Below are 56498 nucleotides of genomic sequence, written 5' to 3' on the forward strand. Positions count from 1 at the left end.
CCACCGCCCCCGCCGCTTTGCTGGTGGTCGCCGCCCCGGCCGCCGCCGAGGACGTTACCGAGCACACCGCCGATGACCTGATCGAGCAATCCCATGGTCGTTCCTCCTGAGCAGCAAGCCTTACCGGCCAGTTCTATTCCCGGCGTCCACCCGTTCCGGCGCGGTCGCGCGCGGGCAGATGGTCGAGGGGGTTGGTGCGGGTCTTCTTGCCGTCGTCTTCCGTCACCGCCGTCGAGGGCCGGATCGCGCTCGGGGGCTTGACCTCCCCGATCGGCCGCGAGCCAGAAGTCTCGCCCGATCGGCCTTCCGAGGGCACGTCGGCAGGCGTCGGCTGGTCGCGACGATCGGAAATCGCCTGGGCCGGTAAGGCCTGCGCGACGAGGATGCCGGTCGCGAGGAGCAGGCTGGCCCGGATGAGACGTTCCTTGCGCATGGGATGCTCCGTCGGTTCGACACGCGGGGGGCGTCCGGGGATGGGCGCCATCGCATGCTTCACCAAGCCAGAGCCTACGCTAGGGGTTCCGGCTCCGATGCCGGTTTCAGTCACGTTTGCGCCCGCCGCCGCCTTTGTATTTTGGTTTCTGGCCCCCGAGCCCCTGCGTCGAGCGTGGCTTCGGCCGCTCGGCCCAGACCGGCGCCTCGCCCCCGATGGGCAGTTCCCGGTCGGTGCCAGGCCCCATATTGTCGAGACTCGGCTTCGAGATGCGACTCCTCTTGGCGCCGTACTTACCGGCATCACGCTCGACGTCGCCCTGGCGCGCCATCGGGTCGTCGGCGAGGAGAAGTTCGGTCGCCTGCAGGCGCTTGAGCTCATCACGCAGGCGCGCCGCCTCCTCGAAATCGAGGTCGGCGGCGGCTGTCCGCATGCGCTTCTCGAGATCCGCCATGACAGCCTTGAAGTTGTGGCCGATGGTGACGGCGTCCTTGGCGAGCCCGGTATCCACCTTGACGTGGTCGCCCTCGAAGACGCTGCTGAGGATGTCGGAAATGCCGCGCTTGACGCTCTGCGGCGTGATCCCGTGCTCCTCGTTGTAGGCGAGCTGCTTCAGCCGGCGGCGTTCGGTCTCTGCCATGGCCCGTTCCATCGAGCCGGTGATGTTGTCCGCGTAGAGGATGCAGCGCGCGTCGGCGTTACGGGCCGCGCGGCCGATGGTCTGAATCAGGGAGGTCTCGGAGCGCAGGAAGCCTTCCTTGTCGGCGTCGAGAATGGCGACGAGGGCGCATTCCGGGATATCGAGGCCCTCGCGCAGCAGGTTGATGCCGATGAGCACGTCGAACGCGCCGAGCCGCAGGTCGCGGATGATCTCGATCCGCTCGAGCGTGTCGATGTCCGAGTGCATGTAGCGCACGCGCACGCTGTTCTCGTGCAGGTATTCGGTGAGGTCCTCGGCCATGCGCTTCGTCAGCGTGGTCACCAGGGTGCGATAGCCGGCCTGGGCCACTTCGCGTACTTCGCCCAGCAGGTCGTCCACCTGCGAACGCGCCGGGCGGATCTCGATGACCGGATCGACGAGGCCGGTGGGGCGGATGACCTGTTCGGCGAAGACGCCGCCGGTCTGTTCCATTTCCCATTTCGCCGGGGTGGCCGAGACGTGGACGGATTGCGGCCGCATCGCGTCCCATTCCTCGAACCGGAGCGGTCGGTTGTCGAGGCAGGAGGGGAGGCGGAAGCCGTATTCGGCCAGCGTCGCCTTGCGGCGAAAGTCGCCCTTGTACATGCCGCCGATCTGCGGGACCGTTACGTGGCTCTCGTCGGTGAAGACGATGGCGTTGTCGGGCAGGTATTCGAACAGGGTCGGCGGCGGCTCGCCGGGCTTTCTCCCGGTGAGATACCGCGAATAATTCTCGATGCCATTGCAGGCCCCCGTCGCCTCGATCATCTCGATGTCGAAGGTGCAGCGCTGCTCGATGCGCTGGGCCTCGATGAGACGGCCCATCTTGGTCAGCTCGTCCACGCGCAGCTTCAGCTCGGTCTTAATACCCTTTACCGCCTGCTGGAGGGTCGGGCGCGGCGTCACATAGTGCGAGTTGGCGTAGACCTTCACGAATTTGAGGTCGTTGATCTTCTTGCCGGTGAGCGGATCGAATTCGGTGATCGATTCGATTTCGTCACCGAACAGGCCGATGCGCCAGCCGCGATCCTCCAAGTGGGCGGGCCAGAGTTCGATCACGTCGCCGCGCACCCGGAAGGTGCCGCGGGCGAAATCCGACTGGATGCGCTTGTATTGGAGCGCCACGAGGTCGGCGACCAGTTGGCGCTGCTCGATCCGCTCGTTCAGCGACACCGTGAACGACATGGCGGTGTAGGTCTCAACCGAGCCGATACCGTAAATGCACGAGACCGAAGCGACGATGATGACGTCGTCGCGCTCGAGCAAAGCGCGGGTGGCCGAGTGGCGCATCCGGTCGATTTGCTCGTTGATTGAGGATTCCTTCTCGATGAACGTGTCCGAGCGCGGCACATAGGCCTCGGGCTGGTAGTAATCGTAGTAGGAAACGAAGTACTCCACCGCGTTGTCGGGGAAGAAGCTTTTGAACTCGCCGTAGAGCTGCGCCGCCAGGGTCTTGTTCGGCGCCAGGATCAGGGCGGGACGCTGCGTCGCCTCGATGATCTTGGCCATGGTGAAGGTCTTGCCGGACCCGGTGACGCCGAGCAGTACCTGATCGCGCTCGGCCTTGTTCACCCCATCCACCAGTTCGGCGATGGCGCGGGGCTGATCGCCGGCCGGTTCGAACTCGGATTTCAGGGTGAAGGCATAGCCGCCCTCGGATTTCTTCGGCCGTTCCGGACGATGCGGCGCCCAGGTCTTGCCGTCCCGGAACAGCGGGTTGCCCTCTGTGAGGAGCCGCGACAGCGCATCCACCGTGGCCGAGACACCGTCGGTGGCCAGCGACGTATCATCCTCGTTCGCCAGCGCCTCGGGCGCGGGACCGTCTTCCGGCGGCGTGATCCCCAACGCCTGGGCAAGGCGCGGGTCGACCTCGGCCGCGTCACCAAGGGTGAACCCGGCCTGGGGGGCCTCACTGAAACCGGCGGGCGGCGGCGCGGCCTTCTTCGGCCTACCGGGCTTCTTCGGTGGAACCGGCGGGTGCGGATTTTCGACGGCGGGCAACCGGTTGCGGTTGAGCGCCGGGCTGAGCAGGGCGGCCAGATGCTCGTCGAGCGGTTTCAGCTCGGGCTTCGAGGCCTTCGCCGAGGAGACGCGGGGTTTGTTCGCAGGAGGCATGGGTGGAATATGGCCCCGCGGAACGAACGGGGAAAGGGCGGCCCATCGCTTCGCGTCAATCAGGAGCGAGACCCACCATGATGGCCCCATCGAACCAGATTCATCCGCAGGCGCGGATCGGCCATGTCCATCTCAAGGTCGCCGATCTCGACCGGGCGCTGGCCTTCTATTGCGGCGTGCTCGGCTTCTCCCTGAAGGCTCGATACGGAACCCAGGCCGCCTTCATCGCAGCCGGGGACTACCACCACCATATTGGGCTCAACACGTGGGAGAGCGAAGGCGGCAGCCCGCCGCCCCACGGCACGACCGGTCTGTTCCACCTCGCCGTGCTCTATCCAACGCGGGAGAGCCTGGCCGATGCCCTGCGCCGCCTGGACGCGGCCGGCATCGCCCTCGACGGCGCCAGCGACCACGGTGTGAGCGAAGCGCTCTACCTGCGCGATCCCGACATGAACGGGGTTGAACTCTATCGGGACAGGCCGGAAGCGGAATGGCCGCGCGATGCGGAGGGCGACCTCACCATGTTTACCCGCCGCCTCGATCTCGCCGATCTCCGCGCGGCTGGAGAGCATTCCTGAGGAGCGGCAAACCGTTAGGCGGCAACCCTCCGGTGTGCTACCTGATGTTCTAGACGGTTCCACCCTCGGTGAGGGTGGCTGAGGCGAGCATGACGGCACCAGACCGTCGCCGCCTCGACGCCCCTCGCTCGAGCAAGGCCGAAGGCCGCGGGAGTGGGCCGGCGGCGGGTGGAGACGAGTAGCGATCCCACCTGTCCCATTGTCTGACGCGAGCGACCTTATGAAAATCCGGACCGGCTACACGATCGGCTACGACACGTTCGGCCCGACACCGATCACCTTGATGCTCAACGTCCATCCGTCGCGCGCGGGTGACCTGCTGACGCCGGAGACCATGACGATCGACCCGCCGGTGGAGGCCCACAGCTATCTCGACCCGTTCGGCAATGTCTGCACCCGCATCCTCGCCCCCGGCGGCCGGATCACGGTCTCGGCCGATTTCATGATCCAGGATTCCGGTGAACTCGACGAACTCGTGCCAGATGCGAAGCAGCATCCCGTGCAGGATCTCCCGGACGACGTCATGCCGTTCCTGCTCGGCAGCCGCTATTGTGAGACGGACAAGCTCTCGAACATCGCCTGGGGCCTCTTCGGCACCACACCCGAGGGTTGGGCGCGGGTGCAGGCGATCCACGACTTCGTCCACCGGCACATCAAGTTCGATTACCAGCAGGCCGACGCCACGCGCACGGCCTTCGAAGCCTATACCCAGAAGATCGGAGTCTGCCGCGACTTCACCCATCTCGCCGTGGCCTTCTGCCGCTGCATGAACATCCCGGCCCGCTACTGCACCGGCTATCTCGGGGACATCGGCGTACCGGTGGTGCCGCCGGGCGACTTCTCGGCCTGGCTCGAAGTCTATCTCGACGGGCGCTGGTTCACTTTCGATGCCCGCAACAACAAGCGCCGCATCGGCCGCATCCTCATCGCGCGCGGCCGCGACGCCACCGATGTCGCCATCTCCACGAGCTTCAGCACGGCCCTGCTCGCGAGCTTCGACGTGCATACGGACGAGATCAGCGAGACTGGCACGCTGACCCCCATCGCCTGAAGCGGACCCATGCCGGATCGACATCCGGCCTGCCGCGTTCCGATAGACACACCCCCGCCTCAGCCGGTCGCTCCGTCGGATGGGCCGAGGGGGGGATGCACCGCTTTCGGAGACAGCATGTCGAACAGTTTCAAGGGTACCGCGCTCATCGCCGGTGCGAGCGGCATCGTCGGCAACAACCTCGCCCGGCACCTCGTGAGGGAGGGCTGGGACGTCCTGGGTCTGGCGCGCCGGCCCGTCGCCATCGAGGGCGTCACCCCGGTCACGGCGGACCTAACCGATCCCGCCTCCCTGCGGGCGGCTTTGTCGGATCTCGCGCCGACGCATGTGTTCATCACCACCTGGATGCGGCAGGCGACCGAAGCCGAGAATTGCCGCGTCAATGGCGCCATGGTGCGCAATCTCCTCGACGCCCTGCAATCGGCTCCGTTGCGCCACGTGGCGCTAGTGACCGGGCTCAAGCATTATCTCGGGCCGTTCGAAGCCTATGGGAAGGGCACGCTGCCGCAGACGCCGTTCCGCGAGGACCAAGAACGCCTGCCGGTGGAGAATTTCTACTACGTGCAGGAGGACGAAGTGTTCGCTGGGGCCGAGCGCCAGGGATTCGGCTGGAGCGTGCACCGTCCGCACACCATCGTTGGCTATGCCCTTGGCAACGCCATGAACATGGGTGTGACCCTCGCCGCCTACGCTTCCCTCTGCCGCGAGACCGGACGTCCGTTCCTGTTCCCGGGCTCGCCGCAGCAATGGAACGGACTGACCGACGTCACCGATGCGCGGCTGCTCGCCCGTCATCTTGCCTGGGCCTCCACCGATCCCGCCGCGGCGAACACCGCATTCAACGTGGTCAACGGCGACGTCTTCCGCTGGTCGTGGATGTGGGGCCGCATCGCAGAATGGTTCGGCCTGGCGCCGGCTCCCTATCCCGGCGCGCCGACGCCCCTCGAAGAGCAGATGGCCGGGGATGGCCCGATCTGGGCGGATCTCGCGAAACGCCACGGCTTGGTCGAGTCCGATCTCGACCGTCTCGCCTCCGCATGGCACACCGATGCGGATCTCGGCCGGCCGATCGAGGTGGTCACCGACATGGCACGCAGCCGCCGGCTGGGCTTCCTGGATTATCAGCCCAGTGACGACAGCTTCCTCGACCTGTTCGGCCGGCTGCGGGCCGAAAAAATCATTCCCTGAGACAGATAGTGACGATGCAACCTGAAACGCCGGCCTCGCCCACCCCAGCGCTTCCCGAACTTGACTCGGAGACCCTGGCCTTCGCGGGCCGGGTCTTCCAATACGCACGGGCGGGGCATGTGGACGAGCTGGCTGACCTGTTCGCCCAGGGGCTTCCGGCGAACCTCCTCAACGATAAGGGCGACAGCCTGCTGATGCTGGCCGCCTATAATGGTCAGGTCGAGACCACGCGCCTGATCCTCGACAACGGTGGCGACCCCGAGCTCTCCAACGACCGGGGGCAGACGCCGCTCGCCGGCGCCGCCTTCAAGGGCGACATGGCCGTCGTCGAGCTGCTGCTGGAGAAGGGCGCCACTATCGACGGCACCGGAACCGGCACGCGAACCGCGCTGATGACGGCGGCCATGTTCAACCGCACCGAGATGGTGGACCTGCTGCTGGCGCGGGGCGCCGACCCGGCCAAACGCGACGGAAACGGGCAGAGCGCCGCCGATCTCGCCCGTTCCATGAATGCGGCGGATACCCCGTTCCAGCTCGAGGCCGCAGAACGACTTGCCCGACTCGTGATCGATTGAACCGGATTTTCATGATTCACCAGGGGCGAAGCGGCATGACATCTCGACTTACGATCGCGCGCGCCTCCTCCTTGTCCCTGCTGGCCGGTGCGCTGACGCTCTCTCCCGGTGCGCGTGCCGAGGAGTGGCCGATGTTCGGCCGCGACCACACCAACCGGCATTTCTCGCCGCTCACGACGATCGACCGGACCAACGTCGTCAAGCTGCGCCCGGCCTGGATCTTCCAGACCGGGATCACCGGCTATTTCCAGGCCGAGCCCGTGGTGGTGGATGGGGTAATGTACGTCTCCGCCACACAGAACCACGTCGCTGCCCTCGACGCCAGGACGGGTCGCGTCCTGTGGACCTACACCCACAAGGCGCGGACGGAGAAGATCTTCGGGCCGCCGTCCAATCGCGGCGTGGCGGTCTCGGGCGGCAAGGTCTTCGAGGCGACCATGGACGGCCGGGTGATCGCTCTCGACGCGAAGACCGGCAAGGTCCTGTGGGACCATGAGGCCGTCCGCCCGGAGGAGGGCGAGTCGGAGACCGCGTCCGATCTCGCCGGGAAGCTCGGAGCGGGTGCGATCCAGGGATCGAGTCGCCTCGGATTCAAGATGCCGCCGCTCGTGGCTGATGGGCTCGTCATCGTCGGCGTAGCCGGGGCCGGCTACGGCCTGCATGTTGAGGACGAGAAGGGCGGGCTCGACGGCGGCGCCGTGGTCGGGATCGAAGGCGGCTACGGACGACGCGGCTGGCTCGCCGCCTACGACGCCGCCACCGGCGAGGAGCGCTGGCGCTGGTACGTCACCAAGGAGGACGGCTGGGAAGGCGGCTTCGTGGAGAAAACCGCCGATGGGGTGCCGCTTAATCGCGACATCGCTGCAGAGAAGGCGGCAGCACCCCGGCACAAGGACGCCTGGAAGGTCGGCGGCGGCTCGCTGTGGATGACTCCGGCCTACGATGCCGATCTCGGCCTGATCTATGTCGGCACCGGCAACCCCGCACCGCAGAATTTCGGCCTCTCGCGTCCGGGCGACAACCTCTACACGATGAGCCTCGTGGCGCTCGACGTGAAGACGGGCAAGCTGCGCTGGTACTACCAGCAGGTCCCGCACGACGAATGGGGCTACGACGTCGCGAGCCCGCCGCTCCTGCTCGATTACCTGACGCCCAAAGGGCCGGTGAAGGCGGTCGCCGAGGCGAGCAAGACCGGCTGGCTCTACGTCCACGACCGGGCGACCGGCACGCTCCTCGGCAAATCCGCGCCGCTCACCACGCAGAAGAACCTCTACGCACCGCCCACTGAAACAGGCACCGTGGTCAGCCCAGGCCCCCTCGGGGCGATCTCGTGGCATCCCGTCGCCTTCGATCCGACGACGAGCATGGCCTACGCCCAAGTCCGGCACGGCGCGACGACCTACACGGTGAGGACCGTCCCGGCCTCGAATGGCAAGCCGCAGATCCGCTTCACTGAAACGAGCGAGGCGAAAGGCGAGCCCGCCTTCAGCACGCTCACGGCCGTCGATCTCGACAAGGGCGGCGCGATCAAATGGTCGGTGAAGGCGGGAAGCCGCCTCTCCGGCGGCACGCTCGCCACCGCAGGCGGTCTGGTCTTCTCCGGTGAGGAGGACGGCCATCTCGATGCCCATGACGCAGCGACCGGGACGGTGCTGTGGCGGTTCCAGTGCGGTGCCGGGATCGGCGGGCCGCCGATCACCTATTCCCTGGATGGCCGGCAATACGTGGCCGTGGCGGCCGGCGGAGCCTCTTTCACCAAGGGCTCGGGCTTCGGCACCGGAGATGCGCTCGTCGTTTTCGCCCTGCCGGACTGACGGTGCCTCGCCATTTCGTGTCTCGATCTCACCGGACTGGGCATCGCCTCCTTTAGCGAAGAGCTTCCGGCAAGAACGGCACAATGCCGACCCCGCCCTCCGGTAAGCTTAGGCCTGCACGGTGGCGAACCACCGTGGTAGGGCTTCGAGGATTGACGGGATCGAGGAGACGACGCGCGACCCGCGCCCGGTCGCCCATGATCGGTCGAATGGTGTTTGCACTGGCGGCAGGAAGGGACGGCATGAGCCCAAACACCCGGCGATGGGTCATCAGCGGCGTCCTTGGCCTGTTCGTGAGCTGGGCGATTGGCGGAGTGATCTTTCCGGCGCTGAGCGCCCTCTTGGGCATGATGGTCCGGCTCGCTCCTGGAATGCGGGATGCCGCCATCTCCTGGCCGGGACCAGCGATGGACGTGCTGCCCTTCTTCGCCATCGGCCTTCAGGCCATGGTGGTCATCGCCGTGACGCTCATCCTTGCCCGCGTGGCCGATGAACGCCGCCGGGTCGGCTGGGGCTGCCTCGCAATCGGGGGCGCCATCCTTCTGAACGGTATCGTCCTCCTTGCGGTCACGGGCGTCCTGGGCTGGCTTCTCGATCGGAATCCTGGCGGCGCCAGCGGTGGTGAAGCAAGCGCCGGGTTCTTCCTGTTGCTGTTGGGCCTGCCTTACGCTTTCCTCTGCATCGCGATGCTGGTGGGCGGGGCGGTGCTGCTGCGGAGGCGGCCGCCCTCGTCGGCGCAGGGGAGTATGGAGCAGTCAGCACCGCGCTGATGGGGTAACGACCTCCGCCACCCCTCAAGCGGCTCACCTGTTCGCCGCCGGTCGGATGTGACAGGAGGACACAGGCGGCGTGCAGTTTGCATCGGCCGACCGAGATCACGGGAGCCCGCACCACCCCATGTCGACCGATGTTTCCGAGACGCAACAGCCCACCGACCGCGGCTCTCCCGTGGTGCGCACCATCGCGATGCCCGCGGACACGAATCCGGCCGGGGACATTTTCGGCGGCTGGTTGATGGGGCAGATGGATCTGGCGGCGGGCAACGTGGCCGCTCGCCGGGCTCGGGGCCGCTGTGCCACGATCTCCGTCGATGCGATGACCTTCCATCGCCCGGTCATCGTCGGCGACGAGGTCAGCATCTATGCCTGGATCGTGAAGGTCGGCCGCACCTCGCTGCGCATCCAAGTCGAGGTCTGGCGCCGCGAACGCGAGGGCGAGACCACCATGAAGGTGACGGAAGGCCTGTTCACCTTCGTCGCCATCGGCAGCGACCGCCGCCCGAGGCCGATCCCGCCGGAGGTGGAAGAGACCTGGGAGGTCTGAGTTTCGATCCCGCCCGGCTCGGGCGGGACCGTCTCACCACCACGACGTGCCGCGTCCCAATTCGCCGATGCCGAGATGGCGGGCGATGGAGGCGCCGATATCCGCGAAGGTCTCCCTGCGCCCGAGTGATCGGGCGGCGACACCGGGACCGAAGGCAAGAACCGGCACCTGCTCGCGGGTATGCTCCGTCCCCGACCATGTCGGGTCGTTGCCGTGATCGGCGGTGACGATGCAGACATCGCCCTCTTCGAGCACCGCATGGATCTCGGGCACGCGCGCATCGAAGCGCTCCAGCTCGGCGGCGTAGCCGGGCACGTCCCGGCGGTGGCCGTATTCCGTGTCGAAATCAACCAAGTTCAGGAAGACCAGTCCTCCATCCGGGAGGATACGGAACGCGGCCAGCGCCGCATCGAGGCAGGCGGTGTTGCCGGCGGGTTTGATCTCGCGGCCCGTGGCGCGGTGGGCGAAGATGTCACCGATCTTGCCGACGCTGACGACGGAGCGCCCCCGCTCGCCCAGGCGGTCGAGGAGTGTCTCGCCCGGTGGCTGCGTGGCGAAATCCTTGCGGTTCGCGGTGCGCCGGAAACCGCTCTCCTCCGAGCCGAGGAAGGGGCGGGCGATGACCCGGCCAATGCGGTAGGGGTCGCAGATCTCGCGGGCGATTCGACAGAGCTCGTAGAGCCGGTCCAGCCCGAACGTCTCCTCGTGAGCGGCGATCTGGAAGACGCTGTCGGCCGAGGTGTAGCAGATCGGCTTGCCTGTCCGGACATGCTCGGACCCGTGACGCTCGATGATCGGGACGCCAGCGGCGTGGCAATTCCCGAGGATACCGGGAAGTCGAGCCCGCTCGATCAGCGCTTGGGTGAGGGCGGCGGGGAAGGCCAGCACCGTGTCGGGAAAGTAGCCCCACTCCTCGGTGACGGGAGCGCCCGCGATTTCCCAGTGACCGGAGGGCGTGTCCTTGCCGGGCGCGGTCTCGATGGCATGGCCGTAGGCTCCAGCGGCCGGACCGGAAGGCTCGAGGCCGGGCGGGATGCGACCGCTCGCCCCCGCGGCGGCGAGCCCGAGGCCGAGGCGCGTCAGGTTGGGCAGTGCGAGAGGCCCGGTCCTGAGACCCTCGCGGTCGCCCCCCCCGGCCGCGCAGGAATCCGCGATATGGCCGAGCGTGTCGGAGCCCTCATCGCCGTAGCGGGCGGCGTCCGGTCCTCCGCCGATACCGACCGAATCGAGGACGATGAGGAGGACACGCGCCATGGGTCTCGTTGTGCTTAGGCCAGGACCACATCTTCGGTGGTGACGCTGTTCAGATCGAAAGCGGCGGCAAACAGTGCTTTCGTGTACTCGGTCTGCGGCTGGGCGAAGATCGCCTCCGCCGGCCCCTCCTCCACCACCTTGCCGTTCTGCATCACCAAAACATAGTTCGCCAGCGCGCGCACAACCTTGAGGTCGTGGCTGATGAACAGATAGGCGAGCTTACGCTCCTTCTGCAGGTCGCGGAGCAGGGTGACGATCTGCGCCTGCACCGACCTGTCGAGGGCCGAGGTCGGCTCGTCGAGGACGACGAAGCGGGGTTTCAGCACCATGGCGCGGGCGATGGCGATGCGCTGGCGCTGGCCGCCGGAGAATTCGTGCGGGTAGCGGTCCATGGTCGCCGGATCGAGCCCGACATCGCTGAGCGCCTTGGCGACCACCGCCCGCCGCTCGGCCCGGGATTTCACCGCCCCTTGCACCACGAGCCCCTCGGCAACGATGTCGGCCACCGTCATGCGCGGCGAGAGCGAGCCGTAAGGGTCCTGGAAGACCACCTGCATGTCGCGCCGGAACGGTCGCATCGGTCCTGGCCCGAGCCCGGCGATGGACTGGCCGAGGAACACGATCGGCCCCTCGCTTCCGGTGAGCCGCAGGAGCGCGAGGCCAAGCGTGGTCTTGCCCGAGCCAGATTCTCCGACCACTCCGATCGTTTCCCCCTCGCGAACGGCGAGGGACACGCCATCCACCGCCTTCACGTGGAAGGTGGTGCGCCTCAGAAGCCCCTCTCGGACCGGGAACCACACCTTGAGCGGACCGGCTTCCAACAGGCGCGGAGCGTCGTCCGCCACCGGGTTCGCGCGTCCCTTCGGTTCGGAGGCGAGCAGACGCTGGGTATATTCGTGTTTCGGACGGGCGAAGATCTCCGCCACCGGTCCGGCTTCGACGATGCGGCCGGCGAGCATCACGCAGACCCGCGAGGCAATGCGCCGGACGATGCCGAGATCGTGGGTGATGAACAGCATCGACATGCCGAGCCGCTTCTGCAGCTCGGCGAGCAGCGTGAGTATCTGCGCCTGGACAGTGACGTCGAGGGCGGTGGTCGGCTCGTCGGCCACCAGCAGATCCGGTTCGCAGGCGAGCGCCATGGCGATCATGACGCGCTGGCGCTGGCCGCCGGACAGTTCATGCGGATAGGCGCCCATGCGCCGTTCGGCATCACGGAGGCCGACGAGTTCGAGCAATTCGAGGATGCGGGCGCGGGCCTTGCGGCCCGACAGTCCGCGATGGATCTCCAGCACCTCGCCGATCTGCCGCTGGATCGTGTGCAGCGGGTTGAGCGAGGTCATCGGCTCCTGGAACACCATGGTGATGTCGGCACCACGGATCTTTCGGATTTCGCGCTCCGGCAGGGCCAGGATATCCCGTCCCTTGAACAGGACGCGGCCACTGGGATGGACGGCGCTGCCATCAAGGAGACGCAGGATCGACAGGGCCGTCACCGACTTGCCCGACCCAGACTCGCCCACCAGGGCCACGGTCTCGCCCTTGAAAAGTGTGAAGCTCACCCTGTCCACTGCCAGCGTCTCACGCTCCTGGGAGCGGAACGCGACCGACAGGTCTTGGACGTCGAGCAGCGTGTCAGTCATCGAGGCGATGGTACCGGGTCCACGGAGACGGGGATCACGGCCCTTATAGCGCGGCGCGATTGGAACGGCGAACGGTGATTGATCCGGCGCCAGACAGCATTACAAACGCCCCGTGACATCCCTCCGCAGCCTGATCCTCGCCTCTTGTCTCCTTGCCGCCGCGCCAGCCTCGGCCGAGGTGGCGACGGAAACCGTCGAACAGGCGCTCTGCCGCCTCATCGAGGATGCGGCCAAGGCCCGCGCCCTGCCCGTGCCGTTCCTGACGCGACTGATCTGGCGGGAAAGCAGTTTTCGCGTCACGGCGGTGAGCCCAGTGGGCGCGCAGGGCGTTGCGCAGTTCATGCCGGGCACGGCGCGGGAGCGCGGGCTGACCGACCCGTTCGATCCGGAACAGGCGATTCCCCACGCCGCCCATCTCCTTGCCGATCTCAACCGACAGTTCGGCAATCTCGGCCTCGCGGCAGCGGCCTACAATGGCGGCGCGGGCCGGGTCTCAGGCTGGCTCGCCGGGACTGGCGGCCTGCCCGCCGAGACGCGCGCCTACGTGATGGCGATTACCGGCGCGCCGGCGGAGGATTGGCGCGGAGGTGCGGCCGTCAGCGGAGCCGAGGGGGAGACGAACGCTCCCAAGTCGGAATCGCCGAAAACCTGCCTCCAGGTCACCGCCGCCCTGCGAATTCCCTCACGCGGCGATCGCTTCGCCCTCGGCGGTAACGAAGGACCCGCCGCCCCCTGGGGCATTCAGCTCGCCGGCAATTTCTCGAAATCCCTCGCCCTCCAGAGCTTTTCCCGCACCCGGAAACTCTATGCCGGCGTGATCGGCGAGGTGCGGCCGATGATTATCGGGACGCGGCTGCGCAACCGCGGCACGCGCGCCTTCTACCGGATCCGCATACCTGCCGAGAGCCGGGCGGCGGGCGATATCCTGTGCGGTCGCATCCGCAAGGTCGGGGGTGCCTGCATCGTGTTGCGAACCTGAATCCAAATAACCCTTATTCCGGTCATGAATCCGCCGTGCGGCACGTGTCATTCGGGTCTTCGTTCCCCGTTTGAGAGATGCATGACCCGCGCCTTCGCCGCCTTCGCCACTCTCGCCTGCCTCACATTGGCCGCCCTCGGGGTCACGGCCTGTTCGCCCCTCGCCCTGTTCGATGCGATCGGGCCTCGCGACCAGGGCGGACGGCTTGCCCAGAAGAGCGCCGCCTTCGGCATCCATCCGCGCCAGCGCCTCGATGTGTTCACGCCCGCCGGCGGCGCGGCGGATGCGACGGTTCTGGTCTTCTTCTACGGCGGGTCGTGGAAATCCGGCGCGAAGGACGATTACGAATTCGTCGGGCAGGCCCTGGCGGCACAGGGCTTTGTCACCGTCATTCCCGATTACCGGGTCTATCCGGAGGTGCGCTTCCCCGACTTCCTCGATGACGGCGCCGCCGCCATCGCCTGGGTCCGCGACAACATCGCCGAATATGGCGGCGACCCGCGCCGCATCGTGCTCGCCGGCCATTCAGCCGGGGCCTACAATGCCCTGATGCTCGGGCTCGATCCGCGCTACCTGCGCAAGGCAGGGGTCGATCCGAAGGTGATCCGGGCCGTGGCCGGACTGTCCGGTCCGTATGACTTCCATCCCTTCGACCAGGATACCTCGCGGGACGTGTTCGGACAGGCCCCCGATCCAGCGGAGACGCAGCCGATCACCTTCGCCGGTCCGCATTCGCCGCCCGCCTTCCTGGCGACGGGCGACAACGACACCCTCGTCCGTCCGCGCAACACGCAGAGTCTCGCGGCACGGCTCCGCGCGGTACGCGTGCCGGTGCAGGAGCGGATCTATCCCGGCCTCGACCACGCCGACACGCTGCTCGCCCTCTCGGTCACCTTCCGCTCGAAGGCGCCGGAACTGTCGGAGATGACGACCTTCCTCAAGCAGTATGCCGGCACTCAGCAGCACGTTCGCTCCGTCTCGCGGTGGGACCGTTAGGCGAGCGCCGGACGACAAGGGGAAAACGCCATGCGCGACGACGATACGGACCGGCCGAAGCGTGCGGTCTCCCATACGATCGGTGAGAGCCTCGACACCCTCTCCCTCGACGAGATCGCCGAGCGGATCGCTCTGCTGCGGACCGAGATCGAGCGGCTGGAGACGGCGAAATCGGGCAAGATGACGGCCATGGACCGGGCCTCCTCGATCTTCAAGCTGTAAGCGGAACCGCGCTGTCCCGCCTCATGGCATCCTCTTCCGCCCCCAGGCGAACTATGTCCTCGCCCTCGACCGCATCCATGCTGCGCGCGATCCGCAAAGCCCGAGTCGGCTCGCCGACCCGCATTACGAGGACGATGGTCTCGCGATCGGCGCAGCCGGGCTCGCCACACGCAATTTCGTTGACGGCGAGGACGTCATTCTCGCCGAGTCCAAGTCCGAGGCGAAGCTCGCCCTTGAGCCTGGCTGCATCGGCCGAACGTGCCGCCGAGCGGGCGCGGGCATCCTTGAGAGAAAAGAACGCCATCAGGCGGCGGCACGCTGCCAGGCGGGAAACGGATCGGGCAGGGCGCGGTACGGCGCCGGATCGAACCGCGTCATCTCATCGGAACCGACGAGGCAGGCGTCGAGTGCGGCGGTGATCGCCGCCCGGTCGAGACCCGTCCCGATGAAGACGAGTTCCTGGCGCCGGTCGCCCCAGGGCTCGCTCCAGTTCCGGGACAGATGGCTGCGCCATTCCGCATCCTCCGGCCAGCGGGCCTTCGGCACGCAGGCCCACCACGCCCCCATCGGCGAGACCCGCGCGATGGAACTGGCGAGGGAGAATTCGCCGACCCAGTCCGGCCGCGTCGCCAGCCAGAAATGTCCCTTCGCGCGGATGAGGCCGGGCCACGTCGCTTTGGTGAAGGCGTCGAAGGCCTCGGGCGCGAACGGACGGCGGGCCCGGTAGACGAAGGAGCCGATCCCGTATTCCTCGGTCTCGGGCACGTGCTCGGCGGCGCCGTAGAGCTCCTTGAACCAGAGCGGGTGTTCCTGCGCCTTCTCCTCGCTGAACAGGCCGGTATTCAGGACTTGATCGAGGGGGACGCGGCCATAGGCAGCCTCGACAATGCGGGCATCGGCATTGAGCCCGCGTATCACTGAGCGGACCAAAGCGAGCTGATCCGCCCCGACATCACCGGCCTTGTTGATCACGACCACGTCGGCGAGCTCGATCTGCTCCACCAGCAGGTCGACGAGAGTCCGGGCATCCTCCTCGCCTGCGATCTCGCCCCGTTCGCGCAGGAACGCCGTCGAGCCGTAATCCCGCAGCAGGCTCACCGCGTCGACCACGGTGACCATGGTGTCCAGGCGGGCGACATCGCTGAGCGCCGCCCCGTCCTCGTCGCGGAAGGAGAAGGTGCTCGCCACCGGCAGGGGCTCGGCGATGCCCGTGCCCTCGATCAGCAGGTAATCGAAGCGCCCTTCCTCCGAGAGTTTTCTGACTTCGGCCAGGAGGTCGTCCCGCAGCGTGCAGCAGATGCAGCCATTGCTCATCTCCACCAGTTTTTCGTCGGTGCGGGAGAGATTGGCGTCTCCGTCACGGATCAGGGCGGCGTCGATATTCACATCGCTCATGTCGTTGATGATCACGGCGACGCGTCTGCCCTCGCGGTTGTTGAGGATATGGTTCAGCAGCGTCGTTTTGCCGGCACCGAGGAACCCGGAGAGGACGGTGACGGGGAGACGGGAATCGCGTTGGCTCATCGGACCTCCAGTATGTAATGTAATACTATTACAATTTATGAGATCACTCCTCTCAATCGCCGTTCGAAAATCTCTGTCCACCGGTAGACGGATGAGGGTCAAAAGCGCGCTCGGCGTGTTAGGGGAGAGCGCATTCCGGCGGAGTCGCGGCAGACGTGCAGCCGTAGGCCGGCGATCGCCCGAGGATGGAATCCAGTGCGACCCTGGCGAGAAGGACCGGGAGACCGGCGCAGCTACCATCACGGCAACCTCAAGGAGGCGCTGATCGAAGCGGCACGCCGCTTCATCGCCGAACGCGGCGTGGGTGGTTTCACTCTCGTGGATGCGGCACGCCTCGTCGGCGTGACGCCGGCGGCGCTCTATCGCCATTTCCGGGGCCGCGAAGCTCTGCTCGAGGAGGTGGCCGGCCGTGGGTTCACCGATCTCGCCGAACGTCTCGCACGCTCTCTGACCTCTCGGGGAACACCGCTCGAACGCTTCACCCGGATGGGGGAGGCCTATCTCGCCTTCGCCGAAGAAGAGCCCGGCTATTATGCCGCGATCTTCGAGACTCGGGGAGCGCCGATGGCAGCGGACCCGGCGGCCTCCGACGTACCGCCGAGGCCCAGCCCCTTCGATCTTCTGCTCGAAGCCCTGAAATCGACGTTTCCCGATGGATTCGGCGGGGTCGAGCCGCGCTTCGTCGCCCTGGAAGTCTGGGCGCTCTCCCACGGGATCGCCACGCTCTCCGCCTCCGGCCATCTGCCGAAGGGGCCCGGAATGCCCGACAAGTACGAGTTGCTAAGGGCCGGCGTGCTTGCCCTCGTCCATGGCGCAGGACGCCCCAGACCCTCGGCATGACGGTTGTACGAAATCGGCCCTTGAAACCGTCACGTCGCATCCGCAAGTAAATGTGGTTCACATTAACATCGGAGCTGTGAGCCGTGAGCTTTTCCTCGACCTCTCCCTGGGCCACCGGCAAAGCTTGCCGCAGCGGTCCGTTTCCCCGTCGCTCTTTCGAGATCGGCGCCGTCGTCGTCGCGTTCATCTATTGGTGGCCGCTGGCGGCCGCCTACATCGCCTGGAAGGTGGCGGGCTATCCGGCCTTGTCCGAACTGCGCGGCATGATCGGCCGTGGGGCCGATTGGCAGGCGGGCATGCGCAAGTCGCGCTTCGCCCAGGCCTTCGAGGCCGCAGACCTGCGCGGCACCGGCAACCTCGCCTTCGACGATTACCGCCGGTCGGAACTTGACCGGCTCGATGCCCAGCGCAAGGCGCTGCAGGAAGAGAGCAAGGCCTTCGCCGCGTTCGTGGAAGAACTGAAGCGCGCCAAGGACCGTGAGCAGTTCGACGCCTTCATGGCCAAGCGTAACACCAGCGGCCCGACCCAGAACGTCTGACCGATCCCCCATCGGGGGTCACGGAGGGCTTCCGGCAGCGATGCCGGGAGCCCTTTTTCGTTCGTCCCTGGGCGGGATCAATCCTGAAGCTTCTTCAGGTGATGCAGGGCGATGAAATGCAGGCAGAAGCCGAGGATCAGCGCCGTCACGCTCACCGCACCCGGCTCGGTCTGGAAGAACCGCAACGAAACGCTCCACGCCTCGGAGCGGGACAGGCGGTGGTCATACCCTTCGTAGAGTCGCATCCCCGGCAGGAAGAAGCCGACCATGACCAGGGACGCTCCGAGCGTGTTGAGGAACGTGGCGCGGTAGCGGACCCTGTCGTTCCGGGCGGACTTGCTCATGGGCGTGCTGTTTCGGATAAGTTTCATCGACGATCCGGACCACCCTGTTTGCCTCGCGCCGAAGACCCGGACGCGCGCCCACTCCCGTCATGGCCACGGTTCTTTATCGGATTTTCATCTGCCGGGGCGGCATAAGGGCAGAGGTTCAAAAGGGCATGAGGTCGGTCCAGTGCCGGTCGTAACGTGACGGATCGATTCTCGGGGGGAGTGAAGGCGATGGTGAGTACGGACGGTCTCGGCGTAGAGGGCCGCGCGACGGTCACGGTGGTCGACCATCCCCTGGTCCAGCACAAGCTGACCCTGCTCCGGCAGAAGGAACGCTCGACCAAGGGGTTCCGCCAAATCCTCAATGAGATTGGGATGCTCCTCGCCTACGAGGTCACCCGCGACCTTCCCCTTGAGCGGGTGACGATCGAGACGCCGATCCAGGCGATGGAGGCGCCGCAGATCGCCGGCAAGAAGCTGGTTCTCGCCCCCATCCTGCGGGCGGGTGTCGGCTTCCTCGACGGCATGCTCTCGCTGGTGCCCTCGGCACGCGTCGCCCATGTCGGGCTTTACCGCGACCCCGAGACGCTGGAGGCGGTGGAATACTACTTCAAGGCGACTTCCGACCTTGCCGACAGGACCGTCCTCGTCCTCGATCCGATGCTGGCCACGGCGAATTCCGCCATCGCCGCCATCGAGCTGCTGAAGCAGCGCGGCGCGCGCGATCTGCGCTTCGTCTGTCTCCTGGCGGCACCGGAAGGCGTCGCCAAGCTCCAGGCGACGCATCCCGACGTGCCGGTCTGGACCGCCTCCATCGACAGTCACCTCAACGACCACGGCTATATCGTGCCCGGTCTCGGGGACGCCGGCGACCGGATGTACGGCACCCGCTGAGCGGCCCCGCCCTTGCCAACCCGCCCTCTGGCCGCACATGACGGGTCACGCCAACCGGAGATGTGATGCGATGACGTCAAGCCCAGACCTGCCCGAGACCATGCGCCAGATCCGGTTCGCGGGCGCAGGTGGGCCGGATGTCCTCACCCTCGGGACGGTGCCGCTGCCCCAGCCCGGTCCCGGCCAGGTGCTCATCGAAGTGGTGTCGGCCGGCGTGAACCGGCCCGATATCCAGCAGCGCGAGGGCAAGTATCCGCCGCCGAAGGGTGCCACCGAGATTCCTGGCCTCGAAGTCGCCGGGCGGATTGCGGCCCTCGGCGAAGGTGTCGAGGGTTTCGCCATCGGCGACGAGGTGTGCGCGCTCACCATCAGCGGCGGCTATGCCGAATTCGCCGTGGCCGAGACTGGGCAGTGCCTGCCGCGCCCGGCCCCGCTCTCGCTGATCGAAGCGGCTGGGCTGCCGGAGACCTATTTCACCGTCTACAGCAACGTCATCGAGCGCGGACGCCTGAAACAGGGAGAAAGCTTCCTCGTCCATGGCGGATCGAGCGGCATCGGCTCGACGGCGATCCAGATGGCGAAGCTCCACGGTGCGCGAGTGTTCGCCACCGCCGGATCGGCCGAGAAATGCGCGTTCTGCAAGGAACTCGGCGCCGACGAGGCGATCAATTACCGCGAGACGGATTTCGCCGAGGAGATCAAGCGCCTCACCGAGGGCAGGGGTGTCGACGTCATCCTCGACATGGTGGGCGCGCCCTACCTCGCCCGCAACCTCGCTTCGCTCGCGATTGAGGGACGCCTCGTCCAGATCGCCTTCATGCAGGGCTACAAGGTCGAGAGCTTCAGCATGACGCCGATCATGATGAAGCGCCTCACCTTCACCGGAGCGACCCTCCGGGCGCGCCCCAAGGCCGAGAAGGCGGCCATTGCCGAGGGCCTGCGCCGGGACATCTGGCCTCTGCTCGCCGATGGCCGGATGAAACCGATCATCCACGCCACCTTCCCCTTGGAGAAGGCATCCGAGGCTCATGCGCTGATGGAATCGAGCGCGCATCTCGGCAAGATCATGCTGACGACCGGGCGCTGAACCAGGACGCCACCTCGATAGCGGTGCGGCTTTTCTGTCAGATGCCACCGCCGGAGCCGATCGCCTCGGAACAGGGAACTCGGCCGTCGCGTTCAATCCAGCAGACGAGACATCCGTGTCTCAGGTTGAACATGACGGCCGCCCCCGGCCGAGCTTCGAAAGGTACCCCATGGCAGAACGACTCGAAGGTCAGGACGCGCGTCAGGGCAAGAAGGGCAAGCCGGTTCTCTACGTGCTGATCGGCAGCCTCGTCCTCCTCGCCATCGCTATCACCGGCCTGATGACTTGGCAGGGCGCGAACTCCCCGAAGGATTACGCCTCGCAGAGCCAGGACGCCTCCCGCGGTCAGGTCACCGGTTCCGTGAACGGGGCTGGAAACGGAACGTCTTCATCGAACACGGGCAACGTCCCCGCCGGAAACCCCGCCTACCCTGCGCCGGCTCAGCCGTCGGCAAATGGCGGTCAGAAATAACCGAAACCACCCATCGGTTCAGACGACCGAATATGACCCCAGCACGCTACGGCATCGCGGCGAGTTTTTTCGCTGAGACACCGTAGCGTTTTTATTTTCTACGTCCGGCCAGATGATCGCGGCACGGATACGCTTCGAACTGTGTGGATCGGACGGCGACATGTCAGCCATGATGGGCCAATTCCCTCGCCGCGCTTCGGCAGAGGGGAGGAACTTCCCGTTTCGTCGGACCTCAGCGGGTCGGGACGGGAACTTCGCCGCGATAATCGTAGAAGCCGCGCTTCGTTTTCCGGCCAAGCCAGCCGGCTTCGACATATTTCACGAGAAGCGGGCAGGGGCGGTATTTCGAATCCGCCAGGCCTTCGTAGAGAACCTGCATCACCGACAGGCAGGTATCGAGGCCGATGAAATCGGCGAGCTGCAACGGCCCCATCGGATGGTTGGCACCGAGCTTCATCGCGGTGTCGATGGCCTCCACCGAACCTACGCCCTCGTAGAGCGTGTAGATCGCCTCGTTGATCATCGGCAGCAGGATGCGGTTGACGATGAAGGCCGGGAAATCCTCCGACATGGTCGAAGTTTTGCCGAGCTTGGCGATGAAGGCCTTGGCCGAGACATAGGTCGGGTCCGCCGTGGCGATGCCCCGGATCAGCTCCACGAGCTGCATGACCGGGACCGGATTCATGAAATGGATGCCGATGAACCGCTCCGGCCGGTCGGTCGCGGCGGCGAGGCGCGTGATCGAGATCGATGAGGTGTTGGTCGCCACAATGGCGTCCGGCTTCAGCGACGGGCACAGGGCGGTGAAGATCTGGCGCTTGGTCGCCTCGTCTTCCGTGGCGGCTTCGATGACAAGGTCGCAGGGGCCGAGGTCGTCGTAGCTTTCGGCCGCCAGGATGCGGGCGACGCCGCTGCGCCTCTGCTCGTCGGTTATCGTGCCCTTGGAGACCTGGCGCGCCAGATTGCCGTCGATCGTCGCCAGCCCGCTATGGATGCGGGCGGTGTCGCGATCGTTCAGCCGCACATCCAGTCCGGCCATGGCACAGACATGCGCGATGCCGCTTCCCATCTGGCCGGCGCCGATGATTCCGACGGTCTTGATCTCGATGGCCATCGCTTGAACTCGCACCCCTGAGGCGCGGCCGGTTCGGCCGCAGAACGCCCGCCTAGCGATCGAGGCGTTGGCGCCACAATTGAAATGCGGCGCACAAAATTCCTAGATCATTTTCTCGCTGAGGTGCAGCCCGGGCAAGCGCTTAAATGGGAAAAGTACTCCGCCGCAGATGGCTGCGGCGGAGTCCTGTCGTGGTTCCAAGGCCTAGGGTCAGCCCTTGGCTTTGGTGATCTCGGCCTGGAGCTCGGGAACGATCTGGAACAGGTCGCCGACGAGGCCGTAATCCGCCACTTGGAAGATCGGCGCATCCTCGTCCTTGTTGATGGCGACGATGACCTTCGAATCCTTCATGCCGGCCAGATGCTGGATCGCGCCGGAGATACCCACCGCCACATAGAGGTCCGGTGCCACGACCTTGCCGGTCTGGCCGACCTGCCAGTCGTTGGGAGCGTAGCCCGCATCGACGGCAGCGCGCGAAGCACCCACCGCCGCGCCGAGGGCATCGGCCAGCGGCTCGATCAGCTCCTTGAACTTGTCCGACGAGCCGAGCGAGCGGCCACCCGAGACGATGATCTTGGCAGCGGCCAGTTCGGGCCGGTCGGACTGGGCGATTTCCTCGCCCTTGAAGGTGGACTTGGAGGAAGCGGGCGCGCTCGCCGAGACCGGCTCCACTGGAGCCGGCGATCCCCCGGCGGCAGCGGCCTTGAACGCCGCCATGCGGACGGTGATGACCTTCTTGCCTTCGGCGGCTTGGACGGTCTGGATGGCGTTGCCGGCATAGATCGGACGGTCGAACGTGTCTGGCGAGATGACGCTCATGATGTCCGAGATCTGCGCCACGTCGAGGAGAGCGGCCACGCGCGGCAGCACGTTCTTGCCGGTGGTGGAGGCCGCGGCGATGATCACGTTGTACTCGCCCGCAAGCGAGACGATCAGCGCAGCGGTCGGCTCCGCCAGAGCGTGGTCGTAGGCGGCATCCTCGGCCAGCAGCACCTTGTCGACACCGTCGAGGATCGCAGCAGCGTCCGCTGCGGGACGGCTGCCGGCACCGGCGACCAGGGCGTGGATCGGTCCGCCGATCTCCTTGGCGGCGGTGAGCGCCTTCAGGCTGGCGTCGCGCACGGCGCCATTGTCGTGTTCGATGAGAAGAAGAGTGGCCATGCGGTGCGAACCTCGTTGCTGTGCGGCCGATCATCCGTCGCGGCGTCGCGCCGGGCTGCGGCCGAAGTGATTGTCGGATCGGCACCGGCCATCTTTCGAAGGCCGGTGCGCGGGCGAGGCCGGGCGCTCAGATGACCGAGGCTTCGCCCTTCAGCTTCTGAACGAGTTCGGCCGCGGAGCCGACCTTGATGCCCGCCTTGCGTCCAGCCGGCTCGACGGTCTTCAAGACCTTGACCCGGGGCGTCACGTCCACGCCGAGGGCATCGGGGCTCAATTCTTCGAGGGGCTTCTTCTTCGCCTTCATGATGTTGGGGAGCGACGCGTAGCGGGGCTCGTTGAGGCGCAGATCCGTGGTCACGATCGCCGGCAGGGCGAGGGTGACGGTCTGCAGGCCGCCATCGACCTCACGGGTGACGTCGATCGATCCCTCACCGAACTCGAGCTTGAAGGCGAAGGTACCCTGCGGCCAGTCGAGCAGGGCTGCGAGCATCTGCCCGGTTTGGTTGGAATCGTCGTCGATGGCCTGCTTGCCGAGGATGACGAGGCCGGGGGCCTCCTTCTCGACGATGGCCTTCAGGATCTTGGCCACGGCCAGCGGCTCCACGAGACCGTCGGTCTTCACCAGGATCGCCCGGTCAGCGCCCATGGCGAGGGCGGTGCGCAAGGTCTCCTGCGCCTGTTGCGGACCGATGGACACGGCGACGATCTCGGTCGCCTTGCCCTTCTCCTTCAGACGGATCGCCTCTTCGACGGCAATCTCGTCGAAGGGGTTCATCGACATCTTGACGTTGGCGAGTTCAACCCCCGAACCATCGGCCTTGACGCGGATCTTGACGTTGTAGTCGACGACCCGCTTGACGGGCACCAGAACCTTCATGGCGGTCACAATCCTCCAATGATTTTCTTGGCAAGGGCCGGCGCAGCGCGCGAGGGGCCTTCGACACGGTCGAAGGTCCGGACACCCTCTTGGAAAGAAGCGGCGGACCGTAACGGGGGGATTTCAGACTTGTCAACGCGTGCGACAGTCTAGCCCCGCGTCGAACACATGAGGTTCAAAATCCGGGCTGTCTTGTATGCGGTCTACCAGATATCCCGCGTCAGCGGTTCTTGCCCGGAACCCAGAGCACGTCGTCGGCTCCATTGGCATTGGCCGTGCGGCTCGCCACGAAGAGGAAGTCCGACAGGCGGTTGAGGTATTGCAATGCCTCCGGCGAAACGCGCTCGCCCTCCACCGCTGCGAGGGCCACCGTGAGGCGCTCGGCCCGGCGGCAGATCGTGCGGGCAAGATGGAGCGCGGCAGAGGCGGCCGAACCGCCGGGGAGCACAAAGGATTTCAACGGCGAGAGCTCGGCGTTAAGCACGTCGATATCGGCTTCGATACGCTTTACCTGACTGGCGACGATGCGCAGGGGCTCGTAGGCCGGTGGCACGTCGCTTTCCGGGGTCGCAAGATCGGCTCCGAGATCGAACAGGTCGTTCTGGATGCGGCCGAGCATGGCGTCGAGGACGATATCGGCATGGAGCCGAACGAGGCCGATACAGGCATTGGTCTCATCGACCGTGCCATAGGCCTCGACCCTCAGATCCGCCTTGGAGCGACGTTCGCCATTGGCGAGCGCCGTGGAGCCCTTGTCGCCGGTGCGCGTGTAGATGCGGTTCAGGGTGACCAAGGATTATCCGATCTCAGATTCAGGCGTCGGGATCAGAACGTGTAACCGATCTTGCCGCCGAAATTCGTCAGGCCACGGTTCTCGTGGCACAGGCCGGCATTCGACATGTGCTCGACGGTGGCCATGATGCTCCAATGCTCGGTCAGACGATAGCCGAGCGCTGCCGCTTCGCGGAAAAGCGGGTTGCAGCCGAGGGAGTTGAAGCCCGCCGGTGCGTTGGCCTTGAGGCCGGTATAGCCGTTATGCGCGCCCGCGCCGAAGAAGCCTTCGAGGAAGACCCGGTTGTTCAAGGTCTGGGGGAACAGGTCCACTGACCAAGTCAGGCCGATATAGGCGTAGCTGGTGCGGCCATCGAAATTGTAGCTGCCGCCCACGGTCGGGCGCGGCACGAAGGCCTGCCAGAACGGGTCGAGGCTCACCGTCGGCTTGTAGAACAGGATCTCGCCATTGATGGCGTTGGTGTTCTTCTCGGCACTGCCGGGATCCTGGACGGCTCCGCCGATACGTACCTCGGAGACGATGCTCAGGGGCTGCACCGGTGTCACGTAGGCCGCGGCGGGAGGCGGCGAACCGAGATCGGCAGCCTGGGCGGAACACACTACGGGCAGGGCGAGAATGCCGACGACCAGGCGAGAGCAGATGGCTTGCATCGATGACGGATCCAAAGTGAACCTGGCCTTCCTACCACGCTGGAATACGCTGGCGGCAGTCCGGGCGCTCAGTAATCCCGTCCCGTCATCGTGTTAGATTGCATGTGAGACCCGTCCGCCACACTCACCGGGATGTGATCGCAACTCAGGCGGAGCGCCACCACACCACTCCCATGATGAAGATGATCGCCAGAAACTGCAGCATTACCCGCAGACGCATGAGGCGTTGGGACGTGTTGGCGCTACCGCCGCGCATCATGTTGACGAGGCCGAGCAACAGCACGACGGCCACGGCGAGGCAGGCGACGAGGACGAGGGTGTTGGAGGACATGACGGCTCGGGCTCGGAACGCGGGGACGAAGCCCATATGGCTTCGGCTTTTCCCTAGCCCATAGGGCAGGGCATCGCACCCGATGAACGGGTGCACAACTCAGTTTCGCCGCAGCAGTCGCTCGAAATAGTCGAGCTCTTCCCTCGGCCGGCTCGGGTCGCCGAGCTTGCGGCGCAACTCCTCCATGATCCGGCGCGTGCGCTGAACCGCGGATTCGTCGGCGGTGGGAACCTTTCCGCGTCCGTCGGAGAGATCGCGGCCCTTGGTCGGACGACCGAGCGGATCGTCGTCGCGATTGCCGGCCTGGCCCTGCTGGCTCGGGTTCTCGCCGCCCTCCTGCTCGCCTCCGCCCTCACCCTCGCCCTGGGCCATCTCCTCCATCTGCTTCTGCATGCCCTCGGCGCCGCGCTTGAGCCCGTCGAGGGCGCGCCCCTGAGCATCGACGGCATCGCCTTCCTTGCCTTCGCCAAGAGCACCTTCAGCGTCGCGCATCGCTTCCTCGGCATCGGCAAGGCCGTCTTCGCCCTGCATCCCGAGTTCCTTCATCCGCTCCTGCAGATCCTCGAGGCGCTGGCGCAAGGCCTGCTGGCGATCCCCGGCACCACCCTGGCCCTGCTCCCCCTTCTGGCCTTTCTGACCTTTCTGGCCCTGTTGCCCCTGATCACCGCCCTGTTGTTGCCCCTGGTCGCCATTCTGCTGCTGGCCCTGCTGGCCGCGCTGGGGCTTCTGGCCCTGCTTCTGCCCGGGCTGCTGGCCGCGTTTGTTCTGTCCGTCCTTGAAGGTCTCGTCGCGCAGGTCCTGCTGCTCGCGGGACATCTTGTCGAGTTCCTCGGCCTGCTTGCTCATCTCGCGGGCGCTCGGGTCGGACTTGCCACCCGGCTCGGCGGTCTGAAGGTTTTCGAGGATGCTGCGGAGCTGTTCGAGCAGGCGCTGCGCCTCGGCGGTATCGCCGCGCTTCATCGCCTCTTCCATGTCCTTGAGCATCTTGTTCAGATCGTCCGGGGTGACGGTCTTGGCGTTCTGCTGCGACTTGCCCTTGTCGCCCTGCTGTTGAGGCTGCTTCTGCTGCCGCTCGGCCATCTGCGTCATGAACTTGTCGAGGGCCTGTTTGAGATCCTCGGTCAGCTTCTTGATCTCGTCGTCCGGCGCGTTGCGGTCGATGGCGTCCTTCAGCTTGTCCTGGGCGGCGCGCAGGCTCTTCTCCGCGTCGGAGAGGTCGCCATCCTCGATCTTGAGCGCCATCTCCCACAGCAGGTCCGCGACCTCGATGAGGGCTTCGTCGGTCCGCGCCGCCTTGAGCCGGCGGGACGCGGTGCGCAGCCCGAGGAAGATCGAGGGCTGCGGCGTGAACTGATCCGGCGCGATCATCAGCGCATCGAGGGCGGTCTGCACCCGGCGCCGGCTCTCGTCGGGAGCGGTGACGAGGCGTCGGCGCTCCTCTGCGAGGGCACGCGCCAGGGGCTCGCGGAACGGCCGGGCCGGCAGCGTGATCTCCGCCGTCTCGGTCCGCCCCTCCTGGCCGGCCTCGTCCTTGACGACGATGGTCAGCCGAACCCGCGCCCCTGACCAGGGATTGTCGGTGAGGTCGATAAGCGTCTTCGTGTCAGTCTCTCCACTCGCGTCGGAGGGCAAGGCGAGGGGCATCTTCGGCACCGGAACCAGGGAGCGCCCGCCGGCCAGGGGCTCGACGATGCCGTCGGCCGAGGCGATGCCGTAATCGTCCTTGGCGCGGTAAGTCAGGTTGAAGGTACCGCGCGCATTGACCTCGAGGGCGCCGACGCGCCTGACTTCCGGGGCGAGATCCGGGATGGTCTCGACGATGAGATGCTGCTTCGGCGCGGAGCCCGCGGCGATGACAAGGTCGGCGGTTCCGCCAACGAGCTGAAAGCGGTCCTCGCGAAGGTCCGGACGAGCCTCTTTGCCGGGCAGGGGCTTGAAACCCGCATTCGGCGTCAAGACGACATCGCCCTGACCGGCGATCCGGACGATCAGCGTCGCGTTCACCGGCGCGCGCAGGTGCTGCTCGGTCCCGTTCATGGTGACGACGAGGGGCGGAAGCCGGGTGTAGAGCGGCGGATCGATCCAGCCGTCGACGCGGAAGCTCGGCCCCGGACCGGTGGCCTCATGCCAGTCGAAGGCGCTGCCGATGCGCTGGCGCCATTCCGGGCCGGCGACGAACAGGCTGGCCATCGCCGCCACCACGAGACCGGCGCGCAGGGCGAAGGGATCGCGGCGCGGCATACCGGGACGGGGCAGGCCGACGCTCAACCGGGCGACGGCCTCGGCGGCGCGGCGCTGATGCAGCGCCCACAGGGCCTGGGTCGCCGGATCGGTCGTCCCGACGGCCAGCGTATCCTCAATGGCGGAGGCCGGGTTGTGGGACGAAGAGCCATCGGCGGCATCGCGGTCGAGGCGCGCAAGAGCCTCGCGGCGGCTCGGGTAGGTGAGCCTCACGAGCGGGACCAGGGCGGCGAGGAAGGCAATGGCGAAGGCAGCAAGTCCGGCCATGCGCCAGGCCGGCGGAAGATCGAGCCACAGTCCCAGCCACGAGGCCGCGAGGAACGCGAGGATGATCGCGAGCCCGCGCCAAAGCAGGGGCCAAGCCCGCTCCCACAGCCCGGCGGCCTGCGATTGCGACACGAGCCGATCGAGCCGGCTTCGCGCGGCCGGCGGCTTCGGTGCCGTCATCTGGGTCGTGCCGGAGGTCGTCGCGTCGGCCTCGTCCATTCTGCTGGGCTCCCGAGGCGGGGAACGCTCACTGCATCCCGCCTTGTAAGCCTAGCATGGTGGCGGCGCACCGCGATCGGGTCAAATCGGCCCACCCGCAGGGCGGGCGGGCGGCTATTCCGACCGCAGCCAGTCGGGCACGCGGTCGAGGCCGATGAGGTCGTCGTAGGTCTGGCGCGGCCGGACGATGGCGGCGCGGTCGCCGCTCACCAGAACCTCGGCCACGAGGCGGCGGGTGTTGTAGGTTCCGGCCTGGACCGCCCCATAGGCGCCCGCCGTCATCACGGCGACGAGGTCGCCCGGCGCGACATCGGGAATATCGCGGGCCAGGGCGATGTAGTCGCCGCTCTCGCAGACCGGTCCGACCACATCGGCGACGAGGCGAGGGGTATCGGCACCGGGCTCGATGACCGGACGGAGGGCGTGATAGGCCTCGTAGAGGGTCGGGCGGATGAGGTCGTTCATCGCCGCGTCGACGATGACGAAGGTCCGGCCCTCGGTCCGCTTCACATAGAGGACGCGGGTGACGAGGATGCCGGCATTACCGGCGATCATGCGGCCGATCTCGAAGACCGGTCGCAGGCCGAGGGGCCGGAAATGCGGGCGCAGAATCTCCGCCAGGGCCGCGGGTTCCGGGGGAGGGGCATTGTCCTCGCGATAGGGAATGCCGAGGCCGCCGCCGAAATCGATGTGATGCAGGGGGTGACCCTGCGCCATCAGGCTGCGCGCCAGTTCCGCCAGGAGCCCGGCCGCGTGGGCGAAGGGCGCAAGATCGGTGATCTGACTACCGATATGCATGTCGACGCCGGACACCGCGATCCCCGGCAGGGACGCCGCACGGGCATAGACATCGGCCGCACGCCCGATGGGGATGCCGAACTTGTTCTCGGATTTGCCGGTGGAGATCTTGGCATGGGTCCCGGCATCCACATCCGGATTGACCCGGACGGAGACCGGAGCGGTCGCGCCCAGGGAGGAGGCCACTTCGGACAGGGTTTCGAGCTCGGGCTCGCTCTCCACGTTGAAGCAGTAGATGCCGGCATGCAGGGCCGCAGCCATCTCCTCGCGGGTCTTGCCCACGCCGGAGAACACGATCCGTTGCGGATCGACGCCGGCGGCGAGGGCACGGCGCAGCTCACCCTCGGAGACGATGTCCATCCCCGCGCCGAGACGTGCCAGCGTGGTGAGCACCGCCTGGTTCGAATTCGCCTTCATCGCGTAGCAGACGAGGGCGTCGTCCCCGGCAAAGGCCTCGGCGAAGACGCGGTAATGCCGTTCGAGCGTCGCGGTCGAGTAGCAATAGAACGGCGTGCCGACCTCGGCCGCGAGGCCGGTCAGGTCGACATCCTCGGCGGCCAGCCGGCCGTCACGATACTGAAAATGGTGCATGGGCGGGCCTTGGGGGGCGAATCCCGAAACGCGAACCTGAAGAGGACGGTGCGCCCGACTTAGCCCCGTCGGGACGGACGTCAGGCCCGCGAATGCCTAGAGGAGCGGATCGAGGATGAAGGGCTGTTTGGGAATGGTATAGCCGCGCTTGACGCCCTTCGATGTCTGCACGGGCGCTTCGATGATCGCCTGAGGCGTACCGGAGATCGCCGAGGGGTCGAGGTCGTCGCCATCGGCCACGGCGGTGGCATCCGCCACCGGGGACGATCCAATCCCGAGCCCGGAGGATTGCACCGGAGCCCGCGTATCGGGGGCCTGCAGGGCCCCGCGTCGGCCGCAGCCAGAGCCGGCGAGGGCCACGCTGCCCAGAACGAGGAGCAACGTCAGTCGGGAGCGAAACAACATCAACGTGGGTCCGGAGCCTCGATCGTCGGCATCATAGCCGCTGCTTCTCGCCGATGCGAGCGCAACGGCCACGCTTTGTGCTGCCTGAGGCGCCGGGGCCTCAAGGAAGGGGATCAGCCCTTCTTGCCGGAGGTCTTCTCGTAGGCATCGATGGCGCGGCGGCAGTTCTCGGACAGCTTGGTCCAGTTGGTCTGGAAGCACTTGTCCATGGCCGGATCATCGGGCGAGAGGTTGCCGCAATAGGTCAGGTAATCCCCAGTGCAGTATTTCTTCAGGGTCTCGTTGCCCCGCTTCGTCTGGGGAGCGGCTTGGGCGAAGGCCGCCGCCGACGAGAGGACGGACACTGTCGCGAGTGCGAGGGCAAGCGAAGTCATCTTGAAAGTCATAGGGAACGCGATCCGTCTCAAACAGTGAGGATGTGACGAACCCGATGATGCCTTTGCATGGTCGAAACAAGGCACGCCGGTGGTCATCCCATGAAGACGCGGCTTCTACGTCAATCCTCCGGCCGCCTGCAACGTCCCCCTCCCAACCCGGCGGTGGACTAGACGGGTTCGGTCCGTTTCACCGGAATCGAACCGGCCTGCGAGGCTGGCATGGCGAACACATCGACAGAGGGAAGCCGGTTCTGTCGAAGCAGCGAGTCCGCCACCTCGACAATGCGCTGGCGAAGGGCGGCGATCTCCGCGTCTGGAGGCGCCTTTGCCGTGCGCAGGGCCTCACATTCGGCGAGGAGCGCCAAGTACCGCGCATTAAGGTCCTGCCCGGCCTCGTCGTCACCGGTGACAACGTCCGCCTGCGTCACCTTGGCCTCGCGCAGGGCGTGCAGATCGTCGAGGAGATCGCGATGGGCGTTCTCAAGCACCTCGAGCGTGGCGAGGCTGAGAGTTCCTTCCGCGCGCGCCGCGGCAAGGTCGCGTTCGACACCGTCGAGGGTCGCGCGCGTCGAGGCGAGAGCGGCATCCCGCTGTTCCACATTCCGCGACAGGGCGGCGATCTCAAGGGTCCGCGCGCCGATCGCCGCCATATCCGCATGGCGGCTGCCTCGCGCGGCCTCGACCTTCCGCTCGAGACGACGCTGGGTGACCGCGAACCGCGCGCGCAGATAATCCTTCTCGGCGGCGATTTCGGAGGCGGAGAGGGGAACGAGACCTTCGAGCCGCCGCTTGGCGAGGCGTGTCGCCCGGGCACTGACGGCCGGCAGGACCATGAGTGCGCACAGGCTCGCCGCGAGGAAGCCGAGCGCGAAGATCATCACGGTTTCGATCACGCGGGAATGCTCTTCCTAGCCGCTAGGCGCGGCCGGACAGGCCGCGACGCCCAAGTCTTTAGACCATTTCCCCCTGGCGAGACCAATCCTTTGAAGGGTTTGAGACGAACCGCCGCCGGCCGAGACCATCGTGTCGGTTCGAATCAGAACGGGTTCCAGGTCGGCTTCGACGTGAATTTCAGGTAGCCGACATTGATTCCGAGGCGCGCACCGACGCCGGTCCTGATCGGCACCACCACCATTCCGTCATTCGTCACGGCGGTCATCCCGAACCCGCCGATGAAATAGGCGGAGCCGTCGACCCCGGCAAATCGCCGGTAGAGGCCGGAGACCGAGGGCATGTTGTAGAGAAGCATCATCGTGCGATCCCCGTCGCCGCCGAGGTCGAATCCGATGGACGGTCCCTGCCAGTAGATCCGGCGCTGCCCGGCATTGCGGGTATAGAGCGTGCCCTCGCCGTAGCGAACGCCGCCGACGATGGCGCCAGACGCTTCCTGTCCGAGGATGTAGCCGTTGGGCTCGCCCCAGCGCCGGGTCGCCTCTTCCACGGTAAGGGCGAGACCCCGCGACATCGAGCCGAAGAACTTATGCCCGTTATCCACGATCTCGGCGGGCCGGAACCGACCCGGGGGCTGCTCGTCGAAGGCCAGGGCCGGAGCGACGGGCGCAGCGATGAGCAGGGCGGCCGCGGCTGCGCCGAGGAAGAGAGCTCGGCGCCGGGCTGCAAGCGGCGTGGGCTCGACCGATGCGGCGAGGGGGTTCGAAGGATCTGTCATCCGGAGCACCATGTTCGCCCATCACAAGGTTCGACATCCGTCCCGTTCGCCGACATTCTCCTGGCCGGATCTGTCCGAGCCGGGACAAGCGGAGGCACGAGCCCGCGTAGCGCCGATTAGAGCATGAAGTACCGCATGATAGGGTTAACGCGCCGTAACCTTGGAGGAATCGCGCTGGCATCGTGCCTCGCCGCACCTCGCGCCTCCTCGGCGCGGCAGGGTCTGATCGCCCTCGATGGGTTCGACGCCGTCAGCTATTTCCTCGATCCCGAGGGGCAGCCGGTGCCGGGTAAACCGGCCTTCGAATGGGATTGGAAAGGTCGGACCTGGCGATTTTCGCGGCCGGGAAACCTCGCGGCCTTCCGCGATGCGCCCTCCGCCTATGCACCGCGTCTGTCCGGATACGATCCGATCGGGGTGCTCGACGGCCGAATCGTGGACACGGACCCTCAGATCTTCGCGATCCTGCCCGGGCCGGCGGGGGAGGGGCTCTACCTGTTCCGCAACCGGGAGCACCGTTCGAAGGTCGTCGCGTCACCGGCCATCATCGTGGCGGCGGAAGAGAAATGGCCAGCGCTGCGCAAACTCACCGAGGATGGCGCGGCACCCTGATACCGGCCCCTCTCACGCCGTCGGCGGAGTCTGCGCGGCGCATCCCTGCCGGGCCGTGCTCAGGTTGGGCCCGCGATCGGGCAGGCCGAGGCGGCCGGTATAGCTCGGATCGCCGAGGGCGGCGAAAGGGCCGTTACGGTAGAAAATGCCATAATGGCCGTAGGTGATCTCGCGCCCCGACGGCACGATGACGCAGCCGCCGGCGGTGGTCAGCACATGGTCTCCGGCCGCGGTGTCCCATTCCATGGTCGGGCCGCAACGGACATAGATGTCGGCTTCGCCGGACGCGATGAGACAGAACTTCAGGGCCGATGCGACGCCACGCCTCTGACCGATGGGCAGCCCCGCGAGGCACGCCTCCGTCTCGGTATCGCCGTGGCGGCGGCTGACCAGGGCGACGAGCCCGTCCTCGGGCACCTTCCGGACCCGGATCGCGTTCCGCGTCGTCGGTCGCCCGCGATGGATCACAGCCTCGAACGCGGTGGCGCCGGCCCCCCAGACGCGGCCAATGCCGGGTCCGGCCACGGCCGATGCGACGGGCCTGTTCCCTTCGATCAGGCAGATGTTGACGCTGTAATCCGGGTTTCCGGCCAGAAAATCGCGCGTGCCGTCCAGAGGGTCGACCAGAAAGAACAATTCGGCCGGCGGCAGGTCGTGGGTGGATTCTTCGGAGACGATGGGGATCGTCGGGTAGCGCTGCCGCAGAGCATCGAAGATCAGCTTTTCGGATGCGATGTCGGCGACGCTCGACGGAGTCCCGTCCGGCTTGATCACGTGCGCGCAGTCGCCACCATGATGTCGTCGGAGGATGTCGCCAGCTTCGCAGGCGATGTCGGTCAATGTCGTCGCGATGCTATCGCGCATCCGCGGATCGAGGGGCATAGGAAAGTCTTGCCTTGCGAGCCGCGCCTTGTCGACTCTAGAGTCGGCTTCGAAGCGGACTACGCACTCCTCGCGTCGCTTTTCAAAGCATCCTGTGCCGTCTATCGGTGCCGGCCTCGGTTGGTTTCATCTCTCGAAGCCGACGGACCGGCCGCATCCGCGGCCCATTCATTGCCCTGTGCGGAGAGCACGATGACCCCCGTCGATCTCGATTCCCTCGATCTCTCCGCGTTGCTCTGCTCGCGCGTCTGCCATGACGTCATCAGCCCGGTCGGCGCCATCGTGAACGGGCTGGAAGTCCTGGAGGACGAGAGCGACACGTCGATGCGGGAATTCGCCCTCGAATTGATCGGCAAGAGCGCGAAGCAGGCTTCGGCTCGGCTGCAGTTCGCCCGCATCGCCTTCGGCGCTGCCGGATCGGCGGGCGCGTCCATCGACCTCGCCGATGCCGAGAAAGTCTCGCGTGGGATGTTCGGCGACGAGAAGACCCAGCTGAGCTGGAGCGCACCGCAGGCGCTCTATCCGAAGAACAAGGTCAAGCTCCTCCTCAACCTCGTCATGATCGCCACCACCACCGTTCCCCGTGGCGGCCGGATCGACGTGAAGGTCAGCGGCGACGGGGAGGCCCCCTCCATCGTCATCACGTCGAAGGGGTCGCACGCCCGCATCCCTGCCCATGTGGAGGATCTGATCGCGGGAACGCCGGAGAACGGCGCGGTGGACGCCCACAGCATCCTGCCCTTCTATGCCGGTCTCGTGGCACGCGCGGCGGCGATGAACGTCCGCTTCATGATCGAGGGCGACGAAGTGACGATCCGGGCGGAGCCCGTGGCCGCAGCCGTCGCACCGGCTGCAACCCCCGCCGAGCGCCCCCTGGAGGATACGCGCCCCTCGGACAGCGAGCCGCCCGAGACGTCGCTCGCTTAATTGCCGGAATGACCGTCGCGGCAGGCTGGATCAAATCCTGCCGCGACTTGTGGATTTGTCCCACTCTCGAAACTCTTCACTAACCTGTCGGCCTCAAGGTGGAATTCGCACAAACCTAGTGCGCGTCTGGACCGAGTGCCTCTAATGGATGACTTGCTGCGTGAGTTTCTGACCGAGAGCGCAGAGCATCTCGATACCGTGGACGCCGAGCTCGTCCGCTTCGAGCAGGATCCCAACAACCAGACGATCCTCCGGAACATTTTCCGCCTCGTCCACACGATCAAGGGGACGTGCGGGTTCCTCGGCCTGCCGCGCCTCGAAGCGCTGGCGCATGCGGCCGAGACGCTGATGGGCCAGTTCCGCGACGGCATGCCGGTGAGCAGCCCCGCCGTCAGTCTCATCCTCGTGACGCTGGACCGGCTCAAGCAGATCCTCGGCGATCTCGAGATCACCGGCACCGAGCCGGCCGGCAACGACGACGACCTGATCAACGCCCTCGATGCGATGTCCGCCGCCCCATTCGTTGTTCCGGCCCCAGTCGTCGAAACAAAGCTCCCCGACCCCGTCGTGCGGGAGTTGAAGCCGGGCGAAGTCTCCCTCGACGATCTGGAGCGCGCCTTTCTCGAAGCCGAAGGTCCCGACCTGTCGGAGCCGCTCCCCGTCGAGCCGCCCCCCGTCGCCACGGCCGAACCGAAGCAGCCCGAATTCACCGCTCCCGAGTTCGAACCCGCATCGCTCGCCGAGGATTCGTCCGCGAAAGGCGCGAACCGGAAGAACGGGTCGGACGCTCCCTCCGGAGAGTCCGAGGGTGGAGCGTCGAAGGTCCAGAGCATCCGCGTCAACGTGGATACGCTCGAACACCTGATGACGATGGTGTCCGAGCTGGTGCTGACCCGCAACCAGCTGCTCGAGATCGCCCGCCGCCACGACGATTCGACCTACAAGGTTCCCCTGCAGCGCCTCAGCCACGTGACGGCCGAGCTGCAGGAAGGCGTCATGAAGACGCGCATGCAGCCGATCGGCAATGCCTGGCAGAAGTTGCCGCGCGTGGTCCGCGACCTGTCGTCGGAACTCGGCAAGCAGATCGAGCTCATCATGAGCGGTGCCGAGACCGAGCTCGATCGCCAGGTGCTCGAGGTCATCAAAGATCCGCTCACCCACATGGTGCGCAATTCGGCCGATCACGGCATCGAGTCCACCGCCGACCGCAAAGCGGCTGGCAAGCCGGCCCGCGGCACGATCCGCCTCGCCGCCTATCACGAGGGTGGGACGATCACGATCGAGATCGCCGATGACGGCAAGGGCCTCGATCTCGCCGCCATCCGCCGCAAGGCCGTGGAGCGCAACGTTGCGAGCCAGAGCGATATCGACAAGATGACCGACGCCCAGGTGGCGAAGTTCATCTTCCATCCCGGTTTCTCCACCGCGAAGGCCGTCACTTCCGTCTCCGGCCGTGGCGTCGGCATGGATGTGGTGAAGACCAATATCGAGCTGATCGGCGGTGTCATCGACATCAACACGCAGCTCGGCCGCGGCACCACCTTCACGATCAAGATCCCGCTGACGCTGGCGATCATCGCCGCCCTCATCGTCAAGGCCGGCGACCTTCGCTACGCCGTGCCGCAGGTCGCCGTGCTGGAACTCGTGCGCGTCGACAAGGCCACCGCCCAGAAAGTCGAGCGCATCAACGGCTCGCCGGTGCTGCGCCTGCGCGAACGCCTTCTTCCAATCGTGACCCTCACCGGGGTGCTCGGCCAGAAGGAGAATGCCGAGAGCATCGATTCCGGCTTCGTGGTGGTCGCACAGGTTGGCCGCCAGCGCTTCGGCATCCTGGTGGACGAAGTCTTCCACACGGAAGAGATCGTCGTGAAGCCGATGTCGTCGAAGCTGCGCCACCTGCCGTTATTTGCCGGAAACACCATCCTCGGCGATGGCGCGGTGGTGTTGATCGTCGATCCGAACGGCATCGCCCGCCAGGTCAGCCAGGGCACGCAGACGGGCGCCATCCCGGTGGATGCCGAGCCGGAGGAGACCGATGCCGCCGACGCGAAGGCGACGCTGCTGGTGTTCAAGGGCGGCGGAGGCAGCTTCAAGGCGGTGCCGCTCTCGCTCGTGACACGGCTCGAGGAGATCGAGGCCAACAAGATCGAGTGGGTCGGCGGACGCCCGCTGATCCAGTACCGTGGCCGGCTCATGCCGCTGGTCCCGGCCGATCAGTCGATCGAGATCAGGAGCGAGGGGACCCAGGCCCTGGTGGTATTCTCGGATGGCGAACGGGCCATGGGCCTCGTGGTGGACGAAATCATCGATATCGTCGAGGAGCGTCTCGACGTGGAGATCGCGGCCGAGCGTTCGGACCTCATCGGTTCGGCGGTCCTGCGCGGCCGCGCCACCGAGATCATCAACATCGCCCACTTCCTGCCGCTGGCGTATGACGACTGGGCTCGGGGGGCGCACAAGCCCGAGAAACGCAACGCGACGCTGCTTCTCGTGGACGATTCGGCCTTCTTCCGCGACATGCTGAGCCCGGTCCTCAAAGCCGCCGGTTACAACGTGATCACCGCCGGAAGCGCGGAAGCCGCCCTCACCACGCTGATGGCCAACGCCCGTGTCGATGTGGTCGTGTGCGACCTCGAAATGCCGGGCCGAAACGGCTTCGACCTCGTCGCCGCCATGCGGAAGGGCGACGAGCGCCTTTCCCAGCTACCGGTCATCGGACTGTCGGGCACGGTCGGCATCGAGGCCATCGAGCGGGCTCGCTCCCTCTCGATCCTCGATCTGGTGGCGAAGTTCGATCGCAGCGGGCTGATCTCCGCCCTCAGCGAAGTCGACATCGTCAGCCTTCCCAAAGCCGCCTGAACTTGGCCTTCTGAACTTGGCCTTCGAACGAGATCGGACAATCTGAGCCATGATGCAGGCCGCAAACAGCAACAAGGGTGTCGATCCCGGCGCCACCACCGACTTCATCACCGTCTTCGTGGCCGACACCATGTTCGGTCTCGCCATCGACCGGGTCCACGACGTCTTCATCCCCGCCGGGGTGACGCCCGTGCCGTTGGCTCCGATGGAGATCGTCGGCCTCCTGAACCTGCGCGGACGCGTGGTCACGGCCCTGTGCCTGCGTCGCCGCCTCGGTCTCGCGGACCGCGCCGACGAGAGCCAGAAGATGGCGATTGGTCTGGAGCAGGGTGGAGAAACCTTCGCCCTCGTAGTCGACGGTGTCGGCGAGGTGCTGAAGTTGGGAGGCGACACGCACGAGCCGGTGCCGATCAACCTTGATTCCCGCTGGCGCAATCTCTCCCTCGGTGTGCACCGCCTCGATGGCCGGCTCCTCGTCATCCTCGATGTCGATGCGCTCCTCGCCTTCGGAACGCAGCGCGATATCGCTGGCGCCGCCTGACCTTCCAGATCGAGGACAGCCCCATGAAGAACTGTCTCGTCGTCGACGACTCCGCCGTCATCCGGAAGGTCGCACGGCGCATCCTCGAGACCATGAATTTCAAGGTCGGTGAAGCCGAGGACGGCGCCAAGGCCCTCACGGCCTGCATCGAAGCGATGCCCGACGTGATCCTGCTCGACTGGAACATGCCGACCATGGACGGCTACGAGTTCCTTCGCGCCCTGCGCCAGACCCCCGGCGGGATGGTGCCCAAGGTTCTGTTCTGCACCACCGAGAACGATGTCGGCGCCATCGCGAGAGCACTGCATGCCGGCGCCGACGAGTACATCATGAAGCCGTTCGACCGCGACATCGTCACGGCCAAGCTCGAACAGGTGGGGTTCGGCCAAGAGGCCGATGCCGCCTGACACGGAGGCGGCGTGGATCTCTGGTCTCGCCGGATCGTCGCTGAATAGTCCCCGTCATCACGACGAAGCGTAGAGTTCCATGGCCGCTGCCGCCTCCGTTCCCGTCTTCGCGCCCCCCGCGGGAGGTACCGCGAGCAACGCCGCTCGCGTGCGCGTCATGATCGCCGATGATTCGGCGGTCGTTCGCGGCCTTGTCGCTCGGTGGATCGGCGAAGCGGGATTCGAGGTGGTGGCGACCGCCTCGAATGGCCGCATCGCGCTGGAATCCATGTCGCGCACCGACCCCGACGTAGTGCTTCTCGACATCGACATGCCGGAACTCGACGGGACGCAGGCCCTGCCTCTGATTCTCGCCAAGAGCCCGGGCATCCAGGTCGTCATGATGTCGACGCTGACGACGCGCAACGCCGACATCTCTCTGCGATGTCTCGCCCTCGGCGCCGTCGATTACCTCGCCAAGCCGGAAAGCAATCGCGGCGTCACCACCTCGGATACGTTCCGCGCCGAACTGATCGAGCGCGTCCGCGTCTTCGGCGCCGCCCGTGCCCGGCGGCGACCACATACCGCTCCCGCTGCCGTGGGAGCGGTCCACATCGCCCCGGCACCGGCTCAACGACCGGCGACGCCGTTCGTCCTGCGCCCGAAGGCCCGCACCGGGATCCCGCCGCGCTGCCTTCTCATCGGTTCGTCCACGGGCGGCCCGCGCGCGGTCGGCGAGGTTCTGGAGAAGATCGGTAGCGCGACCCTGCGCCAGTTCCCCGTGCTGATCGTCCAGCACATGCCCCCGGTCTTCACGGCGGTCTTCGCCGAGCATCTCGGTGCCAGAGTCGGATTACCGGCCGCGGAGGGGAAGCCCGACGAACGTATCCAGCCGGGCCGCATCTACGTGGCGCCGGGCGGCCGCCATATGGGCCTGCAAGGAAACCGGAACGACCTCTCGATCCGGCTCGACGACGGTCCGGTCGTGAACTTCTGCCGGCCGGCGGTGGACGTGCTGTTCCACGATGCCGCCGCCCTCTACGGCGCGGCAGCCCTCGCGGTGATCCTGACCGGAATGGGATCCGACGGGACCAACGGCGCGCGCGCCCTCACGGAGGCCGGAGCCGCCGTGCTTGCGCAGGACGAGGCGACGAGCACCGTCTGGGGCATGCCCGGCAGCGTCGCTAAAGCGGGCCTCGCCCAGGCCGTCCTGCCGCTCGGTGAGCTCGGACCGGCACTCCGCAACCTCCTGACGGGGCATGCCGCATGACCGATCTCGAATTCGACTTCCTGCGCGGCTACCTCAAGACGCGTTCGGGCCTCGCCCTCAGCGCAGAGAAGCGCTACCTCATTGAAAGCCGGCTCACGCCCGTCTGCCGCCGCTTCAACCTCGCGACCCTCCACGATCTCGTGACCATGCTGAAGGCATCGCGCGACCAGAGCCTGGAACGCGCGGTGGTCGAGGCGATGACCACGAACGAAACCTTCTTCTTCCGCGACCGGGTCCCCTTCGACCTGTTCCGGGACGTGCTGTTACCGGAGGCCCTGATCCGCCGCGCGGCCCAGCGCCGCCTGCGAATCTGGTGCGCGGCATCCTCCACGGGCCAGGAGCCATACTCCCTGGCGATGATGATCCAGGACGCGGCGCCGCGCCTTGCCGGGTGGCAGGTGGATATCGTCGCCACCGACCTTTCCACGGAAGTGCTGCAGAAGGCCAAGGCCGGACTCTACAGCCACTTCGAGGTGCAGCGCGGCCTGCCGGTGCAATCCCTGCTCAAGCATTTCGAGCAGGTCGGCGAACAGTGGCGGATCTCAGCGAGCCTGCGCCAGATGGTGGATTTCCGCCCCCTGAACCTGCTGCATCCGTTCGATTCCCTCGGCACGTTCGACGTCATCTACTGCCGCAACGTGCTGATCTATTTCGATGCGCCGACGAAGGGCGACGTTCTGGCGCGCCTTGGCGCCAGCCTCGCCCCGGATGGCGTCGTCCTCCTCGGGGCTGCCGAAACGGTCATCGGCCTCACCGACCGGCTCGTGCCACACCCGCAGCATCGCGGGCTCTATGGCCAAGCGCCGAGCGCCGCGAGGCCGGGCTTGGCCACGCAGCCTCAGCCGATGCTGCGCAAGGTGGTCGGGCTGTAGTCGCCGCCCGGCAGTTGCCAGTTGGTCCGAGACACGAAGCGGGAGCACGCGGCCGAACGCCTGAGCAGGGTCGCATCGGCCCGTCAACGCTTGTCCCCGGTCAGCCCTTGTGAGGATCCCACGGTTTCGGACGCGAAGTCGTGACCGCTTTGTGAAGCCTGCTCAGGACACCACGGTGCGCATCCTCGTACAGCATGCGGTGGCATCGAGGTCGATGCCTTCGAGGGTCGCGAGAGCAGCGTTCGTGCGCGACATGCCATTTGATCCTCGAACGCCCGGTAACGATCGGCGGTAGAGTCATCCTGCTGACGCGGGACAGCGGTATCAACCGTCATCCGAATCGATCGCAGCACGAACGGACGCCGAGGGTACGGCGCATCATTTACCGCAGCTTGCTTCGTCTGACCGTCGCCCAACAAAAAAGCCCCGCTCACGCGAGGCCTTTTTCGAGTTCCGAGCCGAAACGGTTCAGACAGCGATCCGCTCTTCACCCTCGTTGGGTTCGCGCAGGACGTAGCCGCGTCCCCAGACGGTCTCGATGTAGTTCTTGCCGGAGGAGGCATTGGCCAGCTTCTTACGCAACTTGCAGATGAAGACGTCGATAATCTTCAACTCGGGCTCGTCCATGCCGCCGTAGAGGTGGTTGAGGAACATCTCCTTCGTGAGGGTCGTGCCCTTCCGCAGCGAGAGAAGCTCCAGCATCTGATATTCCTTGCCGGTGAGATGGACCCGGCTGCCGGTGACCTCGACGGTCTTCTGATCGAGATTCACGATCAGATCGCCGGTGGTGATGACCGACTGGGCATGCCCCTTCGAGCGGCGGACGATCGCGTGAATGCGAGCGACCAGTTCATCCTTATGGAAAGGTTTGGTGAGGTAATCATCGGCTCCGAAGCCGAGGCCCTTCACCTTGTCCTCGATGCCAGCCATGCCTGAGAGGATCAAGATCGGCGTCTTGACCTTCGCCACGCGGAGGTTGCGCAGCACCTCGTAGCCCGACATGTCGGGGAGGTTCAGGTCGAGAAGGATGATGTCGTAGTCGTAGAGCTTGCCGAGGTCGATTCCTTCCTCGCCGAGATCCGTCGTGTAGGTGTTGAAGCTCTCCGACTTGAGCATCAGTTCGATGCTCTGCGCGGTCGCGCTGTCGTCTTCGATCAGAAGTACCCGCATCGTCGGTCCCCAGCCCAGCCGGCCGTATTCAGCGTTCGGGCAAGCCCCCGCCGTTCGTCCACCACCGGCCCGTGGCAGACGCTCCCTCGTCATAGACGTGAAACGCTAATGGTTAATCGTTAACAAAACCTGATTCTCGGTGGCAAGCGCAGATTTGAACGTTCCGGGAAATCATGCTGCGACCGATCGACAATCCGTCCCCGAGAGGTGACGGGCCGGCGCAAGCATTACACGAAAACAATCAGCTAAGCACTTGATAGATTTGCCTTCATCGACAGCTGTATCTCAACTGACACGCCCAAGCGATGCTTCGCATTCGCACGGGACACATGTCCGTCAACGAATGGCGACGGACCGCTTCAAGCCCGATGTACGCAGTGTTAAGGAGGGAGGTAAACGAAACGTTGAGAGACGCGCAGATGACGGACCGGCCCCGCGTTTCTCCCACGCTCAATCTGGCCGCGGCCCAGGCTGCCCTCGCCGGCATCCATCCCCTGGAGACCTTCGGTCGCGTCGTCGCCATCAAAGGACTCCTGGTTGAAGTCGTAGGACCCGTCGCTGCGATGCGGCTCGGCGGACGCCTTGACATCATGGTGGAGAACGCAGCGGGCGCTGTGCCTTGCGAGATCATCGGCTTTCAGGGGGATCGCGCGCTGGCGATGCCGTTCGGATCGCTCGAAGGCGTCCGTCGCGGATGCCCGGCCATGGTGCGCGACGAGGCGGCCGGCGCGATTCGTCCCTCCGCCGGCTGGCTCGGGCGGACCATCGATGCCCTCGGTCGTCCCGTCGACGGACTCGGCCCGCTGCCGCCGGGCCCTGCCATCTACCCCCTGCGCGCCGATCCGCCCCCGGCCCATGCCCGGCGCAGGGTCGGCCCGCCGCTGGATCTCGGCATCCGCTGCATCAACACCTTCATCACCATGTGCGCCGGCCAGCGCATGGGCATCTTCGCCGGCTCCGGCGTGGGCAAGTCCGTCCTTCTCTCCATGCTCGCCCGCTACACGGCGGCGGATGTCGCCATCATCGGCCTCGTGGGCGAGCGCGGGCGCGAGGTGCAGGAGTTCCTGCAGGACGATCTCGGCCCCGCCGGCCTCGCCCGTTCGGTCGTGGTGGTGGCGACGTCGGACGAGCCGGCCCTGATGCGGCGCAACGCGGCCTACGTCACCCTCGCCATGGCGGAGTATTTTCGCGATCAGGGCGCTCAGGTCCTCTGCATGATCGACTCGATCACCCGATTCGCCATGGCCCAGCGCGATATCGGCCTCGCCGCCGGCGAGCCCCCCACCGCCAAGGGCTACACCCCCACGGTCTTCAGCGAATTACCACGTCTCCTGGAGCGGGCCGGCCCCGGAACGGGGCAGGGCGCGATCTCGGGCCTGTTCACGGTGCTGGTGGAAGGCGACGATCACAACGAACCGGTGGCCGACGCGGTGCGCGGCATCCTTGACGGCCACATCGTCATGGAGCGCGGCATCGCCGAGCGGGGACGCTATCCCGCCATCAACGTCCTACGCTCCGTCTCCCGGACCATGCCGCGGTCCTGCGACCCTGCTCATCTGCCCACCGTGAGGCGCGCCCGGCGCATCCTCTCCACCTACGCCGACATGGAAGAGCTCATCAGACTCGGTGCCTACAGGGCCGGCGCATCGGCCGAAGTCGACGAGGCGGTGGGGTTGATGCCAAGTATCGAGGCTTTTCTGGGTCAGAGTAAGGAAGAAGCAACCTCGATAGGCGAGGGTTATCAGCGGTTGGCAGCGATCGTCGGCGGCGCCTGAGTGACGTTCGGAACGTCGTCTCATTTGTCTCCGGCGGCGGCAGCGTCGGCCTTTCGTGCGTGGCGTGGAATGGGACCCTCAATATGAAATCGCGTGACACGTTGATCCGGCTGCGCCGCTTCCAGGTCGACGAGAAGCGTCGGCGGGTGACGCAAATCGAGATGATGATGGCCGATTTCAACCGGATGGCGTCCGAGCTCGACCGTGAAGTGGCCTACGAGGAAGGCCGCGCCGGCATCACCGATACCGGTCATTTCGCCTATCCCACCTATGCCCGCGCCGCGGCGACCCGCCGGGACAACATGCGTCAATCCGCGCTCGCCCTCGAAGGCCAGCTCACCGACGCCAAGGCCGAGCTCGGCGAGGCGTTCGAGGAACTCAAGAAGATCGAGATCCTCGAGGATCGCGAACGCACGGCCGAGCGCGTTGCCGAAGCGGCCCGCGACCAGGCGGCCATGGACGGTATCGGCCTCTCCCGCATTCGCGCGTGAGCGATCCGCGGTCGGCACGGCACGAAGTCGTCATGTTCACATGACATCTGTCCGGGTAATGCCTTAGCCGGCCGTCTCGCTTGCGATGCTCAGCGCGGTCGTGCAGGTAGGCTGGGCTGTGGGGGCATGACCGGTTCGCAATGAAAACAATCAAGGATTTCGCCTGGCCGCTCATCGGCATCCTGGCGATCGCGATCTCCGGCTACTTTCTCTACCAGGAGCTGAAGACCACATCGATGGCGGCGGTATGGGGGGCCATCGTCGCCATCCCGCCCCATCGCATGGCTCTGGCAGGGCTCTCGACCCTCATCGCCTATGCGGCTCTCGCCTGGTACGACCGGATCGCGCTGCTGCATCTGGGCGTGCGCGGCATCTCCTGGTTCTTCGTGGCGGTGTGCTCGTTCACCACCTACGCGCTCTCCCACAATATCGGCGCCTCGGTCTTCTCCGGCGCCCTGGTGCGCTATCGCGCCTACACGGCCAAAGGCCTTTCGGCCGCCCAAGTGGCGGTGCTGGTGGCCTTGTGCTCGTTCACCTTCTTCCTCGGAACGATCCTGCTCGGGGGCGTCGTCCTCGTGATCGAGCCGCAGCTGCTCTCGCGGCTCAAGGGGATCCTGCCCGGCTTTCTCACCGATCCGAAGACCGCGCTCATCGTCGGCATCGGCCTGCTCGCCTTCGTCGCGCTCTACGTCGCCGGGTCGATCCTGCGCCTCCCGCCGCTCCACATTCGCAAGTTCAAGCTCGAATATCCGCGCCCCGCAATCATGGGCCGGCAGCTCCTGGCTGCGCCCCTCGAACTGCTCGGCGCGGCCGGCATTCTCTATTTCGCCCTCCCTGAGGCGGTGAATCCCGGCCCCATCGCAGTCATCGCGATCTTCCTCGCCTCCTTCTCCGTCGCTCTGGTCTCGAACGCACCGGGCGGCCTCGGCGTCTTCGAACTCGTCTTCATCACGGCGATGCAGATCACTGATCCCGGCCAGAAGGACGCGATCATCGCAGCCGTCATCGTGTTCCGGGTCTTCTATTTCTGGATACCGGCGCTGATTTCGGTGGTCGTCGTCCTGCTCTACGAGCGCTCACGCCTCGCCGACCTCGCAAGAGCGCCGCAGGCCTCTGCCGTGCCCGCACCGCCGGTCGTCGCTCCGGGCCTCGATGCGAACAGGATCGAGAAGAAGCTGGAGAAGAAGCCTCTCTAAGCGGTTTCGCGTTGGTAAGCCAACGCGTCACCTCGCTCAGGCTTTTGAAGTGTCGCAGGTTTCAGGACGCAAAACCCGCGACCACTTTTGCTAAACCTGCTTAAGGACCGGATCGGCTTCGCTCTCGACAGCGGTCCCACACCGCCGGAGTGTCCGGCCGGAAAGTCCCGGTCGATCTCGCCGCCTTCAGAGCAACGCTTTCGGAAGGGCTCGGCAATCAAGGCTCGGGGGCGGTTCGCCCGGAGCGAGGACGCGCTCTGGAGGGAACCGGCTATACCCGATCGGATCCGGCATCGCGTGCTGTTTCCCTCAAACCGAGCCCACCGTCCGCAGCCGCGCGCGCGGGTGGATCTCCGCTTGGCTCATCACCGCGGTCTCGCGGCGGAAGCGCTCGATGATCGAGCGTACGAAAGGCCGGGCCTGGACCGAGGTGACGAGGACTGGCATCTCGCCCATGCGCGCCGCCTGCTCGAAGCGGTCGCGCACCGTGTTGACGAATTCCGACAGTTTTGACGGCTGCATGGCGAGGTAGCGTTCGTCGCGCTCGCCCGCGATGGATTCGAGAAAGGCCTGCTCCCAGGCCGGCGACAGGGTGATGATCGGCAGCATGCCGTCATGCCCCTGGTACTGCGCGCAGATCTGGCGGCCGAGGCGGGCACGGACATGCTCGACGATGTCGCGCGGGTTCTTCACATGGCCCGCCACCTCGGCGATGCCCTCGACGATGGAGCCGAGATCGCGGATCGAGACCCGCTCGGCCAGCAGGAACTGCAGCACGCGCTGGATGCCCGTGGTGCCGATCTGCGAGGGCACCACCTCCTTGAGGAGATCGGCATGGTCCTTCGAGAGCTCCTTCAGCAACTTCTGGACCTCCACGTGATTCAGCAGTTCCGACACATGCGCCTTAATGATCTCGGTGAGATGGGTCGAGACCACGGTGGCTGCGTCCACCACGGTATAGCCCTTGAGCTGCGCCTGATCGCGTAGAGAGGCGTCGATCCATGTCGCCGGCAGGCCGAAGGTCGGCTCCAGCATGTGCTGGCCGGGCAGCTGCACCTGTCCACCCATCGGGTCCATGGCCATGAACTGGCCGGGGAAGATCTGCCCCGTGCCGGCCTCGATCTCCTTCACCCGCACGACATAGGCGTTGGAATCGAGCTGGACGTTGTCGAGGATGCGGACCGAGGGCATGACGAAGCCGAGTTCCGCCGCGAGCTGGCGGCGCAGGGCCTTAATCTGGTCCGTCAGCCGGTCCTGGCCTTCCTGTCCGTTGACGAGGGCGAGGAGCGCATAGCCCATCTCGAGCTTGAGGTCGTCGAGCTTGAGGAGATCGGTCACCGTCTCCTCCTTGGCGGCCTGGGCCGCCGCCACCGCGGTGGCATCCATCGGCGCACCGTCGGAATCCAGGGGCGGGGCCTCGCGGGCAAGCTTGGCGAAGTGCCATGCGGCATAGCCCGAGGCGCCCGCGAGGGCGAGGAACGGCAGCATCGGCATGCCCGGCAAGAACGAGATCAGCACCATCACGCCCGACGACATGCCGAGCGCCTTGGGGTAATTGGCGAGCTGCTTGCCGAGGGCTTTGTCGGCCGAGCCCTTCACGCCCGCCTTCGAGACGAGGATGCCGGCCGCCGTCGAGACGATGAGGGCCGGCACTTGGCTCGCGAGGCCGTCGCCGATGGTGAGCAGTGTGTAGGTCTTGGCCGCCGCGCCGAAAGGCATGCCCTGCTGGGCCACGCCGATGATGATGCCGCCGATCACGTTGATGAAGGTGATGAGCAGCGCGGCGATGGCGTCTCCGCGCACGAATTTCGAGGCACCGTCCATGGCACCGAAGAAGGAGGATTCCTCCTCCAGCGCGGCCCGGCGGGCTTTCGCCACTTTCTCGTCGATGAGGCCGGCGGAGAGGTCGGCGTCGATCGCCATCTGCTTGCCGGGCATGGCGTCGAGAGTGAAGCGGGCCGCGACTTCCGCGATACGGCCCGACCCCTTGGTGATGACGACGAAGTTCACGATGATCAGGATCGCGAACACGATGATGCCGATGACGAAGTTGCCGCCCATCACGAAGTTGCCGAACGCTTCGATGACGTGGCCCGCCGCCGCCGTGCCCTCGTGGCCATGGCCGAGGATGAGGCGTGTCGAGGCGAGGTTCAGCGCCAGCCGCAGCAGGGTCGCGACGAGGAGCAGGGTCGGGAAGACGGTGAATTCCAGCGGATTGTCGATGAACAGGCCCGTCATCATGATCAGCACCGAGATGATGATCGAGACGGCCAGCAGCAGGTCGAGCAGGAACGCGGGCAGGGGAAAGATGAGCACCGTGAGGATGCCCATCACGGCGGTGGCGAAGAACAGGTCCGTGCGCTTCGAGAGCGCGGTCAGGTTGGCACGGTTCGGGATCGCGAAGCTCGCGAACTGCGAGACGCTCATCCCCGGAGCCGGCGCGGCGGCGCCTGTCTCGCTCATACTCGAACCCTCGTGTCCCACGCGGACCCGGCAAGATTTGCCGAGTTCAGGGTTAGCGAAGGGTTAACGCGACGCGGTGGAGGCCGTTAAATCTTGCCCTGGCTCGCACCGTTCCGGAGCCGGGGGCACTCCGGGCGATCGCACGTCCGAGCCCGGGGCCGTGAGGTGATGCTGACCCTATCGATCGTCGCCCCCCGGGTCGTTCGTCCGCTCCCCCCAAATGGGCGGGATCGCACCGACCCGGATGGCATCCGTCGGCGCACCGCGTTCGGCGAGCGCGATCCCGATGCAGTGACACCTCCCTGCCTTTCGCCGCCGCCGCCCCGGTGCTGATGGGACACAGGCAGGCAGCGGCATCGGGAAATCGCATGTTTCCTCACCCGATCGGTACGCTGGTCCCTTGCACGGTAGGAACTCGGCTAGTACAGCACGCCACTCGCTCATCGCCGCCGCTGAAAAAGCTGGCTCCGATGTGAGAGACTGGAGGGGTGGCCGAGTGGTTGAAGGCGCACGCCTGGAAAGTGTGTATACCGGAAACGGTATCGCGGGTTCGAATCCCGCTCCCTCCGCCATTTGACTACGCCAAACCCTTGAAATTGCTGCGGAATTTGGCCTGACGACCGGCGACCACCGCCAATTTACCCCACATTTTGTATCGGCTTGTGTCGGCTAAAGCTGGATCGAGCTGGACTTCGCCTCGCGCGCGCGAGGCCGAGCGCTTGGGGTTCATGGCAGCGCTTGATCAATGCGACTTTTTGGCTGGAGGCGCTGATTTCCGGCCAGGAGGATGCGTTTGATGAGCAGGCAACCGCTCAAGGCACGCGGCGACATCGGATTCCTTCCTGTACGAACTCCCCACAGTCCGGTTTCGGGACAGCTGGTGCATGGCAGCCTGATGATCGGCTCAAGGACTGGAAGGGGCTTCAAGGATGCCGATCAACAGGAAGGATCTGGCCGACGCGAGCTCGCCGGAGGCGCTTGTCAAACGCATCCTAAAGGCCGAGCCGAACCTGCCGGTGCCCGTACCGATCCAGGAGCTGTGCGCACGCCTCGGGATCCTTAGGATCGAGGACCTGGACACTGACGGGTTCGAGGGCGGCCTCGCGACCGACGCGAAGCGATCCGAAGGGATCATCCTTGCCAAGCGCGGGGGCGAACCGCGTCGCCGCTTCACTATTGCGCACGAACTCGGCCACTTCCTTATGATGCACCACGCCCCGGATCAGCCCGGCCGGTTCCTGTGCAAGAGCTCTGACCTACTGCGCCTCACAGCCAAGGAGGGCGACCAGCGGCAGCGCCGTGAGGTCGAGGCCAACCGCTTCGCCGCACTCGTGCTGATGCCCCCGCACTTGCTGAGGGAGGCCATGGCAGCCTTTCCCGAACCCAATCTGCAGCACGTTCTTGCGCTCGCGCGCGAATTTGCTGTCGGTAAGGAAACGGCGGCTCGGGCCTACGTGCAGTACCACCCCGAGCGGATCGCTATCGTCGTGGTGGGCAACGGCCGGGTGCAGCGGTGCTACCGCAGCCTCTCATTTCCGACCATCATCTGCGCGGTCGGCAGCCCGGTCCCGACACGCTCGCGCTATCGTAGCAGTTCGCATCGGCCGAACATCGCGGGCGACATCGCCCCGTGCAGTCCCGATCTTTGGATCGATGTGAAGCGCGACTTCCGCGCGCCGGCCCTCTACGAGCAGGTGTATCTTCAGCAGAGCGGCTTCGCGATGATCCTGCTGCGTCTGGAACCCATCTCGGATGAGAGCGCGGAGGGGAGCAGGTTAAATGAGGGCTGGTGTCACCGCTTTCACTCGGGGCGACGGTAGACGAGGCTTAGCGGGCGTTGCGCGGCTGATCGCGGCGGTTATGAAGCGTATCTCAGAACTCTTCGGCCTTGCTATTGCGCGACAGAATTTTCAGGATGGCGTGGGCGGATGATCGCCCGAACAAAATCTTGGTAACCCCAGACGCTACTAACAACCTCGCGTTGGGCACGTCGCGAAGTGGACTGAGCTTGGAATTGCTAGCCCATGCTGTTACGCACGTCTGAACCTTCGAAGGCTGTGAGGGCTCTGAACGCTGAGCAAATCCATCGCACTGTTACCGCGCGCAACGAGACAATTTCCTGCCGCCCGAACTGATCGGATAGCCTGACTTCCAATGGCGTACGAGCGAAGCGTATCATTCAGAACGCACCTCTAATCTAATGTAGGAGACTTGCTCGGCGAGGCAAAAATCTCATGCATGCACACCGTCAGGCTTGTCATCAGCCTTGTCTCGCAGCTTGCAGCATACACTGAGGAGGGCGTCGCCCTCGCACCATCCGTTTTCATCTGCAACTCGGTTTCAAGACTGATCCACATGGGTGGAGCGGGAGAATATGTTCCTCTTGGCACTGGCGCTGAAACCGAGGGTGCTGCTGGGAAAATCCTTAAAGCGGCGGCACCGCTTTGTTCCGGCATTTGGCGGATCTACGTCGAGCGCTCTGCTGACGGCGCTACCTGCAATTTCGGCGTGTTCTGCGGATCCAGTGATCCGTCGTCTTTCACAGTGGACGAGACATTGCTCCAAGGCGTAGACGAAAATTTTCCAATTATTCGTATAGCTCAGAGTGTCGTCAATAAAGTTGAGGTGCGAACCAGCTCAGGCAGCGGCATCGAGTTTCGTTTCAATTCCGACGCTGATATTAGCCAACTTGACAATCAATCGAAGGTCTCAAAACTATCGTCTGCTGCATGCTCTGACATCATTCCGGATGATGAGTCTTTTGCCCGGTTCGTCGAGCGAGTATTGTCTGCAGCTATTCGAGATTCACACGGCACATTGCTTGTTGTTGTTCCTGCCTCAAGAGGCAGCGTTCCAGATCAGCTATCGGACGTCTTACCTATTTCTCCACCCGTAGACTTGTACGAGCGATACCAACTACATTTGTCGGAGAATAAGACTGCTATTTCAGTTAGCAGGCTTCAGGCTGCAGCGGAACTACTCGCTGGCTTAATAAACAGTGACGGTATCACAGTGTTAGATACACGAGGCCGGATCCTCGGCTACCGAGCTTTTGTAAAGAGCGATGAACCGGCGAAGCCATCGGAAGGTGGAGCTCGTACCCGGGCATACGCGGCTTTGACCGCTCTGGTTGGACCGGTGCTGAAAGCAGCGTTTTTTCGGTCGCAGGATGGTAGAATGGATTTGAAGGTTTCAGCCGGGAGTAGCACCAATGCCTAACGCTCTAACGGTATGGACTGAGCCAACCGGCGCGATTGTGCCGAGATCTGCCATTGCTCCAAATGCCATCGTTGCGGTCGCCAAAGGTCTAACGACTCGCGACCAAAGGCAGGTGGTTGCCGCTTTCGAAGCTGAGTCGTACGAGATGGTAGCGGGCTTTGTCCTCAACAAAGCGCTGTCTCAGCTCAAAAAACAACTTTCATCCTTGGGCATGGAATTTGTTGGTGAGATGCTGGGTAGGCAGGATCTTGATGCGGACTCGATTCCAACAGTTAGTATTTCGAATTTTGAAGCAGTACGCCTTGCGCAAGAGCTTGGAATACTAAATTCAACTGACGCGAAAAGATTAAGCCAGCACACAGAGCTGTTGGCTCATTTTGATAACCTCGACGCAAATTCGGCTGAATACGAGGAAATGTCTAGAGAGGAAGCGGTCGGCTTCCTAAGAACATGCGTTAATTCGGTGCTTGGTCACGGCGACAACTTTGCTCCCACCGAATTTGTAACATTTCGTTCAGCGCTCGAAAATCGTACCTTTAAATCGACCGACAGCGACATCGCTGCTCTTCACGCAGCGCCATATTTCTTTAAGCGGACGACTCTCAGCATTTTACTATCAGCCATGAAGTCGCGAAGTGGTGCGCAGTTCGAGCACACCTTGGGTAATATTGTCGTGATTGTTCCTGTTCTCTGGCCACAATTGAGAGACGCGGAGAAATGGTCAGTAGGTCAAGCATACGCGGAAGCAGTTAACGCTGGAGCCTCTGCAGCCATTCTCGCGCTCAAGCGAGCGCTGATGGCAGTACAGGGTTTCGACTATGTGCCAGAGACTTTGAGGTCTCAAACATTTTCGGCTGCAGCTTCGGCAATCATCAATGTCCATTCGGCGGGTAACAATTTCTATAATGAGCCTTCTGCCGTATCTGCGTTGGTAAAGCTGGGATCGACAATTCCATGGCCTGCATTTCCAATTTGCATGTCCTCTGTGTTCGCGGTTTATCTAGGCAATATGTATGGTCATACATGGGGGGCGCAGCGGGACGTCGAAAGTCTTCTAAAGCGGCTGACGAACAATCAGTGGGAATATTACTTGAACGAGTGCTTGCCTAATGATCAGCTGATCCTGCAAAAGCTTACTTGGTATGACAAGCCTCGGGATAGGTGGATTGAGCTATGTGATAGTTTCCCACTTACACAGCTTGCGCTTAAGTCGAAGGATTCTCTCGATATCGTCGAGGCGGCAGCAGCAAAAAAAGTCACGCGGTTGAAAAACGTTGCCGAGAGAATGCTGAAAAAATCGGAGCTTAGATCCTAGAAGCTTATGCGGAACGAATTGAACCATTATAGATATAAGGATCTCTAAGCAATCAACGTATGCGCCCAGCGGTCATGGTAAGAAGCGGCTGGGGGCATTTGGTTACAAGTCGAAAATCGCAGCTTGCAACATCAGCTCATACCCTGGCGTGACGTAACATGGCCGCCACCAGCCATCGTAACATCTGGGTTGACACCGGCTATTTGTGACAAGGTAGCCTCGGGCCTAAAGCTTGAGGTTACAAAACATGGCCCGCATCTGTTACGCCCGCGTCAGCACCCTTGACCAGGACCTCGACGGGCAGGTCGCCCGGCTGAAGGCCGAGGGTTGCGGCGTCATTCGTTCGGAGAAGGTTTCCGGCGGCAGCCGTGATGGCCGAGCCGAGTTGGCAACGGTGCTGGAGTTTCTTCGGCCCGGCGACGAACTCGTGATCACGCGCCTCGACCGGCTCGGCCGCGATACCCGGGACGTTCTGAACCTCATTCACGAGGCCGAGCAGCGCGGCGCCTGTGTCACGGTACTCGACCCCCACGTTTCGACCCGAGGGGAAATGGGCCACGTAGTTCTGACGGTGCTCGGCATGGTCGCCCAAATGGAACGGCGGTTCATTAAGGAGCGGCAGCGCGAAGGCATTGAGCGCGCCAAGGGCAGTGGCGTTTACGCCGGCGGCAAGCGCCGTCTCGACCGCGAACGGATCAAGGCAATGGCGTCGGCAGGCAATGGCGCCGCGGAGATTGCTTCGGCTTTGGGCTGCTCCCGTATGCAGGTGTATCGGGTGATTAGAGAGGCTTGACTGATAGCCTGTAAGCAAGGGTGCAGATGTCCCTAAGTGTTTTACGACGGTCCGCTTCCGATATGAATTTTTTTAAAGGCGGACGCTGAGTAGCACCGGGGCAATCTTTTGAAAGTGCCGACCTGTAACCTTTCGAGCACACACGGCCGGAAAGCCTTTGCGTGCCATTGACGGCGGACGCTTTGATCGCGTTCCTTGTCCCCGACGGTTCCTCCCCGGAGGATCAAAAGGGAACGCGGTGAGGATGAGGTCCGAAAAGGCCTCCCCGAAGCCGCGGCTGCCCCCGCAACTGTAAGCGGCGAGCCCATCATCAACACGTCACTGGGTCTTTGGGCCTGGGAAGACGATGAGAGGGCGGTGACCCGCGAGCCAGGAGACCTGCCGTCAGTCGTGGTCACACGCGAAACGCATCGGGCGGGGTGTCCTGATGGGTGTCGAGGCGTTCGGCTGTCCTAACGGCAGGCAAGCGCCCAGGCCTCGTTCGCGGTGACGTGCCACAGACGTCGCCCGAGGCTTGTCCCGTGTCCTTTACCTCCCGATCCGCGTGCCTGCGCATGCTCGCGCTCGCCTGCGCCTCCCTTCCCGGTCCCGTGCTCGCGCAGCAGACCGCCGCCCCCTTCGCCGACGTCCCGCGCGGGGCCGAGGCGGCCGTCACGCTCTCCGAGCTTTCCGTCTCCGCCACCGGCGTACCGACGCCCGTCGACCAGGTCGGATCGAGCGTGACGGTGCTCACCGCCGCCACGCTGGAGGCCCAGCAGCGCCGCACCGTCCCAGATGCCCTCCAGCAGGTGCCGGGCCTCAACGTCGTCCAGACCGGTGGACCCGGGGGGCAGACCTCGGTGTTCATCCGCGGCTCGAACTCGAACCACGTGAAGGTGCTCATCGACGGGATCGACGCGACCGACCCGTCGAACCCGAACGGCTCCTTCGACTTCGGGCAACTCCTGACCGACGACCTCTCCCGCATCGAGGTGCTCAGGGGGCCCCAGAGCGGCCTCTACGGCAGCGACGCCATCGGAGGCGCGATCTCCTTCACGACGAAACGTGGCGAGGGACCGGCCAGGGCTACCGCGCGGATCGAGGTCGGCTCGTTCGGGACGTTCAACCAGAGCGGCCGGATCAGCGGGTCGGAAAACGGCTTCGACTACTCGGTGTCGATCCAGCATCTCCGGGCTGCCGCAACGCCTGTGACGCCGCCCAACCTCGTCGCCCCAGGAACGACGACCCGCCCGAACTATTACGACAACGAGACCGTCTCGGCGAAGTTCGGCTACCAGTTCACCGACACGTTCCGGATCAACTCGATCACGCGGTTCATCAACTCGAAGCTGCTCTTCAGCGGCGACGACTACGGCACCTTCCCGGTGACGCTGGGCGGCCTGCGCAGCCAGGCGGACGTGCAGCAAGTCTTCACCCGCAACGAGGCCGAGTGGACGCCGTTCGCCGGTTTCCACAACGTCTTCGCGATCAACTACTCGAACCTTTACAACCGCCAGATCCAGAACGCCTACGACCCGTTCAACCCGTTCCCGACCGCCGGCCTCGGCGAGCGCACGCGGTACGAGTACCGCGGCGACTACCAGCTCTCGCCCGGCAACCTCGTTCTGTTCGGCGCGCAGCGTGACGACGAAAGCCTGTCGACCACCGATCCGAACCCGTTCGGTTCCGGCAACCTGCGGGCCAGGAACGGCAATACCGCCGGCTACGGCGAGATACAGCTGACGCCGTTCGACCGTGCCTCTTTCGTCGCCAACGTTCGCCACGACGAGAACGACGCCTTCGGACCGGCCACCACGTTCCGCGTCGCCCCGAGCTACATCCTGCCGTTCACCGACACGCGGATCAAAGGCAGCGTCGGCACCGGCTTCAAGGCGCCGACCCTGAGCCAGCTGTTCCAGAGCTTCCCGGCGTTCAACTTCTTCGCCAACCCCAACCTCAAGCCGGAAGAGAGCCTCGGCTACGATGCCGGCTTCGAACAGCCGCTCGGCGAGCGCGTTCTCGTCGGCGCAACCTATTACGCCAACGACTTCAAGAACCTGATCAACACCAACGCCAGCTTCACCTCGAACGAGAACGTCGGGCGAGCCGAATCCTACGGGGCCGAGGCCTTCGTTGCGGTCCGGTTCACCGACACGTTCTCGGGCCGGGTCGACTACACCAACACCGTGACCAAGAATGAGATTACCAACCAGGAGCTCCTGCGCCGGCCCCGCCACAAGGGCAGCGCCACCGCTCAGTGGACGCCGATCCCCGGCCTGATCTTCAGCGGGACGGTGATCGTGCTTGGCCACTTCGTAGACGGAAACAGAGACTTCTCGCTACAGAGGCTGAAGAACCCAGGCTTCACCCTCGTCAACCTCGCGGTCAACTACGACGTGAACGAGACGGTGAGTGTGTTCGGTCGGATCGATAACCTGTTCGACCGCCGCTACGAGAACCCCACCGGCTTCCTCGGGCCGGGCCTCGCCGTGTACGGCGGCGTCCGCGTGACGACGTTCTGAGGATTGCGATGTCGATGCGATGGACGCTGGCTGCGCTGACGATTGCGGTCTGGCCTGGTCTGTCAGGTGCGGGGTGGGCGGCAGACGAGCCGGCGCATCCGGTCCACGTCGTCTCGATGAACCTCTGCGCCGACGAGCTGGTCCTGCGGCTCGCCGACCGCGACCAGGTCACCGCCGTGACGTACCTTGCCCATGACCCGCGCGGCTCGACCGTCGCGCGGGAGGCCACCGGCATCGCGGTTACCCGTGGCCTCTCGGAGGAGATCGTCGCGCTCCGGCCCGACCTCGTCGTGGCCGGCGCCTTCACGACGCGAACAACCGTCGGACTGCTCAAGCGCGTCGGCTTCCCCCTCCTCGAACTCGGCGTACCCAACGACTTCGATGGGGTCAAAGCCCAGATCCGGACGGTCGCGGCGTTTCTCGGGCACGCCGCGCGCGGCGAGGCTATGGTCGCGGAACTCGATGCGCGGTTGGCGCAGGTGGTGCCGGCGGCAAAACCGTTGCGGGCACTCGTCATGCGCCCGAATGCCTTCACGGTCGCACCCGGCAGCCTTGGCGATGCGATCATCCGCAGCGCCGGCCTCGTCAACGTTGCGGCCGAACTCGGTCGCGACCGCTTAGGGCAGGTCCCGTTGGAAGCGGCGGCCTTCGCCGACGCCGACCTCATCGTCCTCGACGAGGGGGAGCCCGGCAGGCCGTCGCTCGCCGACGCCCTAATGCATCACCCCGTCCTCGACGCGCTGCGCCGACAGAATCGCACCGTCTCGATCCCGAACCGGCTCTGGACCTGCCCGGGTCCCCAGGTCGCCGAGCTCGTGGCCTTGCTCGCCGCCGCCGCACGCGAACGGGCAGAGCCATGAACGTACCCATTCCACCTTCTACCCGGATCGAATGCGCGGTCGTCGGATCACGCAGCATCGTCGGGCTCCTTGGCCTGATGGTTCTCGTTTTGACGTTGGCGTCCATCGCGGTCGGGTACGCCCCATTCGACGTAACGGCGGCGGCCGGTGACCTCCTCGCAGGACGCGCGACACTGCCTGCCCTCGTCCTCTGGGAGCTGCGCCTGCCCCGCGCCCTGCTCGGGGCCCTCGTCGGCTTCAGCCTCGGGCTGACCGGGGCGACGATGCAGGGCTACCTGCGCAACCCGCTCGCCGATCCCGGCATCCTCGGCATCTCCTCGGCGGCGGCCCTCGGGGCC

At 65.4% G+C, this 56498-nt stretch carries 54 protein-coding genes, 1 tRNA gene and 1 riboswitch (1 of these 56 running past the window's edge); of the genes, 33 read left to right on the forward strand and 22 right to left on the reverse strand.

What is annotated here, in order from left to right; all coding sequences use genetic code 11:
- Positions 1 to 133: 133 nt before the first annotated feature.
- Together FPV16_RS05355 and uvrB are read right to left on the reverse strand one after the other, a co-directional pair.
- Positions 134 to 433, reverse strand: a complete 300-nt coding sequence (locus FPV16_RS05355) for a hypothetical protein (protein ID WP_227436762.1) — start codon at positions 431 to 433, stop codon at positions 134 to 136.
- 106 nt (positions 434 to 539) lie between these two features.
- Entirely contained in the window at positions 540 to 3227 is a 2688-nt protein-coding gene (uvrB, locus tag FPV16_RS05360) for an excinuclease ABC subunit UvrB (RefSeq protein WP_227436764.1), read from the reverse strand.
- 77 nt (positions 3228 to 3304) lie between these two features.
- Between uvrB and FPV16_RS05365 the strand changes: the two genes are divergently transcribed.
- From FPV16_RS05365 to FPV16_RS05395, 7 genes are all read left to right on the forward strand, one after another.
- Positions 3305 to 3805 (forward strand): VOC family protein, encoded by a 501-nt coding sequence (locus FPV16_RS05365; protein ID WP_227436766.1) that lies wholly within the window; start codon positions 3305 to 3307, stop codon positions 3803 to 3805.
- Positions 3806 to 4025: 220 nt separating this feature from the next.
- Positions 4026 to 4856 (forward strand): transglutaminase-like domain-containing protein, encoded by an 831-nt coding sequence (locus tag FPV16_RS05370; protein ID WP_227436769.1) that lies wholly within the window; start codon positions 4026 to 4028, stop codon positions 4854 to 4856.
- 117 nt (positions 4857 to 4973) lie between these two features.
- Positions 4974 to 6044, forward strand: coding sequence for an SDR family oxidoreductase (locus tag FPV16_RS05375; protein ID WP_227436771.1), 1071 nt, complete (start codon positions 4974 to 4976; stop codon positions 6042 to 6044).
- A gap of 14 nt (positions 6045 to 6058) precedes the next feature.
- Positions 6059 to 6619: an ankyrin repeat domain-containing protein gene (locus FPV16_RS05380; protein WP_227436774.1), complete on the forward strand. Its 561-nt coding sequence runs from the start codon at positions 6059 to 6061 to the stop codon at positions 6617 to 6619.
- 35 nt (positions 6620 to 6654) lie between these two features.
- Complete coding sequence (locus FPV16_RS05385; protein ID WP_227436776.1) at positions 6655 to 8433, forward strand: pyrroloquinoline quinone-dependent dehydrogenase; 1779 nt, start codon at positions 6655 to 6657, stop codon at positions 8431 to 8433.
- Between the two features lie 242 nt (positions 8434 to 8675).
- Positions 8676 to 9203 carry a hypothetical protein gene (locus FPV16_RS05390; protein WP_227436778.1) on the forward strand — a complete coding sequence of 176 codons (528 nt, stop codon included), beginning with the start codon at positions 8676 to 8678 and terminating at the stop codon, positions 9201 to 9203.
- Positions 9204 to 9330: 127 nt separating this feature from the next.
- A complete protein-coding gene (locus FPV16_RS05395) occupies positions 9331 to 9756 on the forward strand; it encodes an acyl-CoA thioesterase (protein WP_227436780.1) in 426 nt (141 codons plus the stop codon).
- Positions 9757 to 9789: 33 nt separating this feature from the next.
- On the opposite strand, the gene FPV16_RS05400 is transcribed toward FPV16_RS05395, so the two are convergent.
- Both FPV16_RS05400 and FPV16_RS05405 read right to left on the reverse strand, forming a co-directional pair.
- The gene (locus FPV16_RS05400) at positions 9790 to 11010 is read right to left on the reverse strand and encodes a phosphopentomutase (protein ID WP_227436782.1); all 1221 of its coding nucleotides are present in this window, start codon (positions 11008 to 11010) and stop codon (positions 9790 to 9792) included.
- A 14-nt stretch (positions 11011 to 11024) separates the two neighbouring features.
- Positions 11025 to 12653: an ABC transporter ATP-binding protein gene (locus FPV16_RS05405; RefSeq protein ID WP_227436784.1), complete on the reverse strand. Its 1629-nt coding sequence runs from the start codon at positions 12651 to 12653 to the stop codon at positions 11025 to 11027.
- Positions 12654 to 12765: 112 nt separating this feature from the next.
- On the opposite strand from FPV16_RS05405, the gene FPV16_RS05410 reads away from it, so the two are divergent.
- The 3 genes from FPV16_RS05410 to FPV16_RS05420 all read left to right on the forward strand — a co-directional run bounded on the left by FPV16_RS05410 (position 12766) and on the right by FPV16_RS05420 (position 14850).
- Positions 12766 to 13632, forward strand: coding sequence for a lytic transglycosylase domain-containing protein (locus FPV16_RS05410; protein ID WP_413629193.1), 867 nt, complete (start codon positions 12766 to 12768; stop codon positions 13630 to 13632).
- 81 nt (positions 13633 to 13713) lie between these two features.
- Positions 13714 to 14628, forward strand: coding sequence for an alpha/beta hydrolase (locus tag FPV16_RS05415; protein ID WP_227436785.1), 915 nt, complete (start codon positions 13714 to 13716; stop codon positions 14626 to 14628).
- A 30-nt stretch (positions 14629 to 14658) separates the two neighbouring features.
- Positions 14659 to 14850: a DUF1192 domain-containing protein gene (locus FPV16_RS05420; RefSeq protein ID WP_227436787.1), complete on the forward strand. Its 192-nt coding sequence runs from the start codon at positions 14659 to 14661 to the stop codon at positions 14848 to 14850.
- Here the strand turns inward: FPV16_RS05420 and FPV16_RS05425 are convergent.
- Entirely contained in the window at positions 14840 to 15154 is a 315-nt protein-coding gene (locus FPV16_RS05425; RefSeq protein ID WP_227436789.1) for a hypothetical protein, read from the reverse strand. The genes FPV16_RS05420 and FPV16_RS05425 overlap by 11 nt on opposite strands.
- Positions 15154 to 16374, reverse strand: a complete 1221-nt coding sequence (gene zigA, locus FPV16_RS05430; RefSeq protein ID WP_227436790.1) for a zinc metallochaperone GTPase ZigA — start codon at positions 16372 to 16374, stop codon at positions 15154 to 15156. Before zigA ends, FPV16_RS05425 begins: the two co-directional genes overlap by 1 nt.
- A gap of 195 nt (positions 16375 to 16569) precedes the next feature.
- On the opposite strand from zigA, the gene FPV16_RS05435 reads away from it, so the two are divergent.
- Both FPV16_RS05435 and FPV16_RS05440 read left to right on the forward strand, forming a co-directional pair.
- Entirely contained in the window at positions 16570 to 17214 is a 645-nt protein-coding gene (locus FPV16_RS05435; protein ID WP_227436811.1) for a TetR/AcrR family transcriptional regulator, read from the forward strand.
- 83 nt (positions 17215 to 17297) lie between these two features.
- Complete coding sequence (locus FPV16_RS05440) at positions 17298 to 17753, forward strand: DUF2852 domain-containing protein (protein ID WP_227436813.1); 456 nt, start codon at positions 17298 to 17300, stop codon at positions 17751 to 17753.
- Positions 17754 to 17830: 77 nt separating this feature from the next.
- Here FPV16_RS05440 and FPV16_RS05445 read toward each other — a convergent pair whose 3' ends face one another.
- Entirely contained in the window at positions 17831 to 18097 is a 267-nt protein-coding gene (locus FPV16_RS05445) for a hypothetical protein (RefSeq protein WP_227436815.1), read from the reverse strand.
- Between the two features lie 216 nt (positions 18098 to 18313).
- Between FPV16_RS05445 and upp the strand changes: the two genes are divergently transcribed.
- The 3 genes from upp (at position 18314) to FPV16_RS05460 (ending at position 20535) form a co-directional block, all read left to right on the forward strand.
- On the forward strand, positions 18314 to 18976 hold the full coding sequence (gene upp, locus FPV16_RS05450; protein ID WP_227436817.1) for a uracil phosphoribosyltransferase: 663 nt from the start codon (positions 18314 to 18316) through the stop codon (positions 18974 to 18976).
- Positions 18977 to 19046: 70 nt separating this feature from the next.
- Positions 19047 to 20063 carry an NAD(P)H-quinone oxidoreductase gene (locus tag FPV16_RS05455; RefSeq protein ID WP_227436819.1) on the forward strand — a complete coding sequence of 339 codons (1017 nt, stop codon included), beginning with the start codon at positions 19047 to 19049 and terminating at the stop codon, positions 20061 to 20063.
- Positions 20064 to 20232: 169 nt separating this feature from the next.
- On the forward strand, positions 20233 to 20535 hold the full coding sequence (locus FPV16_RS05460) for a hypothetical protein (protein ID WP_227436822.1): 303 nt from the start codon (positions 20233 to 20235) through the stop codon (positions 20533 to 20535).
- Positions 20536 to 20767: 232 nt separating this feature from the next.
- Here the strand turns inward: FPV16_RS05460 and FPV16_RS05465 are convergent, their stop codons facing one another.
- The 12 genes from FPV16_RS05465 to FPV16_RS05520 form a co-directional block, all read right to left on the reverse strand.
- Positions 20768 to 21649 carry a 3-hydroxybutyryl-CoA dehydrogenase gene (locus FPV16_RS05465; protein ID WP_227436823.1) on the reverse strand — a complete coding sequence of 294 codons (882 nt, stop codon included), beginning with the start codon at positions 21647 to 21649 and terminating at the stop codon, positions 20768 to 20770.
- Between the two features lie 210 nt (positions 21650 to 21859).
- Entirely contained in the window at positions 21860 to 22810 is a 951-nt protein-coding gene (locus FPV16_RS05470; RefSeq protein WP_227436825.1) for an electron transfer flavoprotein subunit alpha/FixB family protein, read from the reverse strand.
- A 127-nt stretch (positions 22811 to 22937) separates the two neighbouring features.
- Positions 22938 to 23687, reverse strand: a complete 750-nt coding sequence (locus FPV16_RS05475) for an electron transfer flavoprotein subunit beta/FixA family protein (protein ID WP_018042663.1) — start codon at positions 23685 to 23687, stop codon at positions 22938 to 22940.
- Positions 23688 to 23907: 220 nt separating this feature from the next.
- Positions 23908 to 24480 (reverse strand): cob(I)yrinic acid a,c-diamide adenosyltransferase, encoded by a 573-nt coding sequence (locus FPV16_RS05480; protein WP_227436828.1) that lies wholly within the window; start codon positions 24478 to 24480, stop codon positions 23908 to 23910.
- A 32-nt stretch (positions 24481 to 24512) separates the two neighbouring features.
- The gene (locus FPV16_RS05485; protein WP_227436829.1) at positions 24513 to 25130 is read right to left on the reverse strand and encodes an acyloxyacyl hydrolase; all 618 of its coding nucleotides are present in this window, start codon (positions 25128 to 25130) and stop codon (positions 24513 to 24515) included.
- A gap of 145 nt (positions 25131 to 25275) precedes the next feature.
- A complete protein-coding gene (locus FPV16_RS05490) occupies positions 25276 to 25461 on the reverse strand; it encodes a twin transmembrane helix small protein (protein WP_227436831.1) in 186 nt (61 codons plus the stop codon).
- Positions 25462 to 25560: 99 nt separating this feature from the next.
- Positions 25561 to 28188: a TIGR02302 family protein gene (locus FPV16_RS05495; protein ID WP_227436832.1), complete on the reverse strand. Its 2628-nt coding sequence runs from the start codon at positions 28186 to 28188 to the stop codon at positions 25561 to 25563.
- Between the two features lie 114 nt (positions 28189 to 28302).
- Positions 28303 to 29577 (reverse strand): diaminopimelate decarboxylase, encoded by a 1275-nt coding sequence (lysA, locus tag FPV16_RS05500; protein ID WP_227436834.1) that lies wholly within the window; start codon positions 29575 to 29577, stop codon positions 28303 to 28305.
- A 96-nt stretch (positions 29578 to 29673) separates the two neighbouring features.
- The gene (locus FPV16_RS05505) at positions 29674 to 29982 is read right to left on the reverse strand and encodes a hypothetical protein (protein ID WP_227436836.1); all 309 of its coding nucleotides are present in this window, start codon (positions 29980 to 29982) and stop codon (positions 29674 to 29676) included.
- Positions 29983 to 30095: 113 nt separating this feature from the next.
- Entirely contained in the window at positions 30096 to 30368 is a 273-nt protein-coding gene (locus tag FPV16_RS05510) for a 3',5'-cyclic-nucleotide phosphodiesterase (RefSeq protein ID WP_227436838.1), read from the reverse strand.
- A gap of 158 nt (positions 30369 to 30526) precedes the next feature.
- On the reverse strand, positions 30527 to 31252 hold the full coding sequence (locus FPV16_RS05515; protein ID WP_227436840.1) for a hypothetical protein: 726 nt from the start codon (positions 31250 to 31252) through the stop codon (positions 30527 to 30529).
- A gap of 143 nt (positions 31253 to 31395) precedes the next feature.
- Complete coding sequence (locus FPV16_RS05520; protein ID WP_227436843.1) at positions 31396 to 32028, reverse strand: DUF1134 domain-containing protein; 633 nt, start codon at positions 32026 to 32028, stop codon at positions 31396 to 31398.
- A 135-nt stretch (positions 32029 to 32163) separates the two neighbouring features.
- Here FPV16_RS05520 and FPV16_RS05525 point away from each other — a divergent pair, with 135 nt between their 5' ends.
- Entirely contained in the window at positions 32164 to 32640 is a 477-nt protein-coding gene (locus FPV16_RS05525) for a YHS domain-containing (seleno)protein (RefSeq protein ID WP_227436844.1), read from the forward strand.
- A 12-nt stretch (positions 32641 to 32652) separates the two neighbouring features.
- Here the strand turns inward: FPV16_RS05525 and FPV16_RS05530 are convergent, their stop codons facing one another.
- Positions 32653 to 33522 carry a 3'(2'),5'-bisphosphate nucleotidase CysQ gene (locus tag FPV16_RS05530; RefSeq protein ID WP_227436847.1) on the reverse strand — a complete coding sequence of 290 codons (870 nt, stop codon included), beginning with the start codon at positions 33520 to 33522 and terminating at the stop codon, positions 32653 to 32655.
- Positions 33523 to 33714: 192 nt separating this feature from the next.
- Here FPV16_RS05530 and chpT point away from each other — a divergent pair, with 192 nt between their 5' ends.
- The 6 genes from chpT to FPV16_RS05560 all read left to right on the forward strand — a co-directional run bounded on the left by chpT (position 33715) and on the right by FPV16_RS05560 (position 40377).
- Complete coding sequence (gene chpT / locus FPV16_RS05535) at positions 33715 to 34449, forward strand: histidine phosphotransferase ChpT (protein ID WP_227436848.1); 735 nt, start codon at positions 33715 to 33717, stop codon at positions 34447 to 34449.
- 144 nt (positions 34450 to 34593) lie between these two features.
- Positions 34594 to 37308 carry a hybrid sensor histidine kinase/response regulator gene (locus tag FPV16_RS05540; RefSeq protein WP_227436850.1) on the forward strand — a complete coding sequence of 905 codons (2715 nt, stop codon included), beginning with the start codon at positions 34594 to 34596 and terminating at the stop codon, positions 37306 to 37308.
- 52 nt (positions 37309 to 37360) lie between these two features.
- Positions 37361 to 37849 carry a chemotaxis protein CheW gene (locus FPV16_RS05545; RefSeq protein ID WP_413629200.1) on the forward strand — a complete coding sequence of 163 codons (489 nt, stop codon included), beginning with the start codon at positions 37361 to 37363 and terminating at the stop codon, positions 37847 to 37849.
- 23 nt (positions 37850 to 37872) lie between these two features.
- Positions 37873 to 38256, forward strand: coding sequence for a response regulator (locus tag FPV16_RS05550; protein WP_018042678.1), 384 nt, complete (start codon positions 37873 to 37875; stop codon positions 38254 to 38256).
- Between the two features lie 79 nt (positions 38257 to 38335).
- Complete coding sequence (locus FPV16_RS05555) at positions 38336 to 39505, forward strand: protein-glutamate methylesterase/protein-glutamine glutaminase (RefSeq protein WP_227436855.1); 1170 nt, start codon at positions 38336 to 38338, stop codon at positions 39503 to 39505.
- Positions 39502 to 40377, forward strand: a complete 876-nt coding sequence (locus tag FPV16_RS05560) for a CheR family methyltransferase (RefSeq protein ID WP_227436857.1) — start codon at positions 39502 to 39504, stop codon at positions 40375 to 40377. The genes FPV16_RS05555 and FPV16_RS05560 overlap by 4 nt, the downstream gene beginning before the upstream one ends.
- A 468-nt stretch (positions 40378 to 40845) precedes the next feature.
- Here FPV16_RS05560 and ctrA read toward each other — a convergent pair whose 3' ends face one another.
- Positions 40846 to 41547, reverse strand: coding sequence for a response regulator transcription factor CtrA (ctrA, locus tag FPV16_RS05565; RefSeq protein WP_018042682.1), 702 nt, complete (start codon positions 41545 to 41547; stop codon positions 40846 to 40848).
- 419 nt (positions 41548 to 41966) lie between these two features.
- Between ctrA and fliI the strand changes: the two genes are divergently transcribed.
- From fliI to FPV16_RS05580, 3 genes are all read left to right on the forward strand, one after another.
- Positions 41967 to 43322: a flagellar protein export ATPase FliI gene (gene fliI, locus FPV16_RS05570; RefSeq protein ID WP_227436859.1), complete on the forward strand. Its 1356-nt coding sequence runs from the start codon at positions 41967 to 41969 to the stop codon at positions 43320 to 43322.
- A gap of 83 nt (positions 43323 to 43405) precedes the next feature.
- A complete protein-coding gene (gene fliJ / locus FPV16_RS05575) occupies positions 43406 to 43813 on the forward strand; it encodes a flagellar export protein FliJ (RefSeq protein WP_027174293.1) in 408 nt (135 codons plus the stop codon).
- Between the two features lie 140 nt (positions 43814 to 43953).
- Positions 43954 to 45009, forward strand: a complete 1056-nt coding sequence (locus FPV16_RS05580; RefSeq protein WP_227436861.1) for a lysylphosphatidylglycerol synthase domain-containing protein — start codon at positions 43954 to 43956, stop codon at positions 45007 to 45009.
- 309 nt (positions 45010 to 45318) lie between these two features.
- Here FPV16_RS05580 and flhA read toward each other — a convergent pair whose 3' ends face one another.
- Positions 45319 to 47472, reverse strand: coding sequence for a flagellar biosynthesis protein FlhA (flhA, locus tag FPV16_RS05585; protein WP_227436864.1), 2154 nt, complete (start codon positions 47470 to 47472; stop codon positions 45319 to 45321).
- A gap of 482 nt (positions 47473 to 47954) precedes the next feature.
- Between flhA and FPV16_RS05590 the strand changes: the two genes are divergently transcribed.
- The 8 genes from FPV16_RS05590 to FPV16_RS05625 form a co-directional block, all read left to right on the forward strand.
- Positions 47955 to 48044 (forward strand) — tRNA-Ser (locus tag FPV16_RS05590).
- A 357-nt stretch (positions 48045 to 48401) separates the two neighbouring features.
- Positions 48402 to 49292 (forward strand): ImmA/IrrE family metallo-endopeptidase, encoded by an 891-nt coding sequence (locus tag FPV16_RS05595; protein ID WP_227436866.1) that lies wholly within the window; start codon positions 48402 to 48404, stop codon positions 49290 to 49292.
- Positions 49293 to 49710: 418 nt separating this feature from the next.
- The gene (locus FPV16_RS05600) at positions 49711 to 50691 is read left to right on the forward strand and encodes a hypothetical protein (protein ID WP_227436868.1); all 981 of its coding nucleotides are present in this window, start codon (positions 49711 to 49713) and stop codon (positions 50689 to 50691) included.
- Positions 50684 to 52006: a hypothetical protein gene (locus FPV16_RS05605; RefSeq protein ID WP_227436870.1), complete on the forward strand. Its 1323-nt coding sequence runs from the start codon at positions 50684 to 50686 to the stop codon at positions 52004 to 52006. The genes FPV16_RS05600 and FPV16_RS05605 overlap by 8 nt, the downstream gene beginning before the upstream one ends.
- 247 nt (positions 52007 to 52253) lie before the next feature.
- Positions 52254 to 52799, forward strand: coding sequence for a recombinase family protein (locus FPV16_RS05610; protein ID WP_227436872.1), 546 nt, complete (start codon positions 52254 to 52256; stop codon positions 52797 to 52799).
- A 188-nt stretch (positions 52800 to 52987) separates the two neighbouring features.
- A riboswitch (cobalamin riboswitch) is annotated at positions 52988 to 53200 on the forward strand.
- 153 nt (positions 53201 to 53353) lie between these two features.
- Positions 53354 to 55300, forward strand: a complete 1947-nt coding sequence (locus tag FPV16_RS05615) for a TonB-dependent receptor plug domain-containing protein (RefSeq protein ID WP_227437016.1) — start codon at positions 53354 to 53356, stop codon at positions 55298 to 55300.
- An 8-nt stretch (positions 55301 to 55308) separates the two neighbouring features.
- The gene (locus FPV16_RS05620) at positions 55309 to 56160 is read left to right on the forward strand and encodes an ABC transporter substrate-binding protein (protein ID WP_227436874.1); all 852 of its coding nucleotides are present in this window, start codon (positions 55309 to 55311) and stop codon (positions 56158 to 56160) included.
- A 77-nt stretch (positions 56161 to 56237) separates the two neighbouring features.
- Positions 56238 to 56498, forward strand: the beginning of a protein-coding gene (locus tag FPV16_RS05625; protein WP_227437018.1) for a FecCD family ABC transporter permease. 693 nt of this gene lie beyond the right edge of the window; 261 of the gene's 954 nt are visible here — the first part of the coding sequence; its start codon is at positions 56238 to 56240; its stop codon lies beyond the right edge, outside the window.

The sequence above is a fragment of the Methylobacterium sp. W2 genome (assembly GCF_020662345.1).
Classification (GTDB): Bacteria; Pseudomonadota; Alphaproteobacteria; order Rhizobiales; family Beijerinckiaceae; genus Methylobacterium.

Bases quoted from the DNA above. Each gene is read 5' to 3' on its own strand.
- FPV16_RS05365 (WP_227436766.1), top strand. From the start codon at position 3,305: ATGATGGCCCCATCGAACCAGATTCATCCGCAGGCGCGGATCGGCCAT.
- FPV16_RS05405 (WP_227436784.1), bottom strand. From the start codon at position 12,653: ATGACTGACACGCTGCTCGACGTCCAAGACCTGTCGGTCGCGTTCCGC.
- lysA (WP_227436834.1), bottom strand. From the start codon at position 29,577: ATGCACCATTTTCAGTATCGTGACGGCCGGCTGGCCGCCGAGGATGTC.
- FPV16_RS05520 (WP_227436843.1), bottom strand. From the start codon at position 32,028: ATGACAGATCCTTCGAACCCCCTCGCCGCATCGGTCGAGCCCACGCCG.
- FPV16_RS05395 (WP_227436780.1), top strand. From the start codon at position 9,331: ATGTCGACCGATGTTTCCGAGACGCAACAGCCCACCGACCGCGGCTCT.
- FPV16_RS05475 (WP_018042663.1), bottom strand. From the start codon at position 23,687: ATGAAGGTTCTGGTGCCCGTCAAGCGGGTCGTCGACTACAACGTCAAG.
- FPV16_RS05620 (WP_227436874.1), top strand. From the start codon at position 55,309: ATGTCGATGCGATGGACGCTGGCTGCGCTGACGATTGCGGTCTGGCCT.
- fliI (WP_227436859.1), top strand. From the start codon at position 41,967: ATGACGGACCGGCCCCGCGTTTCTCCCACGCTCAATCTGGCCGCGGCC.
- FPV16_RS05355 (WP_227436762.1), bottom strand. From the start codon at position 433: ATGCGCAAGGAACGTCTCATCCGGGCCAGCCTGCTCCTCGCGACCGGC.
- FPV16_RS05485 (WP_227436829.1), bottom strand. From the start codon at position 25,130: ATGCAAGCCATCTGCTCTCGCCTGGTCGTCGGCATTCTCGCCCTGCCC.
- fliJ (WP_027174293.1), top strand. From the start codon at position 43,406: ATGAAATCGCGTGACACGTTGATCCGGCTGCGCCGCTTCCAGGTCGAC.
- FPV16_RS05470 (WP_227436825.1), bottom strand. From the start codon at position 22,810: ATGGCCACTCTTCTTCTCATCGAACACGACAATGGCGCCGTGCGCGAC.
- flhA (WP_227436864.1), bottom strand. From the start codon at position 47,472: ATGAGCGAGACAGGCGCCGCCGCGCCGGCTCCGGGGATGAGCGTCTCG.
- FPV16_RS05370 (WP_227436769.1), top strand. From the start codon at position 4,026: ATGAAAATCCGGACCGGCTACACGATCGGCTACGACACGTTCGGCCCG.
- FPV16_RS05445 (WP_227436815.1), bottom strand. From the start codon at position 18,097: ATGAGCAAGTCCGCCCGGAACGACAGGGTCCGCTACCGCGCCACGTTC.
- FPV16_RS05400 (WP_227436782.1), bottom strand. From the start codon at position 11,010: ATGGCGCGTGTCCTCCTCATCGTCCTCGATTCGGTCGGTATCGGCGGA.
- FPV16_RS05380 (WP_227436774.1), top strand. From the start codon at position 6,059: ATGCAACCTGAAACGCCGGCCTCGCCCACCCCAGCGCTTCCCGAACTT.
- FPV16_RS05545 (WP_413629200.1), top strand. From the start codon at position 37,361: ATGCAGGCCGCAAACAGCAACAAGGGTGTCGATCCCGGCGCCACCACC.
- FPV16_RS05375 (WP_227436771.1), top strand. From the start codon at position 4,974: ATGTCGAACAGTTTCAAGGGTACCGCGCTCATCGCCGGTGCGAGCGGC.
- FPV16_RS05420 (WP_227436787.1), top strand. From the start codon at position 14,659: ATGCGCGACGACGATACGGACCGGCCGAAGCGTGCGGTCTCCCATACG.
- chpT (WP_227436848.1), top strand. From the start codon at position 33,715: ATGACCCCCGTCGATCTCGATTCCCTCGATCTCTCCGCGTTGCTCTGC.
- FPV16_RS05510 (WP_227436838.1), bottom strand. From the start codon at position 30,368: ATGACTTTCAAGATGACTTCGCTTGCCCTCGCACTCGCGACAGTGTCC.
- FPV16_RS05580 (WP_227436861.1), top strand. From the start codon at position 43,954: ATGAAAACAATCAAGGATTTCGCCTGGCCGCTCATCGGCATCCTGGCG.
- FPV16_RS05600 (WP_227436868.1), top strand. From the start codon at position 49,711: ATGCACACCGTCAGGCTTGTCATCAGCCTTGTCTCGCAGCTTGCAGCA.
- FPV16_RS05455 (WP_227436819.1), top strand. From the start codon at position 19,047: ATGACGTCAAGCCCAGACCTGCCCGAGACCATGCGCCAGATCCGGTTC.
- FPV16_RS05465 (WP_227436823.1), bottom strand. From the start codon at position 21,649: ATGGCCATCGAGATCAAGACCGTCGGAATCATCGGCGCCGGCCAGATG.
- uvrB (WP_227436764.1), bottom strand. From the start codon at position 3,227: ATGCCTCCTGCGAACAAACCCCGCGTCTCCTCGGCGAAGGCCTCGAAG.
- FPV16_RS05605 (WP_227436870.1), top strand. From the start codon at position 50,684: ATGCCTAACGCTCTAACGGTATGGACTGAGCCAACCGGCGCGATTGTG.
- ctrA (WP_018042682.1), bottom strand. From the start codon at position 41,547: ATGCGGGTACTTCTGATCGAAGACGACAGCGCGACCGCGCAGAGCATC.
- zigA (WP_227436790.1), bottom strand. From the start codon at position 16,374: ATGAGCCAACGCGATTCCCGTCTCCCCGTCACCGTCCTCTCCGGGTTC.
- FPV16_RS05490 (WP_227436831.1), bottom strand. From the start codon at position 25,461: ATGTCCTCCAACACCCTCGTCCTCGTCGCCTGCCTCGCCGTGGCCGTC.
- FPV16_RS05415 (WP_227436785.1), top strand. From the start codon at position 13,714: ATGACCCGCGCCTTCGCCGCCTTCGCCACTCTCGCCTGCCTCACATTG.
- FPV16_RS05560 (WP_227436857.1), top strand. From the start codon at position 39,502: ATGACCGATCTCGAATTCGACTTCCTGCGCGGCTACCTCAAGACGCGT.
- FPV16_RS05615 (WP_227437016.1), top strand. From the start codon at position 53,354: ATGCTCGCGCTCGCCTGCGCCTCCCTTCCCGGTCCCGTGCTCGCGCAG.
- FPV16_RS05540 (WP_227436850.1), top strand. From the start codon at position 34,594: ATGGATGACTTGCTGCGTGAGTTTCTGACCGAGAGCGCAGAGCATCTC.
- upp (WP_227436817.1), top strand. From the start codon at position 18,314: ATGGTGAGTACGGACGGTCTCGGCGTAGAGGGCCGCGCGACGGTCACG.
- FPV16_RS05505 (WP_227436836.1), bottom strand. From the start codon at position 29,982: ATGTTGTTTCGCTCCCGACTGACGTTGCTCCTCGTTCTGGGCAGCGTG.
- FPV16_RS05385 (WP_227436776.1), top strand. From the start codon at position 6,655: ATGACATCTCGACTTACGATCGCGCGCGCCTCCTCCTTGTCCCTGCTG.
- FPV16_RS05530 (WP_227436847.1), bottom strand. From the start codon at position 33,522: ATGCCCCTCGATCCGCGGATGCGCGATAGCATCGCGACGACATTGACC.
- FPV16_RS05555 (WP_227436855.1), top strand. From the start codon at position 38,336: ATGGCCGCTGCCGCCTCCGTTCCCGTCTTCGCGCCCCCCGCGGGAGGT.
- FPV16_RS05610 (WP_227436872.1), top strand. From the start codon at position 52,254: ATGGCCCGCATCTGTTACGCCCGCGTCAGCACCCTTGACCAGGACCTC.
- FPV16_RS05595 (WP_227436866.1), top strand. From the start codon at position 48,402: ATGCCGATCAACAGGAAGGATCTGGCCGACGCGAGCTCGCCGGAGGCG.
- FPV16_RS05495 (WP_227436832.1), bottom strand. From the start codon at position 28,188: ATGGACGAGGCCGACGCGACGACCTCCGGCACGACCCAGATGACGGCA.
- FPV16_RS05525 (WP_227436844.1), top strand. From the start codon at position 32,164: ATGATAGGGTTAACGCGCCGTAACCTTGGAGGAATCGCGCTGGCATCG.
- FPV16_RS05460 (WP_227436822.1), top strand. From the start codon at position 20,233: ATGGCAGAACGACTCGAAGGTCAGGACGCGCGTCAGGGCAAGAAGGGC.
- FPV16_RS05550 (WP_018042678.1), top strand. From the start codon at position 37,873: ATGAAGAACTGTCTCGTCGTCGACGACTCCGCCGTCATCCGGAAGGTC.
- FPV16_RS05425 (WP_227436789.1), bottom strand. From the start codon at position 15,154: ATGGCGTTCTTTTCTCTCAAGGATGCCCGCGCCCGCTCGGCGGCACGT.
- FPV16_RS05390 (WP_227436778.1), top strand. From the start codon at position 8,676: ATGAGCCCAAACACCCGGCGATGGGTCATCAGCGGCGTCCTTGGCCTG.